The sequence below is a fragment of the Pseudomonas sp. NPDC089734 genome, assembly GCF_044748865.1.
GTDB lineage: Bacteria > Pseudomonadota > Gammaproteobacteria > Pseudomonadales > Pseudomonadaceae > Aquipseudomonas.
The window spans coordinates 115343-172221 of the sequence record NZ_JBIVGV010000002.1 but is presented as its reverse complement, the minus strand read 5'-3'; the positions used below and the strand labels follow the sequence as shown (position 1 = coordinate 172221).

The window sequence follows — 56879 nt, the reverse complement described above, 5'->3', positions numbered from 1 at the left end:
AGAATGCTGCGGAAATTGGTAAAGCCGTTATTGCCACCCAGGCCGGTTTCGTTGCGGAAGAACAGCAGCATGCCAGCGAAGGTCAGGGCCTGGGTCATGATCGAGAAATACACACCCTTGATCCGCGAGCGAAAGGCGAAGAAACCGAACACCAGCGCCAGCAAGCCCGGTGCCAGTACCACCAGGCACATGGCCCAGAGGAAATTGTCGGTGCCGACCCAGTACCAGGGCAGTTCGGTCCACGACAGAAAGGTCATGAACGCTGGCAGACCATCGCCTGCGGCTTCACGCATCAGGTACATGCCCATGGCGTAGCCGCCGAGTGCAAAGAACAGGCCGTGGCCCAGGGACAGCAAACCGGCGTAACCCCAGACCAGATCCAGCGCCAGGGCAACGATGGCATAGCACAGGATCTTGCCGACCAGCGTCAGGGTATAGGCCGAAACCTGCAGGCCGTTATCGGCAGGCAGCAACGACAAGAGCGGCATGGCGAGCAGTATCGCCAGTACCAGAATGCCCACGGTCAGCGTGCCTTTGGGCCCGACTTTCTGTGCAGCGGTCACTATCAATGGCTGATTCATCAGTCGATCACCCGTCCTTTCAGTGCGAAGAGGCCTTGCGGACGTTTCTGGATAAACAGAATGATCAGCGCCAGGATCAGGATCTTGCCCAATACGGCACCGATTTGCGGTTCAAGAATCTTGTTGGCGATGCCCAGCCCGAAAGCGGCCATCACGCTGCCTGCCAGTTGGCCGACACCGCCGAGCACCACCACCAGGAACGAGTCGATGATGTAGCTCTGGCCCAGGTCCGGGCCAACGTTGCCGATCTGACTCAAGGCCACGCCGCCCAGCCCGGCGATCCCCGAACCCAGCCCGAAGGCCATCATGTCGATGCGCCCGGTGGGCACGCCGCAGCAGGCGGCCATGTTGCGGTTCTGGGTCACGGCGCGCACGTTCAGGCCCAGGCGGGTCTTGTTCAGCAGCAGCCAGGTCAGCACCACCACAAACAGGGCAAAGGCGATGATCACGATACGGTTATAGGGCAGTACCAGATTGGGCAGGACCTGAATGCCGCCCGACAGCCATTCGGGGTTGGCGACCTCAACGTTCTGTGCACCGAAGGCCAGGCGCACGGCCTGAATCAGCATCAGGCTGATACCCCAGGTGGCGAGCAGGGTTTCCAGCGGTCGGCCATACAAATGGCGAATCACGGTGCGCTCCAGCGCCATGCCGATCAGGGCCGTGACGAAGAACGCCACCGGCAAGGCGATCAGCGGGTAGTACTCGATGGCGCCCGGCGCATAGCGCTGGAACATCAGTTGCACCACATAGGTGGAATAGGCGCCCAGCATCAGCATCTCGCCGTGGGCCATGTTGATCACGCCCAGCAGGCCGAAGGTGATCGCCAGTCCCAGGGCCGCCAGCAGCAGGATCGAACCCAGTGACAGGCCGCTGAAGGCCTGCCCCAGCACTTCGCCGACCATCAGCTTGCGTTTGACCTGCGCCAGGCTGGTTTCAGCTGCAATTCTTACGGTGGTATCGGTTTCTACGCCGGGCGAAAGCAAGGTTTCAAGCCGGGTACGTGCCAGAGGGTCACCGGTCTCGCCCAGCAGGCGGACTGCTGCCAGCCGCACAGTGGGGCTGCTGTCGACCAGTTGCAGATTGGCCAGTGCCAGGTTCAGGGCGTCATGGACGCTGGTGTCGGTTTCGGCGGCCACGCGCTGGGTCAGCAATTCCAGTTGCGCAGGGCGGGCACTTTTTTGCAATTGCCGGGCCGCAGCCAGACGCACTTTGGCATCGGCGGCCAGCAATTGGTGGCTGGCCAGCGCGGTCTCGACCAGACCCCGCAGGCGATTGTTCAGGCGCAGTTTGCGCGGTTCATCCGGGGTTGGGGCGTCGGCGGCGGCAGGTGCCTGAGCATCCATCGCCACGTATTGCTCATTGTTTTCAAGGTAGGCGCGTTTGCTGCTGTCCACAGCGACACGCCCATCGCGCAAGGCTTCGAGCAGTTCGACGCGCTCAGCCTCAGGGCGGGCTGCCCAGGTTTCAAGCAGGTCAGCCTGTTGCGACGAGCTGGCAGAGACGAAATCGCCCGCATCGCTGGCGTGTACGGCCCATGGCAGCAGCAACGCGAACGTGAGGATGAGACGGTACAGGGTCTTGGGCATATCGATAGCCTGAGGTCGGCGGTGAGGCATTTCGCGAATGAATTGCCCCCGCAGGAGCGAATTCATTCGCGAAAGGTATTGGCTCTGTCTTAGTTGCTCTTCACGGCATGGTCCGGCTTCTTGTCGTTGCCAGGGATGTACGGGCTCCATGGCTGGGCGCGGATAGGGTCTTTGGTCTGCCAGACCACGTTGAACTGACCGTTATCCTCGACTTCGCCGATCATCACCGGCTTGTGCAGGTGGTGGTTGGTCTTGTCCATGGTCAGTGTGAAGCCCGACGGCGCGGCGAAGGTCTGGCCGGCCATGGCTTCACGCACTTTGTCGACATCGGTGGACTTGGCTTTCTCGACAGCCTGAGCCCACATGTGGATACCCACGTAGGTGGCTTCCATCGGGTCGTTGGTCACGGCCTTGTCGGCACCCGGCAGGTTTTTCTTCTGGGCGTAGGCTTTCCAGTCAGCCACGAACTTCTTGTTGACCGGGTTTTCCACGGACTGGAAGTAGTTCCAGGCGGCCAGGTGCCCGACCAGAGGCTTGGTGTCGATGCCACGCAATTCCTCTTCGCCGACCGAGAAAGCGACGACCGGAACGTCGGTGGCCTTCAGGCCCTGGTTGGCCAGTTCCTTGTAGAACGGCACGTTGGAGTCGCCGTTCACGGTGGAGATCACCGCCGTCTTGCCACCGGCCGAGAACTTTTTGATGTTCGCCACGATGGTCTGGTAATCGGCGTGGCCGAACGGGGTGTAGACCTCTTCGATGTCGCTGTCCTTCACGCCTTTGGAATGCAGGAATGCGCGCAGAATCTTGTTGGTGGTACGCGGGTAAACGTAGTCGGTGCCCAACAGGAAGAAGCGCTTGGCCGCGCCACCGTCTTCGCTCATCAGGTACTCGACCGCAGGAATTGCCTGCTGGTTAGGCGCTGCGCCGGTGTAGAACACGTTGGGCGACATTTCTTCGCCTTCGTACTGAACGGGGTAGAACAGCAGGCCGTTGAGTTCTTCAAACACCGGCAGCACCGATTTACGCGATACGGAGGTCCAGCAGCCAAATACCACGGCCACCTTGTCCTGGGTCAGAAGCTGACGACCTTTTTCCGCGAACAGTGGCCAGTTGGACGCCGGGTCCACGACCACAGGCTCCAGCATCTTGCCGTTCACGCCGCCCTTGGCGTTGATTTCGTCGATGGTCATCAACGCCATGTCTTTGAGCGAGGTCTCGGAGATGGCCATGGTGCCGGAAAGCGAATGCAGAATACCGACCTTGATCGTTTCGGCTGCCTGAACGGTCCAGGTCATACCCATTGCGGCGATTGATGCGGTCAGGGTGAAGGCTTTGATCAGGCTGCGACGCTTCATTGGACGGCTCCGTTCTGTTGGCTTTTTGAGTTGGGCGAAAAGAATTGCCTGGGTGCTGCCAAGCAAGGGCTGTGCCCAGCCGGGAAAATGAGCCGCTGCTGCGTTCTGGAGAGGGTGTCTGGAAGGGGCGCGCACTGAAGTGGCGCTGATCGTGGTGCGTTGTGGTTTTTTTGTTCGTTGTTGGTGCGCCAGGCATGGAAAAGCCGCTTTTCAGCGGCTTTTCCAGAGGATTTGACGAGGCCCGAACCGGTCGGGTGAGGAATTCATCACAAAACCGCCCGCCGGTTTCAGGCTTCGCAGCTGCAATTTAAGCTGCCGCGGACGATTTGGCAAAGCGTGAAAAAACTATCCGATCGAATGCCCATACTGCCACCAGCGAAGCCCCTACCAGTGGAAACGCTACAGCCAGTCCAAACATGATCACGATCGCCGTTTTCCAGCGGGGCAAGTCATGCCGCAGAGGCGGTGTACCCAGCCCTCCTTTGGGGCGGCGCTTCCACCAGATCACCAGTCCGCTCACCGAACCCAGCAGGATCATCAGGCAGGCGACAAAGATCAGCATCTGGTTGATCCAGCCGAAAAACTTGCCCTCATGGAGCATCACGCTCAGTTCGGTGGCCCGGGAAACCAGGCTGTAATCCTGCCAGCCCACATGGGCCAGTACCTGGCCGCTGTACTGGTCGATATGCAGGGTGGCGTCATTACGCGGGTCGTCTGCGAACACTGCCACCGTGAAAACGCCTTCGGCTGTCTTGGGGGCGGTGATGCTGTAACCGGGTTCGACGCCGTGTTCGGTGGCGATGTCGACGACCTGCTGCAAGGTGATTTTCGGGGCCGCAGGCCCGGCAGACGGGCCGTGATGATGCATGTGTTCGGCATGCTCACCCGTGGACTGCGGCATCGGCGTGTTTTCCATCGCCCAGGGCACGGTCTGTACGCTTGCCGTGTTGAGTTCGCCCGCCAGTTGAGTGGATTTGGGAACGTCGTTCCACATGGCGGCGGGGAAGGTATTCCACAGATCGGCGTATTGCTTGCCCCACATGCCGGTCCAGGTCATGCCGCTGAGGAGCATGAACAGCAGAATCAGCGACCCCCAGAATCCGGTGACCGCATGCAGGTCGCGCCATAGCATTCGCCCACGGCTGGACAGACGCGGCCAGAGCACGCCGCTGGCCGTTATGCCGCGTGGCCACCATAGATACAGGCCCGACACCACCAGCATGATGCCCCAGCCTGCCGCCAGCTCGATCAACCGGTCACCGACGGTGCCGATCATCAGCTCGCCATGCAGGGCGCGGGCGATGGCTTGCAGGTTGTTCTTCGCGTCCTGGGTGCCTAGGATCTCGCCACGATAAGGGTCAATGAAGACGTTCAACTCGCGGCCCTGTTCACGGACCACGAACTGGGCGCTGCCCTGTTCGTTGACCGGCGGGAAGTATTTGCTGATCGCGGCCTGTGGATAACGGCTCAGTACCCGCTGCTGCAACGCGTCGGCGCTGATCCGGTGGTGTGTCGGTGTCACGTTCAACAGGTCGCTGTACATCAGGTTGTCCAGCTGGGGCTTGAACAGATAGATGATCCCGGTCAGCGACAGCAGGATCATGAACGGCGCCACGAACAGCCCCGCATAGAAGTGCCAGCGCCAGGCCAGGTTATAGAAAGAGACTTTACGCTGTGACATGGAAAGCGCTCACGGTAAAAGAATTCAAGGCTGAATCACGGTTCATCATCAGAAGCTCACATCGACCCTGGTCCACAGCGTGCGGCCCGGTTCATTGATTGCACTGGGGTCATCGGCCGAGAAGCCGAAACCGGCATTGCCTGCCAGGTTCAGGTGTTCGGCGTAGTTCTTGTCCAGCAGGTTATCGACCCCGGCACTGAGCTTGAGGTGCTTGTTGACGCGGTACGCGCCGTTGAGTGAGAACACGCCAAAGCCCGGGCTTTCATCCAGATCCTTGCCGACCACGTTGCCTTTGTTCAGGTCGATGCGAGTCTGTTTGCTGACCACTCGCCACAAGGCCCCCGCGCTCCAGGCATCACGGGTATAGCTCAAGCCCAGACGGGTTTCCAGTGGCGGCATCTGTGGCAAGGCAGTGCCGTCGCTGCTGTTCTTGCCCCAGGCGTAGGCCAGGGTGGCGTCGGCTTTCCAGTTGGACGTCAGTTGATAGGCCGCCCCCAGTTCGCCGCCCATGATCCGGGCATCGATATTCTGTGCCTGCGAGGTCGAGCCCATCATGCCGCCATCGCTGTAGGCGAACAGAATATAGTCACGTACCTGGCCGACGTAACCTGAGGCCCAGGCTTCCAGATCATCGGTCTTGTACTGAATACCGAAGTCGAACTGTGTGGTTTTCTCCGGCTTGATCGAGTCGTAGGCGTTGACGGACCCCTCTGGCCCGGAGGTGGGGGAAAACAGTTCCCAGTAATCCGGGAAGCGCTGCACATGGCCCAGCCCTGCATAGACCGTGGCGGGGGCCGAGGTCAGGTCATGTTCATAGCGAAGGAAACCGCTGGGCAGGGTGTCGGCGCGGGTCTTGTCGGCGGTAGGGTTGGCTGTGGCCATCATGCCCGAGCCGGTGCTTTGCCGATAATCCTTGACCGAGGCCCTGTCCAGACGTGCTCCACCGATGATTCGGTCCTGTTGCGCGGCATACCAGGTCAGTTCGCTGAAAATGCCGTAGTTATGGAAGTCGGCATCCTTGGTCCATGGCAGCGCTTTATAGGTGTCGACGCCGGAAGCCGAACGGGCGCGGTGTTCGTTGGTCTGGGCGTCGATGCCGCTGATCAACTGCACATCGTCCCAGCGCCAGGTGGCCTTGAGGCGTGCGCCCATGGTGCGGCGATCCACGTTGCTGGCCATGGCTGAAGCCATCATGCCGGTGCCCGAGGGGTTGCGCAGGTTGTAGTTGTCCATCACATGATCGGCGTAGTTGTAATAGACCTGTGCTTCAACCTTGTCGAGAACATCGCCGATATTGGATTTCTCGAAGCGCAATCCAAGGCTTTCACGCTTGAATTGAGAGCCGTCCATGCCGCGTCCGGCATAACGGGCTTCGCCATCGCCCTTGCCGGCGGTCAGCTCCAGCAGCGTATCGGCATCCGGGGTCCAGCCCAGGGTGACATCGCCGTTCCATTTCTCCCAGCGTGACGGCACGGTATCGCCGTTGCCGTCCTGGTAATCGTCCGAACGGGACTGGTTGCCAATCACCCGCACATACCCCAGTTGCCCACCTGCTGCGGCATCCACCAGCTTGTCGAACCGCCCATTGGAACCTGCCAGCAGGCTGGCATTGACGCGCGTGCCCAACTCACCGAAGTGTTCCGGTTCGCGCTCGAAAAGCACCGTGCCAGCCGAAGAGCCCGGCCCCCACTGTACGGATTGCGGGCCTTTGATCACCGTCAGGCGGTCGTAGGTTTCCGGCGAAATGTAGGAGGTCGGTGCATCCATCCGGTTCGGGCAGGCACCGAGCATCAGGCTGCCGTTGGTGAGGATATTCAGACGTGAACCGAACATGCCGCGCAGGACCGGGTCGCCATTGGTCCCGCCTGCACGGATCGCGGAAAAGCCCGGAATGGTTTTCAGGTAATCCGCACCGTCGCTGGCCGGCACGGGCTGGCGAGGGTCCTTGGGATCGGTGACGACCGTCAGGGGCGAGCTGGGGGCCACGGCGGTGATGACGGTCGGGCTGATTTCGTTGGTTTCATGATCGTGCAGGGCGGTATCGGTGGCGGCCAGCGCAAAAGGCGTCAGGGCCGTGCCGCACAGCACGCTGAGGGCGTGCCTGTAACGTATCCGGGAAAGGTTCGGCATGAAGCGTGGCGCACGCGCGCGTATCCGGGAGCTGGACATAAGCGTTCCATTCATTCAGTCAGGGTCGCGCAGCCTTCGGGCTGCGGTTGTCAGGGTTCAGGACAGGACTGAAGAAGGCGGTGCCCGGCTGCGGGCGTGAAGGTAGGCGCTTTGACGGGCATGACTCTGCCGGGTGATGGCGGCAAAGAAGTCCGAGGGCTTGGGCGGTGTTGCAGCCACCAGTGTCAGCACTTGAGGCAGGGCAGGACAACTGAACAACAGGGTGCAGTAGCCACATTTGGCCCATAACGCATGATCGCCCATGCCCGTATCGACCGGCTGGTGATGTTCGCTGCCGCCGTGATGAGCGTGGGACATTTCCATGTCCATCGACGCGGACATGGGCATCGACATGGACATACCGGCGTGATGCTCCATCGGCATCGACTGGGAAACCAGCGGGCCGATAAAGATCATCAACATGGCGAACAGGCTCAGCCACGCGCCTCGGGTTCTACGAGGTGCGGACAAGCTGGCGCGATCAGGGCGCATGGCGCTCAAGTCAGGCAGTCAATCAATGCTTGTGTTCGGGCTCCTGCTTCTGGATCACGACCTGTACATCGATATCGCCTGCCTTCTCGAAATGCAGCGTCATCGGGAAGCGCTGGCCAAGCGTGAGCAGGGAGCGGTCTTTGATGTCCAGCAGCATGACGTGATAGGCCATGGGTGCAAAACTGACCTTTGCGCCTGCCGGGACGGCAACGGACGGGACCTGTTGCATCTTCATCAGCCCGTTGGTCTGCACGTGTTCATGCAGTTGCGCTTCGCCTGCGATGGGGCTTTTGACGCTGAGCAGACGGTCAGGGCTGTTGCCCTTGTTCTCGATGGTGAAGTACGCCGCCACGGTCGGCGCATTCGGTGGCAGTTCCATGGACCATGGATGGCCGATCAACAACTGGCCGCCGGTGTATTCGTGAGCATGGGCAAAGCAGGCAGGCAGCAGCAACGCGGCCAGCATGAGGGCTTTCTTGAGCATTGTGGTTCTCCGGTCAATTCATTCAGGCGTGTTGAAACACTCGCGAAGTGAACATCAGGCGTGCGGAGAGGCTCGGGGATTGGCGCTTGGCCATTGCTGGCGGGGGGAGGCATGGCTCAGGAAAATCTCAGCCGGGAAATAGTCCGGCTCCGGCCTGACCAGCAGATCGTGAAAGCCCGAAGAGAGGGCGACCACGATAGAGCCTGAGCAGCAGGCACAATGCTGCATGCCACTGTGATCGTCCTGGGCCGGTGTGCTTTGAGTGGTATCGCCCAGAGAGATCGCCACCAGACGCGTGCCACTGCCACTGCAGAAACTGCCCCATAACAGCTGCTCGCCCGACGTGCGCGCAGCACCCGGCGACAGAGGCATGGCCAGCAGGCTGAACAGCACTGCAAAGCAGGCAATCCAGACCGATGTTGTCCGGCGTTGGGACATTACGGTTTCCGTTTGAGTGAACAATCCAGTCGACCCCGCCATTTAGCCTGAACGGGGGCGATAAGTAAAAAGCCAGAGGCGTGGTCAGGTGTCGCGGAGGAGGGGCTCGGTTGCGCCGAGGAGCTGTACCGTCAGCTTCGCCGATAGAAACCCTTGGGAAGAATCGTCAGCGCGGCTATACTGCCCCCCGTTTCAAAACGGTCATCTTCACTTGCTACCGTTTTCCCGCCACCTGTCCGAGGGGCGCTGCAGCAGGTTTTCCTGTCAGGCTCGGATGGGGCGTTGTCTGACCGGCCCCCGGTCAGGCCTTAAACGCACAACGGCGCCCATTCGCATTTTTATGGAATGGAGACTCTCAATGAGTGCTGTAATCACGCCTGCAGATTTTAACGATTTCAAGGTTGCCGATATTTCCCTGGCGGCCTGGGGCCGTCGCGAAACCATCATCGCCGAATCCGAAATGCCAGCCCTGATGGGGCTGCGCCGCAAATATGCCGGTGAACAACCGCTCAAGGGCGCGAAGATCCTCGGTTGCATTCACATGACCATCCAGACGGCCGTGCTGATCGAAACCCTGGTCGCACTGGGCGCTGAAGTTCGCTGGTCGTCGTGCAACATTTTCTCCACCCAGGATCAGGCTGCTGCTGCCATTGCCGCTGCCGGCATCCCTGTTTTCGCCTGGAAAGGCGAAACCGAAGAAGAATACGAGTGGTGCATCGAGCAGACCATCCTGAAAGATGGCCAGCCATGGGATGCCAACATGATCCTCGACGACGGCGGCGACCTGACCGAGATCCTGCACAAGAAATACCCACAGATGCTCGAGCGCATCCACGGTGTGACCGAAGAAACCACCACCGGCGTTCACCGCCTGCTGGACATGCTGGCCAAGGGCGAGCTGAAAATCCCGGCCATCAACGTCAACGACTCGGTCACCAAGAGCAAGAACGACAACAAATACGGTTGCCGTCACAGCCTGAACGACGCCATCAAGCGTGGTACTGACCACCTGCTGTCCGGCAAACAGGCGCTGGTCATCGGTTACGGTGACGTGGGCAAGGGCTCGGCTCAGTCCCTGCGTCAGGAAGGCATGATCGTCAAGGTCACCGAAGTCGACCCGATCTGCGCCATGCAAGCCTGCATGGACGGTTTCGAAGTGGTTTCGCCGTTCATCAACGGTGAAAACGACGGCACCGCTGCCAGCATCGACAAGGCTCTGCTGGGCAAGATCGACCTGATCGTGACCACCACCGGTAACGTCAACGTCTGTGACGCGAACATGCTCACTGCGCTGAAAAAACGTGCCGTGGTCTGCAACATCGGTCACTTCGACAACGAAATCGACACCGCTTTCATGCGCAAGAACTGGGCATGGGAAGAAGTGAAGCCACAGGTCCACAAGATCCACCGCACTGGCGCCGGTTCTTTCGACCCACAGAACGACGACTACCTGATCCTGCTGGCCGAAGGCCGTCTGGTTAACCTGGGCAACGCCACAGGCCACCCAAGCCGCATCATGGACGGCTCGTTCGCCAACCAGGTTCTGGCTCAGATCTTCCTGTTCGGCCAGAAGTACGCCGACCTGACTCCTGCTCAAAAGGCAGAGCGTCTGACCGTTGAAGTACTGCCGAAGAAACTCGACGAAGAAGTGGCCCTGGAAATGGTCCGCGGTTTCGGCGGCGTCGTGACCAAACTGACCAAGACCCAGGCCGACTACATCGGCGTGACCGTCGAAGGTCCGTTCAAGCCACACGCTTACCGTTACTGATTGATACGGGCAGTCCGCTCCCCCAGTAGGAGCGGACTTGTCCGCGATCGAGCGCGAAGCGGTCGTTACGACCATTTCGCGAACAAGTTCGCTCCTACAGTGAGATCGGCCTCCATGAGCCAAGACCGTCGCTTCAGCTTCGAGTTCTTCCCGACCAAGACCGATGCTGGGCATGAAAAGCTGCTGACCGTTGCGCGTCAGCTTGCCAGCTACAACCCGGATTTCTTCTCCTGCACCTATGGTGCCGGTGGTTCTACCCGTGACCGCACGATGAATACCGTGCTGCAACTGGAAAACGAAGTCAAAGTCCCTGCTGCACCGCACCTGTCGTGCGTGGGCGACAGCAAGGCCGAATTGCGTGACCTGCTGGCCCAGTACAAGAATGCCGGTATCAAACGCATCGTCGCTCTGCGCGGTGACCTGCCTTCGGGCATGGGCATGGCCAGCGGCGAGCTTCGTTATGCCAGCGATCTGGTGTCCTTCATTCGTGAGGAAACCGGCAGTCACTTCCATATCGAGGTCGCGGCCTACCCGGAGATGCACCCTCAGGCGCACAACTTCGACGACGATGTGAAAAACTTCGTGCACAAGGCCAAGGCCGGTGCAGACAGTGCGATCACCCAATACTTCTTCAACGCCGACAGCTATTTCTACTTCCTGGAGCGCGTACAGAAGAAAGGCGTTAGCCTGCCGGTCGTGCCGGGCATCATGCCTATCACCAACTACACCAAGCTGGCCCGTTTCTCGGATGCATGCGGTGCGGAAATCCCGCGCTGGATCCGCAAGCAGCTGGAAGCCTACGGCGATGACACTCAAAGCATCCAGGCATTCGGCGAGCAGGTCATCACGCAGATGTGCGAACGCCTGCTGGAAGGTGGTGCACCGGGTCTGCATTTCTACACGCTCAACCAGGCTGAACCGAGCCTGGCCATCTGGAACAACCTGAAGCTGCCACGCTGAAGCGTTTTTTCCAGGCAGGCATTCCCGGCTCATGTCCGTGAATGCCTGTAGCTGAAACCGTTGGGCAGCATGAAAGCAGCACAGCGCGTTGGCTCTGTTATACTCCAGCCTTCCCGCCAGGCTTACGCCCGGACGCTCGGTCTTGCAGAGCCCATTTCGACCACGCAACAGCGCCTTTCCAAGCCGCGCCAATGCCCCGGAATGAACCAGAGACCCTGCAGGACCGGACGGGATCGCGTCTTCTCAGTCTCAGTACAAAAAGCAGGCAATCAAGCACCTGCCGTTTTTACGAGGCCTGAACGCCATTCGCGCCAGGCAAGATTATCCCTTGAGCTCAAGCTCCAACAGAACAGGATTACTCATGTCCTTTGCTTCCCTCGGTCTCTCCGAGGCTTTAGTCCGCGCCATCGAGGCAGCGGGCTATACCCAGCCTACTCCGGTGCAACAGCGGGCCATTCCCGCCGTGTTGCAAGGTCGCGACCTGATGGTTGCGGCACAGACAGGTACTGGTAAAACCGGTGGCTTCGCCCTCCCGATTCTGGAGCGGTTGTTCCCCAACGGTCACCCGGACAAATCCCAGCGTCATGGCCCGCGCCAACCTCGCGTGCTGGTCCTGACCCCCACCCGCGAACTCGCCGCTCAGGTGCATGACAGCTTCAAGCTCTATGCCCGTGACCTGAAGTTCGTCAGCGCCTGCATTTTTGGCGGCGTCGGCATGAACCCGCAGGTTCAGGCCATGGCCCGTGGTGTCGACGTGCTGGTGGCCTGCCCGGGTCGTCTGCTCGATCTGGCCGGCCAGGGTAGCGTCGACCTTTCCCACGTTGAAATCCTGGTGCTCGACGAAGCCGACCGGATGCTCGACATGGGCTTCGTCCATGATGTGAAGAAAGTGCTCGCCCGCTTGCCTGCCAAGCGTCAGAACCTGCTGTTTTCGGCGACCTTCTCGGCTGACATCACCGCACTGGCCAGCAAGTTGCTGCACGACCCCGAGCGCATCGAAGTCACGCCACCGAACACCACGGTCGAGCGTATCGAGCAACGGGTCTTCCGCCTGCCGGCCAACCACAAGCGTTCGCTGCTGGCGCACCTGATCACTCAGGGGGCATGGGAGCAGGTTCTGGTCTTCACCCGTACCAAGCACGGTGCCAACCGTCTGGCCGAGTACCTGGACAAGCATGGTCTGAGCGCCGTTGCCATTCACGGCAACAAGAGCCAGAACGCCCGTACCAAAGCCCTGGCCGATTTCAAGGCGGGCGATGTGCGCATCATGGTCGCGACCGATATTGCCGCCCGTGGCCTGGACATCGACCAGTTGCCCCATGTGGTCAACTTCGAGCTGCCCAACGTCGATGAAGACTACGTCCACCGCATTGGCCGTACCGGCCGCGCAGGTCGTACCGGTGAAGCGATTTCGCTGGTGGCACCGGACGAAGAGAAGCTGCTCAAAAGCATCGAGCGCATGACCCGTCAGAAAATCCCGGACGGCGACCTGATGGGCTTCGACATCAATGCGGTCGAGGCCGAGAAGCCTGAAGTCCGCGAGCGCCCGGACGTCCGTAACCCGCGCGGATCACGTGCTCCACGTGGCGAAGGCGAAAAGAGTAACAACGGCGGTCGCCGTGACAAGGGCAAGGACAAAGGCAAGGAAAAACCTGCCGCCGCCGCTGCCGGCGAACGTCCTGCCCGTCAGCCTCGCGAAAGAAAACCTCGCGAAGGCTCGCCCCGTGAACAGCGTCAGTCACAACCGCCGCGCCCGGCACCGGACCGCGCGCCTGACGAGTTCCTGGATGACGATGTGGATAACTTCGGCAACCGCGCCGACTACGTCAGCCCTTACCAGAACAAGGCATCTGGACGCGGCCGTCGCCCCGGTGCGCCTGCGGCACAAGGTGCAGCGGGTGGTGCGGGACGTCCACAGGGCCAGGGTCGCCAGGGCAACCCGCGCAGCAGCAATGGCTCGGGTGCTGGCAACGGCACTTCGGGCAAGCGCAATGGTTCCGGATCCGGTTCGCGCAATGGCGGCTCCCGTGACGGTCAGCCACGCAACCGCCGTCCGGCACGTGACGATCAGGCCCGTCAGGAACCGCTCGTGCGCAATCCGCGTGAAGGCCAGCCGCAACCGAGAATCGTGCACAAGGAATCGAAAATCGATCGGTTCCCGTCTGCCGAGCAGCTCGATCAGTTGCCAAGCCGCCCACGCGGTGAAAAACCGGCCTTGCTGACGCGCAATCGCGAAAGCTGAAAGCCCTGCTGAAATGAAAACGCCCCGACATGTTCGGGGCGTTTTCATTGGGGGTGGTATTGCTCCTGCGCCCCCGAAAACAAAAACGCCGACCCTGAGGTCGGCGTTTTATCGTGCAGCCAGGCTTACTTCTTCTGAATACCTTCAAAGGTGATGTTCAGGTCCAGAGTCTGGGAAGACGGGCCTGGGCCTTTGATGCCGAAGTCATTCAGGTTAAGTGTCGAAGTACCGTTGAAGCCGGCACGGTAGCCGCCCCATGGGTCTTTACCTTCGCCGTTGAAAGTGGCCTTGATCACGATTGGCTTGGTGACACCGTGCAGGGTCAGGTCGCCAGTGACGTCAGCGGTTTTCTCGCCAGTGGATTTGACACTGGTGGAGACGAACTTGGCTTCTGGGTATTTGCCAGCGTCCAGGAAGTCCTTGCTGAGGATGTGCTTGTCGCGCTCGGCGTGGTTGGTGAAGAGGCTGGCGGTTTTCAGATCGACAGCGATCTTGCTGGCTTCAGGCTTGGCAGCGTCGAAGCTGAAAGTACCGCTCCAGTCCTTGAATGTGCCATGAATGAAGCTGTAGCCCAGGTGGCTGATCTTGAAGTCAACGAAAGCGTGCTGGCCTTCCTTGTCGATCACGTAATCAGCAGCCATCGCCTGACCAGCAGACAGCAGAGCAGTACCTAGAGCCAGAGCGGCGAGAGACTTCTTCAACATGCTTTTATTCCCGTTTTGGTTGAACAATCAGTTACGACCCAGCATACGCTTGAGGGTCACATCGCGATCGATGAAGTGGTGTTTCAGTGCAGCCAGGCCATGGAGCACCGCAAACACAACGATGAACCATGCCAGATAAAAGTGTATCCAGCCCGCCGTCTCGGACTGCCCGGGCAGGCCACTGATCAGTGCCGGAACCTCGAACAGGCCGAAAACCGGAATCCCGACGCCGTCGGCTGTGGAAATCAGGTAACCGGCGAGCATCACGGCAAACAGCGCGACATACAGAAACAGATGGCCAAACGCAGCACCGAGGCGCGTCAACTTACTGTAGCTGTCCAGGGGGGGAGGCGGCGGGCTGAGAAAGCGCCAGACCACACGGAACAGCATCACGGCAAACAACGTGATACCGATGCTCTTGTGCAGATCGGGTCCGGCCTTGCGCCAGCTATCGTAATAATCCAGCCCCATCATCCATAGCCCAAGCGCAAACAAACCAAAGACCACAACAGCCACGCCCCAATGCAGCACCATGCCGACCAGACCGTAGCGAGAGGATGAATTACGTAACTGCATCGCCAATTACCCTGTGAGAAGTGTTACCAGACTAGCTTTTTATCTATCGAATGAAAGCGCAAAAATTTGCTCTGAAATATCGAAAAATACGATCAAAGGCATGTTGTCGCGCCTTCCTGAATCGCTTCCTCGATGTTTGATCCCCGTCTTCTCGAAGGCTCTTTCGAGGCTTTTCAATGACAATCGGCTGTTTTGCTGGCGCAGCATCTCGATAAATTCTGGTCAGTAACACTCTGCCATGACCATCGGCCGTTCAATGGCGATGAACGGCACTCTGCCAAAAGTTCCACTCCACAGGTTTATAAAGAACGAATGGGCGGCGCATAAAAAAAGGGCACGGTAGGAATACCGTGCCCTTTCAGGTCAGCGCTTGGCGATCAGTTCTTGGTCTCTGTCGCTGTCGGCTCGACCTTTGTCTTGGCTGGCGCTTTGGCAGCCTCGGTTTTTGCCGGTGTTTTCGCCGGAGCGGTGGATTTGGCGGGAGCCTTTTCCTTGTGCGCGGCTTCTTTTTTCACTGGCTCTTTTTTAACGGCTTCCTTGGCCGGGGTTTTCCTGGCTTGCTCTGCCTTGGTCGAAGTCGCCTTGGCTGGCTCGGCTTTCGCCGGTGTCTTGGCCGGTTCGGCCACTGGCGTAACAACGGGAGCGACAACAGGTGCAACGGGAGCGGGAGTCGGCTCAGGGGCTTTCTCGACAGGCTTCTCGACCGGTTTTTCAGCCGGTTTCTCCGAGGAACCACCGAACAGGTTGCTGAAGAAACCACCTTCGGATTTCTTCTCTACAGGCGCCGGGGTCGGGGCTGGAGCGACCTTGACCGGCTCGAAGGATTTACCGGCTGCCAGATCCTGCACCTGGCTGGCCGCCCGCTGACCACTGCGCAAGGCGCCTTCCAGTGTGCCGGGGTACAGGGCGTCGGTGTGCTCACCCGCAAAGGCTACGCGTTGAACGGGTTTTTCCCACAAGCGCCAGTATTTGCTGATCTGGCCCGGACCGAATGCCAGATAAGAACCGCCGGTTGAGGGATCGACGCTGTAACGGCGAATCTCGTAGCCGGTGTAGGCGCCTCGGGCCTGTGGATAAAACGTGTGCAGGCGAATCAGCACCTGATCGACCAGTTGCTTGTCACCGAATGCCTGCATGATCCGGGCATTGTCGCCGGACAGGTTGATCACCACGTTGGCACCGCCCTTGAGTGCAGGCTCGATCCACAGCATGCCCAGGCCGGTGTTGCTGAAGATTTCACCCGACATGCGCGCCTTGCTGTCCCAGACCGGCGTCTTGAACTTGAGCATGATCTGGTCGCGCCAGCCATAGTTGGTGCCTTTCAGGGCGCCCATGTGCTGGGCATCCAGTGCCGGTGTCATCTGAATGTTGCTCAACGAGCGCAGAGGGACGGCCAGCACCACATAATCGGCGCTGTAACCCACGGCCCCGACCTTGACCGTGACGCTGTCCTTGTCCTGCACGATGGCCGACACCGGGGAACTGGTCTTGATGGTCTTGAGTTGTTTGACGAAGGCCTGGGCCAGTACCACGCTGCCGCCCGGCAGACGGGCTGCGCGCTGGTCGCGCTCATCCACCGAACGATACACCCGCGATTGCTGGGCAAAGTACAGCAGCGACAGGCGCGAAGGCTCGTCATAGCGGGTACGGATTTCCTGGTTGATCAGCTGCCGTGCCGTTGCGGGCAGGTTCAGGCGGTCCAGCCAGTTGGAGACGTTGATCTGATCCAGGGCGAACAGGGTGCTGTTGGCCGCCGGGTTTTCCGGGTTTTCGATGGAGCGTGCCAGATTGTCCAGCGTCTCTTCATAGCGCTTGATGGCCTCGGCGGTCGCCGGTTGCTTGAGCGCCAGATCGGCCTGGGTGAAATGCACGCCGTCGATCAGGTAGCTGGGGGTACGCACAAACTCGGGAGCCGGCACGCTCTGGATCTTGAAGTTGTCCAGATAGCGGTTCAGGACCGGCTGGGTCTTGGTGTTGCCGATCCACTCGCTGGTGGCCAGTCCCGAGCGTCCGCCGATGTTGGGTCTGGCTTCCAGCAAGGTCACCTGCCAGCCTTTGTTCTGTAATTCATAGGCCGCCGTCAGACCGGCCAGACCGCCGCCGACGACAATGGCCGTGCGTTGTTTTTCATTGGCGAGCGCTGAAACGCTGACCAGCCCTATCACGACAAACGCACACCCGCGCAGCCAACCAGAAAGCATTCCGAGAACTCCGAAAAACAGGGGAAATGGCCAATGCCAAAGAAGAGGCGCGCAGCATACGCCAGCCATAAAATGCCCGCCAGCCATGTTCAAAACGATACAAATGGTTGTCCCACAGCCGGGCATTGCATAGGCTTGCGCGATTGTTCGCCCTCGCGTCATGCGAGCTGCTACCCGGAGATTGCCAATGGGCCTTAATGACCAGTGGATGCAACGCGACCTCAAGGTCCTGTGGCACCCCTGCACACAGATGAAAGATCACGAAAGCCTGCCCCTGATTCCGATCAAGCGCGGTGAAGGCGTCTGGCTGGAGGACTTTGAAGGCAAGCGTTATCTGGATGCTGTCAGCTCCTGGTGGGTCAACGTCTTCGGCCACGCCAACCCGCGCATCAACCAGCGCATCAAGGATCAGGTCGATCAACTGGAGCACGTCATTCTGGCCGGCTTCAGCCATCAGCCGGTGATCGAACTCTCCGAACGTCTGGTCAAGCTCACGCCTGAAGGGCTTACACGCTGCTTCTACGCCGATAATGGGTCTTCCTGCATCGAAGTTGCGCTGAAAATGAGCTTTCACTACTGGCTCAATCGCGGTCAGCCGAACAAGAAGCGCTTTGTCACCCTGACCAACAGCTACCACGGCGAAACCATGGCCGCGATGTCGGTAGGCGATGTGCCGCTGTTCACTGAAACCTATAAGGCGCTGCTCATGGACACCCTCAAGGTGCCCAGCCCGGATTGCTACCACCGCCCGCAAGGCATGAGCTGGGAAGAGCATTCGCGCAACATGTTCGCCGCCATGGAGCAGACCCTGGCCGAGCATCACGACAGCGTGGCTGCCGTGATCGTCGAGCCTCTGATTCAGGGCGCGGGCGGTATGCGCATGTATCACCCGGTCTATCTCAAGCTGCTGCGCGAGGCCTGTGACCGTTACGGTGTGCATCTGATCCACGATGAAATCGCCGTGGGCTTCGGTCGTACCGGCAGCATGTTTGCCTGTGAGCAGGCCGGTATCCGCCCGGATTTTCTGTGCCTGTCCAAGGCCCTGACCGGCGGCTACCTGCCGCTGGCTGCCTGTCTGACCACCGATGAGGTGTACGACGCCTTCTACGATGACTACCCGACGCTGCGCGCCTTCCTGCATTCTCACAGCTACACCGGTAACCCGCTGGCCTGTGCGGCGGCACTGGCGACGCTGGATATCTTCGAGCAGGACAATGTCATCGAAAACAACAAGGCGCTGGCACAGCGGATGGCCACTGCAACGGCGCATCTGGTGGACCATCCCCATGTAGCGGAAGTGCGCCAGACCGGCATGGCCCTCGCCATTGAAATGGTGCAGGACAAGGCGAGCAAGACCGCTTACCCATGGCAGGAGCGTCGCGGCATGCAAGTCTTCCAGCATGCGCTGGAGCGTGGCGCATTGTTGAGGCCGCTGGGCAGTGTGGTGTACTTCCTGCCGCCGTACGTGATCACCCCTGAGCAGATCGATTTCCTGGCCGAAGTGGCCAGTGAAGGCATCGATATCGCCACCCGCAGCAGCATCAGCGTGGCCGTGAGAGAAAACTTCCACCCCGATTTCCGGGACCCGGGTTAACACCCAGCAGGAGGGGATTCATCCCCGAAAACTCCGCACACCACGTTTGCAAGAATAACCACCCAGAGACCCACCATGAGATTGTCCCGCTTCTTTATCGACGCCACCCTGAGCCTTGGCGAACACGAATTGCCAGAGGCCCAGGCGCACTACATCAGTCGCGTACTGCGGATGGTCGAAGGCGATGCGTTGCAACTGTTCGACGGTTCGGGGATGGAGTTTCGCGGCACGCTGCTGGAAGTCGGCAAGAAACGTGTGCGCGTTCAGCTGGATGAAAGTCTGGCCGGGCAGGTCGAATCGCCACTGCGCATTCATCTGGGGCAGGGGCTGTCGCGTGGCGAGCGCATGGACTGGGCGATCCAGAAAGCCACAGAACTGGGTGTCAGCGAAATTACCCCTATCGTCAGCGAGCGTTGCGAAGTGCGCCTCAAGGACGAACGCGCCGAAAAGCGTCAGGCGCACTGGCAACAGATTGCAATCAGCGCCTGCGAGCAATGCGGTCGTTCGGTGGTTCCAGTGATCCATCCGCCTGTTCCGCTGGCCGACTGGCTCAAACGTACTGAGGCCGACCTCAAGCTGGTGCTGCACCCGGTCGCAGAACCGCTGACCAGCCATGAAAAGCCGGCAACGCTGGCCTTTCTGATCGGTCCTGAAGGCGGCTTGAACGACGCGGAAGTCGAGCAGGCCAAGGGCGCTGGCTTCCACGCTGCACGCCTCGGCCCGCGCGTGTTGCGCACCGAAACCGCGCCGGTAGTGGCGTTAAGCGTTGCGCAACAGTTGTGGGGCGATTTCTAGCCTATTTGCAGGAGCGAATTCATTCGCGAAAATACGATTATTCGCGAATGAATTCGCTCCTACAGGACGTAGAAACAGATCGCCACGAAGTGCATCAGGCTGCCGGCAATCACGAACAGATGCCAGATACCGTGCCAATGGCGAATGTGGTCGTAGGCAAAAAAGATAATGCCCACGGTGTACAGCACGCCACCGCCTGCCAGCCAGATGAAGCCTGCCATTCCCAGGGCTGCCAATAGCGGTTTGACGGCCACCAGTACAATCCAGCCCATCACCGCGTAGATCACGATGGACATGATCCGGGCTTCGGAGCGTGGCTTGATCTCCTGCAGGATGCCGATCAGCGCCAGCCCCCAGACAATCCCGAACAGGCTCCAGCCCCAGGGACCGCGTAATGTCACCAGACAGAATGGCGTGTAGCTGCCTGCGATCATCAGATAGATCGAAAAGTGATCGACCTTCTGCATGATGACCTTCGCCCGCCCGCGGACACTGTGGTAGACCGTCGAGACGCTGTACAGGCTGACCAGACAAACGCCATAGATCGCCACTCCCACGATCTTCCAGACATCGCCCTGCAGGCTCGCCATCACCAATAGCCAGACGGCACCGACAGCGGCGAGTATCGCGCCCACCAGATGCGACCAGGCGTTGAATTTTTCTCCGTAATACATCTGAACGTCACCGCTGATTACACCTGAACACCTGTTGCAGAGGCTTTCAGCTATTGCGGCAAAGTGCAATCCATACATTTGCAGCAGCCATTGTCGGATGTGTCAGGCACAATCGTTGTCACTCCAACAACAAGCGCCACGACATGCAGATCGATGACGAGCTGACCTTAAAGAAACTGGAAATATTCCTGGCCTTCATGCGCACCGGCAATCTGGCCCGCGCCGCCGCTGAGTTGCAGACCAGCAATGTCAGTGTGCACCGTGCGATCCACTCGCTGGAAAGTGCCTTGCGTTGCCCCCTGTTCAAGCACGAAGGCCGTAACCTGACGCCGATGGAAAGCGCCTATGTGCTGGAGGAACGCGCACAAAAGCTGATCCAGGAGGTGCTGACCACGGTTGAAATGACACGTCAGGCTGCGGGCTTCTCGGCGGCGCGTTTCAAGCTCGGTGCCCTCTACTCACTGACGGTCAAGACCGTGCCGCAGCTCATCATGGGGCTGAAGATCCGCCGGAGCGAGTTGAATATCGACCTGATCCTGGGCTCGAACATCGACCTGCTCTACAAGCTCAAGAACATGGAAGCCGATGCGATGCTGGTGTCGCTGGATGAAAGCGTCAATGACCCTGACTGCGAGCATCTGCCGCTGTTTTCCGACGATATCTTTCTGGCCGTGCCTGCCGATTCTCCGTTCTCCCGGCACAGCGAGGTTGACCTGAGTGACCTGCGTGAAGAGACCTTCATCACCCTGACCCAAGGGTTCGCCACCCACCGTGATGGTGTGCGAGTGTTCCAGCAGGCGGGTTTCGAGCCCAAGGTGGCGATGCAGGTCAACGATATCTTCACCCTCCTGAGCATGGTCAGTTCAGGGGTGGGCTATGCCTTGTTGCCGGGGCGTATCGCGGCGGTGTATGAAAACCGCGTGCGACTGATTCCGCTGCAAAAGCGCTATCACCTGCAACAACACATCGGTCTGGTGTTTCTCAAGTCCAGAGAGCGGGACCCGAACCTGTTGGCGCTGATTGCCGAATGCCGGATGTACACCAACCGCCTGGCCCCTGTTCACAGTGAATGAGGGCCGGGGTCACCCCAGATTCTTGCCGAGAAGCGCGTGATACAGCTCACTGTCGCCCAGGATGCCGACAACCTTGTTGCCATCCTGTAACACCAGCTTGTTGCCTGTCTGGTAGCGGATCTGCAAGGCATCGCGCATGCCGATCGTGGAGTTCACCAGCGTCGGGCGACGGTCCAGGCTGTTGACGTCCTGCCCCGGTGTCCAGTTTTGCAGGTTGAGCTGCGCGGCTCCCTGGCGTGCGCCCTTGATGACATTGCCGTCGGCCAGATCCAGCCAGGAGTCCACGCCGGGGTCCAGGCACACCGAGCCGTTGATACGGGTGCAGTTATCGACGGTCCGCATCAGGCTGCGTCCGCACAGTACGTTGAGTGGATTGGTGTGCGCGACGAAAGTGCGCACATAGTCGTCGGCCGGATTGAGCACGATCTCTTCGGGCACGCTGTACTGAATGATCCGGCCGTCTTTCATGATCGCGATACGGCTGCCCAGCTTGAGGGCTTCGTCCAGGTCATGGCTGACGAACACGATGGTCTTGTTCAACTTGCTTTGCAGGGTGAGCAATTCATCCTGGAGACCTTGGCGAATCAGCGGATCGAGCGCGGAGAAGGGCTCGTCCATCAACAGAATGTCGGCGTCCATGGCCAGCGCACGCGCCAGCCCGACACGTTGCTGCATGCCGCCGGACAGCGCATCGGGTTTCTTGTTGCGCCATTGGGTCAGGCCAACCAGCTCCAGTTTTTCATCCACCAGCTTGCGCCGTTCCTTCTCCGGACGGCCCTGCATTTCCAGGCCGAAGCTGATGTTTTCGCGCACTGTCAGCCAGGGCATCAGGGCGAACTTCTGGAACACCATCGCGATGCGTTGGGTGCGCATCATTTTCAGCTCGGCCGCCGTGCAGTTGGCGATATTGATCTGTGAGCCTTGATGTTCCACATACAGCGAGCCACGGCTGACGGTATTGAGACCGTTGATGCACCGCAACAGGCTGGATTTGCCCGAGCCGGACAGCCCCATCAGCACGCAGATCTCGCCTTTCTCGATTTCCAGGCTGGCTTTTTCCACCCCGACGATCTGGCCGATCTGCTTGAGGATCTGATCACGCGTCAGGCCTTGATCCAGCAGCTTGAGGGCCTCACGCGGATCCTTGGCGAAGATGACGTCTACCTGGTCGAATTTGATGATACTCATGCGTCGGACCCTACCTTGGCTTCGGGTTGTTTGCAGATACGGTCGAGCATGATTGCCAGCAGTACGATCGCCAGACCGGCTTCGAAGCCCAGGGCGATATCAGCGGTGTTCAGTGCATTGACCACAGGTTTACCCAGACCGTCGGCACCCACCAATGCCGCGATCACCACCATCGACAGTGACAGCATGATGCATTGGGTGATACCGGCCGCGATGCTGGGCATGGCATAAGGCAGTTCGATCCGGGTCAGCAGCTGGCGACGGGACGAGCCAAAGGCCTTGCCGGCATCGAGCAGTTCATGAGGGACATCGCGAATGCCCAGGTACGTCAGGCGAATCGGTGCCGCGATGGCGAATACCACGGTCGAAATCAGGCCGGGCACGACACCCAGGCCGAACAGGGTCAGGGTTGGAATCAGGTATACGAACGTCGGAACGGTCTGCATCAGGTCCAGCAGCGGCCTGATGAAGGTGTAGAACATGGGCTTGTGCGCGGCAATGATGCCCAACGGTACGCCGATGACGACGCACACCAGGGTGGCGAACAGCACCTGGGCCAGGGTTTCCATGGTCTCCTGCCAATAATGCAGGTTCAGGATCAACAGGAATGCCAGAATGACGAATACCGTCAACCCCCACTTGCGCTGGATGTAATGCGCCAGAGCGGCAATCAGACCAATCAATACCAGCGGGTTGAACCAGGTCAGGGCGAAGGTCAGACCGTGAATCATCATTTCCAGTGTCGAGGCTATGGCGTCGAAGTAGTTGGCGCCGTGTTGTGTCAGCCAGTCGACGAAGGCCGCGATGTATTCGCCCAGAGGGATTTTATGATCAGTCAGCATGGTATCGATTGTCCGCTTGCGGGAAGAATAGGGACTGCAGGCGGCCGGGCCGCCTGCAATCGTCTTACTGGGTCAGTCTGGCCTTTGCGGCCTCCAGGCCTGGTTTGCCATCCACGGTGGTGACGCCAGCGAGCCAGGTATCCAACACTTGAGGATTTTTCTTGAGCCACGCTTTGGCGGCGGCATCGGGCTTCATCTTGTCGTCCAGGACATTACCCATCAGGGTGCTTTCCATGGTCAGGGTGAACGACAGGTTCTTGAGCAACTGGCCTACGTTGCTGCACTCCTGAACATAACCTTTGCGGGTATTGGTGAAGATAGTGGCCTGGCCGAAGTTAGGCCCGAAATATTCGTCGCCACCGGTCAGGTACTGCATCTTGAAGCGGGTGTTCATCGGGTGCGGCTCCCAGCCCAGGAACACCATGTCCGTACCGCGACGTGTGGCCCGATCCACCTGGGACAACATCCCGGCTTCGCTGGATTCGACGACCTTGAAACCGGCGGCCTTCAGGCCGAAAGCATCCTTGTCGATCATGCTCTGGATCAGGCGGTTGCCGTCGTTGCCCGGTTCGATCCCGTAGATCTTGCCGTCCAGCTCCTTCTTGAATCTGGCAATGTCGGAGAAGTCCTTCAGCCCCTTGTCGTATAACGCCTGTGGCACGGCCAGCGTGTATTTGGCGTTCTCAAGGTTGGCGCGAACGGTTTCGACGGTGCCGGCGTCACGGTAGGCCTTGATGTCGTTTTCCATCGTCGGCATCCAGTTGCCCAGGAAAACGTCCATATTCTTGCCATCGGCCAGGGACTTGTAGGTCACCGGCACGGAAATCATGGTGGTCTTGGTCTTGTAGCCCAGAGATTCGAGCACTGCACTGGTCACGGCAGTCGTGACTGTGATGTCCGTCCAGCCGACGTCCGAGAAGTTGACCGTATGGCACGCCTCTGGCTCGGCAGCCTGCACCAGCACGGGCAGGCCGAGCAGGGCGACCAACAGCAACGATTTAGAACCTTTCATGGATGGACTCCTGTGAATGTTGTCGCTTCATCCGCCGATGAGCGCTGATGTGTTGGCGAGGCATTTTGCGAAGCTCTATCACTGCGCCCGGCGATCGAGTCGAGGCCGATCATGTAACAGGGAAAATCAAACGCCTACAGGGGGCGTCGTATCCAGTACAGGCGGGGTCGCATCCAGTGTGCGCAAGGTCGCATACAGATTCTTTCTATCGTTCAAGCGCACTTTTACCGGGTTTGAGCTGTGAAAAGCGGCCGGGTCATGGCGACATGAGAGAGTAGGCGAGGGACATCCGGGTGGGCATGTGTCTGCTCGCTTTTTGAACATGGCGTGTCACCGTCGCCACCTTTTAGCGCGAAAACAAGCGGTTGTGGCGCAATGCTACTGCCCTGTGCGATGAGTGACACCCGCACGTCGTCCAACGTTTTTCTGTTTCCTCCAAGTGCTACCGAATTGCTCACTTTGTCCTTGTCGGACATGGGGTGTGGCGTCGCAATTGGGTAATGGGGTCGCTGCTGGCTAGACGCTTCGCGACGTCGTTTTCAGGTGTTGTTGAATGCCTATTCAATTTTAGGCATGGGTTTTGCGATGGGGTAACAAGGCCATGCATGAAGCAAGGCTACTAAGAAGAGCCTCGTCTGAGGCCAACCACCGCCTAGTGTGAGGAGATAACGTGATGACTTCGTTCAATGCAGGGGCTCAACCCCAGAACCGCGCACCACAATCCATCGGCTTTCTGTTGCTGGATAACTTCACTCTGATTTCTCTTGCATCGGCGGTCGAACCTCTGCGCATGGCCAACCAGCTTTCCGGTCGTGAACTCTACCGCTGGACCACCCTCAGTGTGGACGGTGGGCAAGTCTGGGCCAGCGATGGCCTGCAGATCACCCCGGATGCGGCCATGCACAAGGCACCGGCGCTGGACACCGTCATTGTCTGTGGCGGTGTCGGCATTCAACGTACCGTGACCCGTGAACATGTGAGCTGGCTGCAAGGCCAGGCTCGCCAGTCCCGTCGTCTGGGGGCGGTCTGTACTGGCAGTTGGGCACTCGCATGTGCAGGTCTTCTCGACGGTTTCGATTGCAGCGTTCACTGGGAATGTCTGGCCTCGATGCAGGAAGCCTTTCCGCGGGTGTCCATGAGCACGCGTTTGTTCACCCTGGACCGTAACCGCTTCACCAGCTCCGGCGGTACCGCGCCGCTGGACATGATGCTGCACCTGATCAGCCGCGATCATGGCCGTGAACTGTCGGCTGCGATTTCCGAAATGTTCGTCTACGAGCGTATTCGCAACGAACAGGATCATCAGCGCGTGCCGCTCAAGCACATGCTGGGCACCAATCAGCCCAAATTGCAGGAAATCGTGGCGTTGATGGAAGCCAACCTGGAAGAACCCATCGACCTCGACGAACTGGCGGTCTACGTGGCGGTTTCGCGCAGGCAACTGGAGCGCTTGTTCCAGAAATACCTGCACTGCTCGCCGTCGCGCTACTACCTCAAGCTGCGCCTGATCCGCGCCCGGCAACTGCTCAAGCAAACGCCGATGTCGATCATCGAAGTGGCGTCCGTGTGCGGCTTCGTCTCGACGCCGCACTTCTCCAAGTGCTACCGCGAGTACTTCGGTATCCCGCCTCGCGACGAGCGCGTAGGTTCAAACACCACCCAGCAAGTCGCCATGATGCCGATTCCCCAGGCGCTGGTACTGGCCCCGCTCTCCGGCCCGATGTCAGCCTTGAGCCAGGCGCGTAACGAATCGACCTTTGCGAGTGTGCGGTTGTAGCAGCCTTTCGCGAATGAATTCGCTCCTACCGTAGGAGCGAATTCATTCGCGAAGCCACACGGCATCCCACAACGGATAGTCGCCCAAGCGAGTGACCAATCCGGCACGAAGCGGATTCGCCACTATGTAGCGGGCAACATTCTGTAAATTCTCTTCGCGTCGGATCGCCCGATCATGGAAGCTTTTTTGCCATAACGTCCCCTCTCGCGAAGCCGCTTTGTTGATCGACAAAGCACTGCACGCCTTGATCTGTTTCATCAGGTCTTCAAGGGAACAGTCGCCTAACTCCAACAACCAATGGAAGTGATCGGGCATGACAACCCAGGCCAGCGACCTGGCCTTTCCCTGGATTTGAGCGCGCTTGAATTGCTCAACCACCAACCGTCCCAGCAACCAATCATGGAATATCGGGCAGCGCCCTTCGACCACCGTTGTCAGAAGATAAATTTGCCGGGGTTGAGAATATCGGCCGATTCGCAAGCGACAGGCTTGTGCACGATCAGGCATCTTTCGCCATCCTTGGCTAATGGATTCAATGATTGAATCTAGTCGGATGGCAGGGCAGTGCAGGCTTAAAGTCTGGCGAGATATTTCCGGGTTTTGTGGCGTGGGCCTCGCGAATAAATTCGCTCCTACAGGGTGGGAGCGAATTCATTCGCGAAAGGGATTACAGGCTGAACCGCGAAACCATGCTGTTCAGGTCCACGGCCAGGCGCGACAGCTCATTGCTGGCGGCGGTGGTCTGGTTGGCACCTGTGGTCGATTGGGCTGACAGGTCGCGGATGTTGACCAGGTTGCGGTCGACTTCACGGGCGACCTGGGCCTGTTCTTCGGCGGCGCTGGCGATGACCAGGTTGCGTTCGTTGATTTCTTCCACCGCTGTGTGGATGGTTTCCAGCGCCAGGCCGGCGCCTTTGGCGATGCTCAGGGTCGACTCTGCACGTTCGGTGCTGTTGCGCATGGAGCTCACGGCCTGTTCGGTACCGCCCTGGATGCTGCCGATCATACGCTCGATTTCGCTGGTCGACTGCTGGGTGCGGTGTGCCAGGGCGCGGACTTCGTCGGCTACCACGGCAAAGCCACGTCCGGCCTCACCGGCGCGGGCGGCTTCGATGGCGGCGTTGAGGGCCAGCAGGTTGGTCTGGTCGGCCAGGCCGCGAATCACGTCCAGTACCTTGCCAATGTCACGGGATTCTTCAGCCAGATTGCTGATGAGTTCGGCCGTGCTTTGCACGTCACCGCTCATGCGTTCGATGGCATTGACGGTCTCGATGACCAGATCACGGCCGTCGCCTGCCGACGCTGTCGCGTTTTTCGAGGCTTCTGATGTGCTGGTCGCGTTGCGGGCCACTTCCTCGACGGCGCTGGTCATTTCGTTGACCGCTGTGGCTGCCTGTTCGATTTCGTTGTTCTGCTGCACCAGACCGCGAGCACTTTCGTCGGTCACGGCATTCAGTTCTTCGGCCGCTGAAGCCAGTTGAGTCGCCGAGCCGGAAATACGCTGCAACGTGTCGCGCAGCTTGCTCTGCATGGTTTCCATGGCCTGCAGCAAACGGCCCGCTTCGTCGGTGCCATCGACCTTGATCGGGCGCGTCAGGTTGCCTTCGGCGATGGTTTCTGCCGCGCTCAGGGCCGCTGAAATGGGGCGCGTAATACTATTGGTCAACAGCCAGGCGAACAGAACGGTCAACAGCGTGGCGATGATCAGCATGCCGACGACCAGATTGAAGGCCGACGAATATTCCTGCGCCGCCTGCCGTTTGGTTTCGTTCAACTGCTCAGTGTTGAGTTCTACCAGCTTGCTGAGGACCACGTTCATCTGGTCGGAGTTATTGAGCATGTCTTTGTTGAGCAGGTCTTGCAGCTCATCGACCTTGTTGGCCAGGGTCAGGGTTTTCATGCGTTCTTCGAGCTGACGGTATTGCCCGAGCAACTGGACATACTGGTTGTAGAGCGCCTGTTCTTTAGGGTCGCCAATCAGCTTTTCATAGATGGCCTGTGCTTCGGTGATCTGCTTGTTGCGCATGGACAGCAAGTCGATGGTCTTCTGCTGGATCTCGGGTTCCCGGTTGACCAGCAGGCGATAGGACAGCACTCGCAGGCGGATACTCACCTCGGCGAACCGATCCAGGCTCTTGATGCTGGGAACGCTGTTTTCAGCCAGGACGTCGGTCGCTGTACGGATCTTGCTCATTTGCGACAGGGCAAAAATACCCAGGATCAGCATGAGGGCGCCGATGACAGCAAACCCGAGGAACGCACGTGGCGCGATGTTCATATTGCGTAATGACATGGACACTTCCAGAAGTAAGGCGCGTTCCATGCGTCGTATATGAAGAAAGGGCAATCTCTCGATGCTTGCCTATCGGTTCTACGACGAAAGTCTTGAGGCGAAGACACTTGATTTGATGCAAATCAATTTATGGCGCTTTTTCATGAAGGCCAAAAAAGCCGTGCAAGTCTTTGAAACCAATGGCTGGAGCGGTTTTTGGGGGTAATTGCGGGTTGTCGGGCTGTGCGCTTTTGTCGCAGATTTGCCGTTCTGACGAACAGCAGGAACCTGATCCCGAAAATGCAGTCCCATTTCGCCTGAACACTTGCTTTACTGACATGTTCAGACGCTAGCATGCGCAATGACTTTTCTTTATCGTGTGCGCCCGTTGAAATTTGCTTGAGAAATCAGAATGTTGGAAGCCTCCCTTAGCCAATTGGAACAACTTGTCGGTGATCTGGTGCAACAGAACCAGCAACTGCAAGACACTAACGCGCAACTCAGCGCCGAGCTTGCCAAAGCCAAGGATGAGAACGACAGCTTGCAGCTGAGTCTGATGGAGCAGGAAGAGAAACAAGGCAGCACTGCCGCGCGTATCCAGGCGCTTGTCGAGCGTGCAACCAGCGCCAGTGCTGTCGGCGCATGAGTCACGACAGAAACGGGGTAACCGTTCTTTCCATTCTGGGTAATGAATATTCGGTCAAGGCTCCGGCTGGCGAGGATCAGACGCTTCTGCAGGCGGCGGCGATGCTCAAGACATCCCTGGCAGAGACCAAGCGCAAATACCCGACCCTGATCGGCGACCGTCTGTTAGTGTTGGCGGCGTTGAACCTGTGTTCGCAGCAGATCGAGCTTGAGCAGTTGCACCAGATCGAACTGGAGCGCTATCGGGAGCAGGTCAGCGCTACGGTTGATGTGATCTCCAAGACCATTTCCCAAAGCTGAATCCTCCTTCTGTAGGAGCGAATTCATTCGCGAGGGGCCGGTACATCCAATGGAAAACCACGGCCTGACATACCGTCTTCCCGGATAAATCCGGTCCTACACAGATTGGGGATGAATTCATTCGCGAGGGGCCGGTACATCCAATGGAAATCCACGACCTGACACACCGCCTTCCCGGATAAATCCGGTCCTACACAGATTGGGGATGAATTCATTCGCGAGGGGCCGGTACATCCAATGGAAAACCACGGCCTGACACACCACCTTCCCGGATAAATCCGGTCCTACACAGATCACGTAGGAGCGAATTCATTCGCGAAAGAGGTTCGCGAATGAATTCGCTCCTACCGGGATCAGCCCTGCATCACCAGCCGGATATCCGCTGCCAGTTCGCGCACGCGGGCTTCTTCGGTGTCCCATGAGCACATGAAGCGTGCGCCGCCCTTGCCGATGAAGGTGTAGAAGCGCCAGCCTCTGGCCGTCAATGCGGCAATGGCCGGTTCCGAGAGTTGCAGGAACACGCCGTTGGCCTGCACCGGGAACATCAGTTGTACGCCCGGAATATCCTTGACCAGTTCGGCCAGCAATTGTGCGCAATGGTTGGCGTGACGGGCATGCTTGAGCCAGGCGTCGTTTTCCAGCAGACCAACCCATGGGGCGGACAGGAAGCGCATTTTCGAGGCCAGTTGCCCGGCCTGTTTGCAGCGGTAGTCAAAGTCTTCGGCCAGATCGCGGTTGAAGAACAGGATGGCTTCGCCCACCGCCATGCCGTTCTTGGTGCCGCCAAAGCACAACACGTCCACGCCCGACTTCCAGGTCAGTTCGGCCGGTGAGCAGTCCAGAAAGGCGCAGGCATTGGAGAAGCGGGCACCGTCCATGTGCAGGTGCAGACCCAGCTCCTTGCAGGTGGCGCTGATGGCCTTGAGTTCTTCCGGCTGATAGACGCCGCCGACTTCCGTGGCCTGGGTCAGGGTCACGACCCGTGGTTTCGGATAATGGATATCCTGACGCTTGAGCGCCACTTCACGAATGGATTCAGGTGTCAGCTTGCCGCCCGCGCTGGGGGCTGTCAGCAGCTTCGAGCCGTTGGAGAAAAACTCCGGTGCGCCGCATTCGTCTGTTTCAACGTGGGCGGTTTCCGAACAGATGACACTGTGATAACTCTGGCACAGCGATGACAGGGCCAGTGAGTTGGCGGCTGTTCCGTTGAAGGCAAAGAAGACTTCACAATCGGTTTCAAAAAGCCGACGGAAATCGTCCGAGGCCCGGGCCGTCCATTGATCGTCGCCATAGGCACGTTGATGCCCTTTGTTCGCCTGTTCCATGGCTGCCCAGGCTTCGGGGCAGATGCCGGAATAGTTGTCGCTGGCGAACTGTTGGCTTTGGTCTGTCATGGCCGATTCCTTGTGGTCGTTTATCGTGCGCACTGTAGCGAACAATAGGGCTCCGGGTCATGTGTTGTCATGTCCGGGCTGTTTCCAGTTGGAGTGATATGGATCTTTCAAACCCGCCCTTTCTGCCGGGACGCGACAAGGCGCTGGATCTGCTCAAGTGGCTGGCGATGCTGAGCATGCTGCTTGACCACCTGCGTTACGTGGGCTGGACGGCGAATTTTCTCTATGTACCGGGGCGTCTGGCGTTCCCCTGGTTCTGTCTGGCCATTGCCGTCAATCTGGCCCGTCGTAGCGCCGCCCTGGTGACGCCGCGTGTGCAGTGGCGCTACCTGGGCTGGCTGCTGGTGTTTGCAGGGCTTTCGGAAATCCCCTATCGCTTGTTCATGACCGATATCACGACACTGAATGTGATGCCGACGCTGTTCCTCGGGCTACTGGTGGCGCAAGGCTGGCGGCATCGCAATGCCACGACCCGGGTCATGGCCATGGTGGCGGTGCTGCTGGCCCTCCTGTTTCAGCAGCAATTGATGTTCGGCTTCTGGGGCGTGCTGTTGCCGCTGGCCTGTCTGTTGGTGCTGTCCAGACCCCTCTGGTACGCGGTTTTTCCGGCGGCTCTCTGCCTTGCAGGCAATGCCTGGCCGCAGATGTTCGCCGCCATGGCCTGGGGAGATCCGGTTTCCATTGCCGCGGTGATCGTTTGCCTGATTGCTCCGGCGCTGGGCATGGCGCTGCTTCGTTTCAAGCCGGGCTTCAAGGTCTGGCCCATGCGCCGCTGGGCCTATGGGATCTATCCCGGACACTTTCTGCTCTTGCTGGGGCTGCGTGAATTGCTAGCCCTGTGAAATACCCTGTGGGACCGGATTTATCCGGGAAGGTGTCAGTGAGTCTGAATGGGGCTTCGCGAATGAATTCGCTCCTACGGGGGAGGGGGGATATAGACAAATGGCCATGACTGCGCTTATCTTCGCGGCAGGCCGCCTCATGCGGTCAACGTCGCTCGGACGGTTCCGGGCGCTTACGTCTGCGAGATACTCATGGCTGACCAAGGTTCGCCGCGCCGCTTTGCGCGCATAGATCGACTCCCCCCTTACGTGTTCAACATCACTGCCGAGCTGAAAATGGCGGCTCGTCGTCGTGGTGAAGACATTATCGACTTGAGCATGGGCAACCCCGACGGGGCGACACCTCCGCACATCGTCGAAAAACTGGTCACCGTTGCCCAGCGCGAAGACACCCACGGCTACTCGACTTCGCGTGGCATTCCCCGTCTGCGTCGTGCCATTTCCAACTGGTACAAGAAACGCTACGAGGTCGATATCGACCCCGAAAGCGAAGCCATCGTCACCATCGGTTCCAAGGAAGGCCTGGCGCATCTGATGCTCGCCACCCTCGACCAGGGCGATACCGTGCTGGTGCCGAACCCCAGTTATCCGATCCACATCTACGGTGCCGTGATTGCCGGTGCCCAGGTGCGTTCGGTGCCGCTGGTGCCGGGTGTGGATTTCTTTGCCGAGCTGGAGAAGGCCATTCGTGGTTCGATTCCCAAGCCGAAGATGATGATTCTGGGCTTCCCGTCCAACCCGACCGCGCAGTGTGTGGAGCTGGATTTCTTCGAGCGAGTGGTGGCTCTGGCCAAACAGTACGACGTGCTGGTGGTCCACGACCTGGCTTATGCCGACATCGTCTATGACGGCTGGAAAGCACCGTCGATCATGCAGGTTCCCGGTGCCAAGGACATTGCGGTGGAGTTCTTCACCTTGTCCAAGAGCTATAACATGGCGGGCTGGCGCATCGGTTTCATGGTCGGTAACCCGGAACTGGTCAGCGCTCTGGCGCGGATCAAGAGCTACCACGACTATGGCACCTTCACGCCTTTGCAGGTGGCGGCGATTGCGGCGCTCGAAGGCGATCAGCAATGCGTTCTGGATATTGCCGAGCAGTATCGCCAGCGTCGCAATGTCTTGGTCAAAGGCCTGCATGAACTGGGCTGGATGGTGGAAAACCCGAAAGCGTCCATGTACGTCTGGGCCAAGATTCCGCCAGCTTATGCACACCTCGGTTCGCTGGAGTTCGCCAAGAAACTGCTGGCTGAAGCCAAGGTCTGTGTTTCTCCGGGTATCGGTTTTGGCGAGTATGGCGACGATCACGTCCGTTTCGCCCTGATCGAAAACCAGGACCGCATCCGTCAGGCCGTGCGCGGCATCCGCGCCATGTTCCGGGCAGACAAGCCTGCCTGATTGAGTGCGTAGGAGCGGATTCATCCGCGAAAGGGCCGGTACATCCGCAAGAGATGTACTGGCCGGAACGCCGTTTTCGCGAATGAATTCGCTCCTACACTCGCCCATGGGCAAATCGATTCTCTTCCTTCCCCGCCAAGCCATGTCGTAAACGCACCTTTGTGTGGCGTCCGCAGGCATTTGGTCGCTGTGCGTCAGCCCTAACATCGCATTCAAAGGGCCTCTCGTGGCCCCGCCGATAAGACAGGCGCAACGCCGCCGCTGGGAGAATCGCGATGTTCAGCAAGCAAGACCAGATTCAGGGATATGACGATGCACTGTTGGCAGCCATGAATGCCGAAGAGCAGCGCCAGGAAGATCATATCGAGCTGATCGCCTCCGAAAACTACACCAGCAAGCGTGTGATGCAGGCGCAGGGCAGCGGCCTGACCAACAAGTATGCCGAGGGCTATCCGGGCAAGCGTTACTACGGTGGCTGCGAGCATGTCGACAAGGTCGAGCAACTGGCCATCGATCGTGCCCGGCAATTGTTCGGTGCCGATTACGCCAACGTTCAACCGCACTCCGGCAGCCAGGCCAACGCTGCGGTCTATCTGGCACTGCTGCAAGCGGGCGATACCGTGTTGGGCATGAGCCTGGCCCATGGCGGCCATCTGACCCACGGTGCCAAGGTCAGTTTTTCCGGCCGTCTGTATAACGCCGTGCAGTACGGCATCGACAACACCACCGGCTTGATCGATTACGACGAAGTCGAGCGCCTGGCGCTGGAACACAAGCCGAAGATGATCATCGCCGGGTTCTCGGCCTACTCGAAAACCCTGGATTTCCCGCGTTTCCGCGAAATCGCCGACAAGGTCGGTGCCTACCTGTTCGTCGACATGGCCCACGTTGCCGGTCTGGTCGCGGCTGGCCTGTATCCGAACCCGCTGCCATACGCCGACGTGGTGACCACCACCACCCACAAGACCCTGCGCGGTCCGCGTGGCGGTCTGATCCTGGCCAAGGCCAACGAAGAGATCGAGAAAAAACTCAACTCTGCCGTTTTTCCGGGCGGGCAGGGCGGTCCGCTGATGCACGTCATCGCCGCCAAGGCCGTGTGCTTCAAGGAAGCCATGGAGCCGGGTTTCAAGGTGTATCAGCAGCAGGTCATCGATAACGCACAGGCGATGGCGCAAGTCTTCATCAAGCGCGGTTACGACGTGGTGTCCGGCGGCACCGACAACCATCTGTTCCTCGTCAGCCTGATCCGTCAGGGCCTGACCGGCAAGGATGCAGACGCCGCCCTGGGCCGTTCGCATATCACCGTCAACAAGAACTCGGTCCCGAACGACCCGCAATCGCCGTTCGTGACCTCGGGCCTGCGGATCGGTACGCCAGCCGTTACCAGTCGCGGTTTCAAGGTGACCCAGTGCATCGAACTGGCTGGCTGGATCTGCGACATCCTCGACAACCTCGGCGATGCCGATGTCGAGGCCAACGTCGCCAGCCACGTGGCCGCACTGTGCGCCGATTTCCCGGTTTATCGCTGAGTCAGGAGTAGCCCTCAATGCAACATTACTCAGGCTTCGGCCTTTTCAAGCACTCCCTCAGCCATCATGAAAACTGGCAGCGCATGTGGCGCACGCCGACGCCCAAGAAGGTCTACGACGTGGTGATTGTCGGTGGCGGTGGTCATGGTCTGGCGACGGCCTACTATCTGGCCAAGGAGCACGGCGTCAAGAACGTGGCCGTGGTCGAAAAAGGCTGGCTGGGCGGCGGTAACACGGCGCGCAACACGACCATCGTGCGCTCCAACTACCTGTGGGACGAATCGGCCCATCTGTACGAGCATGCGATGAAACTGTGGGAAGGCCTGTCTCAGGACCTGAACTACAACGTCATGTTTTCCCAGCGCGGGGTCTACAACCTGTGCCACACGCTGCAGGACATGCGCGACTCCGAGCGTCGGGTCAGCGCCAACCGCCTGAACGGTGTGGACGGTGAACTGCTCAACGGCAAACAGGTAGCTGAAGAGATTCCGTACCTGGACTGCTCGAAAAACACCCGTTATCCGATCATCGGTGCCACGGTTCAGCGCCGTGGCGGCGTGGCCCGTCACGATGCCGTGGCCTGGGGCTTTGCCCGTGCCGCCGATGCCTTGGGCGTTGACTTGATCCAGCAGACCGAAGTGATCGGCTTCCGCAAGGAAAACGGCGTCTGCATCGGTGTCGAAACCAATAAGGGCTTCATCGGCGCCAAGCGCGTCGGTGTGGTGACTGCCGGTAACTCAGGGCACATGGCGAAACTGGCCGGCTTCCGTCTGCCGGTCGAATCGCATCCGTTGCAAGCGCTGGTGTCCGAGCCGATCAAGCCGATCATCGACAGCGTCATCATGTCCAACGCGGTTCACGGCTACATCAGCCAGTCCGACAAGGGCGACCTGGTGATCGGTGCCGGTATCGACGGCTGGGTCGGCTACGGCCAGCGCGGTTCGTACCCCATCATCGAGCACACCATCCAGGCCATCGTCGAGATGTTCCCGGTGTTGTCTCGAGTACGCATGAACCGCCAATGGGGCGGCATCGTCGACACCACGCCGGACGCCTGCCCGATCATCTCCAAGACCCCCGTTCCGAACATGTTCTTCAACTGTGGTTGGGGCACCGGTGGCTTCAAGGCGACGCCCGGCTCCGGCAACGTGTTTGCCGCCAGCCTGGCCAAGGGCGAAATGCACCCGTTGGCCAAGCCTTTTTCCATCGAGCGCTTCCACAACGGCGCGCTGATCGACGAACACGGCGCGGCCGCCGTAGCTCACTGACCGGGGAGAATCCGAACATGCTGCATATTTTCTGTCCTCACTGTGGCGAACTGCGCTCCGAAGAGGAATTCCACGGTTCCGGTCAGGCGCATATCCCGCGTCCGCTGGACCCGAATGCCTGCACCGACGAAGAGTGGGGCGACTACATGTTCTTCCGTGACAACCCCCGTGGCCTGCATCACGAACTGTGGATTCATGCTGCCGGGTGCCGCCAGTATTTCAATGCCACCCGTGACACCGTGACCTACGAGATTCTCGAAACCTATCCGATTGGCACCCAGCCACAGTTCACGGCCAAGGGAGACAAGGCATGAGCCAGACCAACCGACTGCCCAACGGTGGCCGTATCGACCGCAGCAAGGTGCTGAACTTCTCCTTCAACGGCCAGACCTATCAGGGTTATGAAGGCGACACACTGGCCGCCGCGCTGCTGGCCAATGGTGTGGACATCATCGGCCGCAGCTTCAAGTATTCCCGCCCTCGCGGCATCTTCGCGGCAGGTTCCGAAGAGCCGAATGCCGTGTTGCAGATCGGTGCGACTGAAGCGACCCAGATCCCCAACGTGCGTGCGACCCAGCAGGCGCTGTATTCAGGACTGGTAGCGACCAGCACCAACGGCTGGCCGAGTGTGAACAATGACGTGATGGGCATTCTCGGCAAGGTCGGCGGCAAGCTGATGCCGCCGGGCTTCTACTACAAGACCTTCATGTATCCACAGTCGTTCTGGATGACGTACGAGAAGTACATCCGCAAGGCAGCCGGCCTGGGCCGTTCGCCGACCGAGAACGATCCGGACACTTACGATGCCATGAACCAGCACTGCGACGTGCTGATAGTCGGTGCCGGGCCTGCCGGTCTGGCCGCGGCCCTGGCGGCTGCGCGCAGCGGTGCCCGGGTGATTCTGGCCGATGAGCAGGAAGAGTTCGGCGGCAGCCTGCTCGACAGCCGTGAAAGCCTCGATGGCAAACCGGCTGCCGAGTGGGTGACCACGGTCATTGCCGAGCTCAAGGGCCTGAAAAACGTCACCCTGCTGCCTCGCGCCACGGTCAACGGCTATCACGACCACAACTTCCTGACCATCCATGAGCGCCTGACCGATCACCTAGGGGATCGTGCCCCGATTGGCATGGTGCGTCAGCGCATGCATCGCGTCCGTGCCAAGCGTGTCGTACTGGCGACCGGTACACACGAGCGTCCGCTGGTCTACAGCAACAACGATGTGCCGGGCAACATGCTGGCTGGAGCCGTGTCCACGTATGTCCGTCGCTATGGCGTGGCGCCGGGCAGAAAGCTGGTGCTGTCCACTAACAACGACCACGCGTACCGCGTTGCGCTGGATTGGCTCGATGCCAGCCTGCACGTGGTGGCGATTGCCGATGCGCGTCACAACCCGCGTGGCCCGCTGGTTGAAGAAGCGCGGGCCAAGGGCATTCGTATCCTGACCTCGAGCGCCGTGATCGAAGCCCGTGGCAGCAAGCGCGTAACGGCGGCCCGCATCGCGGCCATCGACGTCAATACCTTGAGCGTCACCAGCCCCGGCGAGTGGCTGGAGTGCGATCTGATCGCCAGCTCCGGCGGTTACAGTCCGATCGTACACCTGGCTTCGCACCTGGGTGGCAAGCCGGTCTGGCGTGAAGACATTCTCGGTTTCGTACCGGGCGAGGCCCCGCAGAAGCGTGTGTGTGTCGGCGGTGTGAATGGCGTCTACAGCCTGGCCGATACCCTGGCCGACGGTTTCGAAGGCGGTGCCCGTGCGGCCAGTGAAGCCGGTTTCAAGGCCGTGGAAGGCGTGATGCCCAAGGCCTTGAGCCGTGCAGAAGAGCCCGCGCTGGCGCTGTTTCAGGTGCCTCATGAAAAAGGCACGGCCCGTGCGCCGAAACAATTCGTCGATTTGCAGAACGATGTCACGGCTGCGGCCATCGAACTGGCCACGCGCGAAGGTTTCGAGTCGGTCGAGCACGTCAAACGCTATACCGCGCTGGGCTTCGGCACCGATCAGGGCAAGCTGGGCAACGTCAACGGCCTGGCCATCGCGGCCCGCTCGCTGAACGTTTCCATCCCCGAGATGGGCACCACCATGTTCCGCCCCAACTACACGCCGGTGACTTTCGGTGCGGTTGCAGGTCGTCATTGCGGGCATATCTTCGAGCCGGTGCGTTTTACCGCACTGCATGCCTGGCACGTGAGAAACGGTGCCGAGTTTGAAGACGTCGGCCAGTGGAAGCGCCCCTGGTACTTCCCGAAAAACGGCGAAGACATGCACGCTGCCGTCGCCCGTGAATGCAGGGCCGTGCGTGAAAGCGTCGGCCTGCTGGATGCCTCGACCCTGGGCAAGATCGACATTCAAGGCCCGGATGCCCGTGAATTCCTCAATCGCGTCTACACCAACGCCTGGACCAAGCTGGATGTGGGCAAGGCCCGTTACGGCCTGATGTGCAAGGAAGACGGTATGGTGTTCGACGACGGCGTAACCGCGTGCGTAGGCGACAACCATTTCATCATGACCACCACCACGGGCGGCGCTGCCCGGGTTCTGCAATGGCTGGAAATCTACCAGCAGACCGAGTGGCCGGACCTGAAGGTGTATTTCACCTCCGTGACCGACCATTACGCGACCCTGACGCTGTCCGGCCCCAACAGCCGCAAGCTGCTCAGTGAAGTCACGGATATTGACCTGGGCCGTGAATCCTTCCCGTTCATGGCCTGGAAGGAAGGTCTGGTGGCGGGTGTCCCGGCTCGCGTGTTCCGTATCTCCTTTACCGGTGAGCTGTCCTACGAGGTCAACATTCAGGCCGACTACGCCATGGGTGTTCTGGAAAAGATCGTCGAGGCGGGCAAGAAGTACAACCTGACACCGTATGGCACTGAAACCATGCACGTGTTGCGGGCCGAGAAGGGGTTCATCATCGTCGGCCAGGACACCGATGGTTCGGTGACGCCGGACGACCTGAACATGGGCTGGTGCGTGGGGCGGACCAAACCGTTCTCCTGGATCGGCTGGCGGGGCATGAACCGCGAAGATTGCGTGCGTGAACAACGCAAGCAACTGGTGGGCCTCAAACCGGTCGACCCGACCCAATGGCTGCCGGAAGGCGCACAACTGGTCTTCGATACGAAACAGACGATTCCGATGACCATGGTCGGCCACGTCACGTCCAGTTATGCCCATAACTCTCTGGGTTATTCGTTCGCACTGGGCGTGGTCAAGGGCGGTCTGCAACGCATGGGTGAACGTGTGTTCGCACCCCAGGCCGATGGCAGCGTGATCGAGGCCGAAATCGTGTCTTCGGTGTTCTTTGATCCGAAGGGTGAACGGCAGAACGTGGAGTGATGTACATGGGCGGCCTTGAACACATCAGGCCGCCTGTGTAGGAGCGAATTCATTCGCGAAACCCCACAAACCGAATTCATGACAGGTGTCCCATGACCACAGTCAACGTATATCAACAACGCCCGGAAGCGGGCGTAAAGGCTGAATCGCCACTGTTCCATGCCGACCTCGGCAGCCTTGTCGGCAAAGGCCGCTCCAACCCTGGCGTGTTCCTGCGCGAGAAAAAACTGCTCGGCCATCTGACCCTTCGTGGCGATGCCCGTGATCCGGCATTTGCTGCCGGGGTTCACAAGGCTCTGGGCATGGAGCTGCCCGCAACCCTGATGCTGGTCACTCAGGGCGAAAGCTCGCTGCAATGGCTTGGCCCGGACGAGTGGCTGCTGATCGTGCCGACCGGCGAAGAGTTCGCCACCGAGCAACGCTTGCGCGAAGCGTTGGCGGGGCTGCATATCTCCGTGGTCAATGTCAGCGGTGGTCAGTCCATTCTGGAGCTGTCCGGCCCCAAGGTGCGCGAAGTGCTGATGAAGTCCACCAGCTATGACGTACACCCTGACAACTTCCCGGTGGGCAAGGCTGTCGGCACGGTGTTCGCCAAATCCCAACTGGTGATTCGCCGCACGGGCGAGGAAACCTGGGAATTGCTGATTCGTCGCAGCTTCGCCGATTACTGGTGGCTGTGGTTGCAGGATGCCAGTGCCGAATACGGATTGAGCATTCAGGCGTAGTGAGCCCCCGTTCGCGAATGAATTCGCTCCCACACTGTAGGAGCGGATTCATCCGCGAACCATTGTCAGGAGTCACCTTTATATGAGTCGCGCCCCCGATACATGGATTCTGACTGCCGACTGCCCCAGCGTGCTGGGGACGGTGGACGCGGTGACCCGCTATCTGTTCGAGCAGGGCTGCTACGTCACCGAACACCATTCGTTCGATGACCGGTTGTCCGGGCGTTTTTTCATTCGTGTCGAATTCCGTCAGCCAGAGGGTTTCGACGAGGCCGGATTTCGCGCCGGACTGACCGAGCGCGGCGAAGCGTTTGGCATGATCTTCGAGCTGACGGCACCGAACTACCGGCCAAAAGTCGTCATCATGGTCTCCAAGGCCGATCACTGCCTGAACGACCTGCTCTATCGCCAGCGCATCAACCAACTGTCCATGGATGTGGTCGCTGTGGTTTCCAATCACCCCGATCTTGAACCATTGGCTGGCTGGCACGGAATTCCGTACTACCATTTCCCACTCGACCCGAATGATAAGCCTTCTCAAGAGGCCAGGGTCTGGCAGGTCATAGAAGATTCAGGTGCCGAACTGGTGATCCTTGCCCGCTACATGCAAGTGCTGTCACCGGACCTGTGCCGCAAGCTCGACGGCAAGGCGATCAACATTCATCACTCGCTGCTGCCGGGCTTCAAGGGTGCCAAGCCTTACCATCAGGCCTACAACAAGGGCGTGAAACTGGTCGGTGCGACGGCGCATTACATCAATAACGACCTGGACGAAGGACCGATCATTGCCCAGGGCGTCGAAGTGGTCGATCACAGCCATTACCCCGAAGACCTGATTGCCAAGGGCCGGGACATTGAAGGACTGACATTGGCGCGAGCCGTCGGGTATCACATCGAGCGGCGCGTGTTTCTGAACGCCAACAGGACGGTAGTGCTCTGAAGCTGCAAGCGACAAGTTTCAAGCTGCAAGTGAGAAGCGAAAAGCAGCAAGCTGAAGGTTGGCCAGATCCTCTTGCCGCTTGAAGCTTGCCACTTGCAGCTAACTCCTCCTCTTTCCAACAACAAAACATAGAGGTGACATGCATGTCTGATAATCGCGGTGTGGTGTATCTAGGCGCTGGCAAGGTCGAGGTGCAGACAATTCCTTTCCCTAAAATGCAGGATCCCAGAGGCAAGCGCATCGAACATGGCGTCATTCTGCGTGTGGTCTCTACCAACATCTGTGGTTCGGACCAGCACATGGTTCGTGGTCGTACAACAGCGCAGGTGGGGCTGGTGCTCGGTCATGAGATCACGGGCGAAGTGATCGAAGCCGGGCGCGATGTGGAGAATCTCAAGGTAGGCGATCTGGTGTCCGTGCCCTTCAACGTAGCGTGCGGTCGCTGCCGCAGTTGCAAGGAACAGCACACCGGCGTCTGCCTGACCGTCAACCCGGCGCGGGCCGGTGGGGCTTACGGTTATGTCGACATGGGCGACTGGGTCGGAGGTCAGGCTGAGTACGTGCTGGTGCCTTACGCCGATTTCAACCTGCTGAAACTGCCGGACCGCGATGCGGCCATGGAAAAAATCCGTGATCTGACCTGCCTCTCCGACATCCTGCCCACCGGCTATCACGGCGCAGTGACGGCGGGTGTCGGTCCGGGCAGCACCGTGTATGTCGCCGGTGCCGGCCCGGTCGGTCTGGCGGCAGCGGCGTCGGCGCGTTTGCTGGGGGCGGCGGTGGTGATCGTCGGCGATGTGAACCCCAAACGTCTGGTGCACGCCAAGGCTCAGGGTTTCGAGATTGCCGACCTGTCGCTGGACACGCCTCTTCATGAACAGATCGCTGCGCTGCTGGGCGAGCCGGAAGTCGATTGCGCGGTGGACGCCGTGGGCTTTGAAGCTCGTGGCCACGGCCATGCCGGTGCACAGGCCGAAGCGCCGGCCACCGTTCTCAACTCGTTGATGGGCGTGGTACGGGTGGCGGGCAAGATCGGCATTCCCGGCCTGTATGTCACCGAAGATCCGGGGGCTGTCGATGCCGCTGCCAAAATGGGCAGCCTGAGCATTCGCTTCGGTCTGGGCTGGGCCAAGTCCCACAGCTTCCACACGGGCCAGACACCGGTCATGAAGTACAACCGGCAATTGATGCAGGCCATCATGTGGGACCGGATCAAGATCGCGGACGTGGTGGGTGTCGAAGTCATCAGCCTCAATGACGCGCCACGCGGCTATGGCGAGTTCGATGCGGGCGTACCGAAGAAATTCGTGATCGACCCGCACAAGCTGTTCAGCGCGGCGTAATAGCATTCGCCGTCTGTAGGAGCGAATTCATTCGCGAGCAGATTTCGCGGATGAATCCGCTCCTACACGGTCGGAAAGAATCGCCATACAACGGGAACAAGGCCTTCTTCACCCAGTCAAACCGACTGTTTTTATCATCCATCGTTGGATGATTTCGGTGAGAGGTTGACGTAATGAACACTGCACGCGGTATCGCACTTGCAACATTGATGGGCCTGGCGGCCGCTCCGGCTCTGGCATTTAACCTGAACGACGCAGCCAATGCCGTTTCCAACGCCACTGGCGGCAACCAGAAAGCCACGGCGGCACCTGAAGCCGCGGGTTTGCTCAATACCCTCGGCACGCAATTGAAGGTCACACCGGAGCAGGCCGTTGGCGGCACCGGCGCCTTGCTGGGGCTGGCGAAGAATAAACTGACCGGCTCCGACTATTCGCAACTGACCCAATCCGTACCGGGGCTGGATCAGTTGTCGGGGCTGACCGCATTGAACAGCCTGGGTGACGGCGGGCTGGGAGCCCTGTTGGGCGGAAACAAATCCGGGAGCGGTTCGGCACTGGGCAGTGCGCTCGGTAATGTGCAGAGCATGGGCGACGTGAACAACGCCTTCAAGGCGCTGGGCATGGACAGCAGCATGGTCAGCCAGTTCGTGCCGGTGATCCTGCAATACCTCGGTCAGCAAGGTGCCAGCGGCTCCGCATTGCAGAGCCTGAGCGGGTTATGGGGTGCCGGCAGCTGATTCGAGACGCAAGGCTGCAATACGCTCGTTCTTCTCCAGCCAGAGCTGGTTGACCCAGCTCTGGACCTTCTCGCGAAACGCCGGATCGCTCTCGTAGTCGCCTTGCCAGAGCGCCGGGTCCAGTTCGCGTGTCTTGATGTCCACGATCACCTTGGGCACCCGTCCGCATAGCATGTCCCAGAAACCCGGAATCCGTGAGCCGGGGTACACCACCGTGACATCCAGGATTGCATCCAGTTGTTCACCCATTGCGGCGAGCACAAACGCGACGCCGCCAGCCTTGGGCTTGAGCAGATGAGGATAGGGCGAACCCTGAGCGGTATGTTTGGCTGGAGTAAAACGGGTGCCTTCCAGGTAATTGACGATGGTCACCGGCTGGCGCTTGAACAGCTCGCAGGCGGCCTTGGTGATTTCCAGGTCCTTGCCCTTGAGTTCGGGGTTCTTCGCCAGAAAAGCCTTGGTGTAACGCTTCATGAACGGGTAATCCAGCGCCCACCAGGCCAGCCCCAGCAACGGTACCCAGATCAGTTCCTTTTTCAGGAAAAACTTGAAGAACGGCGTGCGGCGGTTGAAGGCCTGGATCAACGCCGGAATATCGACCCAGGACTGGTGATTGCAGACCACCAGATAAGACGTGTCGCTGCGCAGGCCTTCGTTGCCGCGAATATCCCATTGTGTCGGGGTGAATGAGGCAAAGATGAATTTGTCGATTTCGGCCCAGGTTTCGGCAATCCACATCACGGCCCATGAGCAACGATCACGAAGGCGGCCCTTGAACAACAGTTTGAGCAGTGCGAAAACCAACAGAGGGCCGATCAGCACGAGGGTATTGATCAGCAGAAGCAGGGTGACGAAACAGCCGGTCAGTACGCGGCGCATAAGGAACTCGCGAGTCTTTTGTGGCTGGCAATGATAGAGACACTGGCTGGCTGCGCCAATTACACAGGTGCTTACAAATGTTTCACGCGCTAACGATTATGCTGGTCGAACCCGAACAAACCTGAAGTTCGCTGTCTAAAACCGGGCGTCAACAAGACGCTGCCCATTGCGAGGAGCCTGCCACGTGAAACCGATCCTGGCACTGTTGTCCCTGCTGGCGTTGCCTGTCATGGCCGCCGAACCGACGCTGTATGGTCGCTATGAATACATCAAGGTCCCCGAGATCGGTGAGACGTTCAAGGCCAAGATGGACACCGGTGCGCTGACCGCATCGCTGTCGGCCAAGGACATCGAGTTGTTCCAGCGCGATGGCGAAGACTGGGTTCGTTTCCGGCTGGCGACCAGGGATGCGGACAAGAAAGTCCATGAACACAAGCTGTCGCGTATCAGCAAGATCAAGGGCCGTTCGGAAGGCGATGACGAGGATGAAGTCATTGACCCGACCACGCGCCCGGTCGTCGACCTTGAACTGTGCCTGGGCAACAAGAAGCGCACCGTCGAAGTGAACCTGGTGGACCGCAGCCACTTCAACTATCCCTTGCTGATCGGGGCCAAGGCGCTGCGCGAGTTCGATGCGGCAGTGAACCCGGCTCGTCGCTATACCGCCGACAAGCCGGAGTGCTAGACCGAGGGTTGGGTCGCCAGCATCGAAGGCCGCTGGCTGACGTCAGCGTACCAGGTGGCCAGGCGCGGATAGCTGCTGCGCCAGCGCAGGTCGGGTTGGCGGAAGTCCAGATAACCGAGCGCCGCGGCCACACTGATGGAGGCCACATCGAATGATGAGCTGAGTTCGGTGATGGCGTCCTGCTCGAAATAGCTCAAGGCCCGCTCGATCTTTTCCTGCTGATTGTCGAGCCACACATCCCAGTGCTTTTCCTGAGGACGCAGGGCGGTTTCATAACGGATCAGCAGGGCGGCGTCCATGACGGCGTCGGCCAGCGAAGCAAGGGTCATGCGCCGCCAGCGTGCCGAGCCTTCGCGGGGGATCAACGGGGTTCCCACATGCTGGTGGTCCAGGTAGTCGAGGATGACCCGGCTGTCATGGAGCACATTGCCGTCCGCCAGGCGCAGTGCCGGAATCTTGCCCACGGGATTGTCATCATTGAGCTCGACAGAGGGATTGACCGGCGTGAGTATCGTTGTATGCAACTCCACCCGGTTGATCTGCCCTGTTTCATGAAGCAGGACAACCACTTTGCGTGCAAAGGGAGAGGCCGGGTTGAAATACAGCGTCATGGTTGGGGCTGACATGGATGATCCTCGGCGGGTACAGCTTCATAGACTAGTCAGCGCGCCGTTGGTCTGCAATATCGAACGATTTTTCGCGAATGAATTCGCTCCTACGGGTGGCGCATCTTTTGTAGGACCGGATTTATCCGGGAAGGCGGTGTATCAGGTCGTGGATTTTCATTGGATGTACCGGCCTTTCGCGAATGAATTCGCTCCTACGGGGTGGCGCATCTTTTGTAGGACCGGATTTATCCGGGAAGGCGGTGTGTCAGGTCGTGGATTTTCATTGGATGTACCGGCCTCTCGCGAATGAATTCGCTCCTACGGGTAGCGCATCTTTTGTAGGACCGGATTTATCCGGGAAAGCGGTGTGATCAAGTCAACAATCCCTTGATACTCAACCCGGCAGCAATCCCCATTCCCACCCAGGCCAGGCTGTCCCACCAGCCATCGCCCAGCAGGGCCATGAACAGACCGGCACCGGTGAGTAAGGCGATCCAGCCGGGCTTTGCGAATGTCTTCCAGAAGGTCGAACCCTTGCCACTCATGGCGTCACCTTCGCGCGGCGACGCACCCACCACAGGTAAAGGCCGCTGCCCAGCACGATGATGGTCAGCACATCCAGCGTGGCCCATAGGATTTTCATCGGCATGCCGCCATAGTCACCGAAGTGCAGCGGTTGGGACATGCCCAGAGCATCCATGTACCAGGGGCGTTCGACGATGGCGGTGACTTGCAGGGTTTGCGCATCGATCAGCACAGGCGTGGCCAGATGGGCAGTCAGGTGTGTGTTGCCCTTGAGGAACACCGTGTAATGGTGCTCGCTGGAAAAACGGGTGCCCGGAAAGGCGATGAAATCCGGTTTCATGCCCGGTGCGGCGGACTCTGCAATCTCCAGCAGGCCAGTGGCCGGTGCCCGGTGACTCAGCGGTGGTGCGTCGCGGTAGGGCGCGATCATGGTGGCCAGGGCATCGTTGCGCCAGGAGGCAATCAACAGGTCGGCGCAGGCACTGATAACCCCTGTCACACCGACCACCAAAGCCCAGGTCAGGGTCACGATACCGATCAGGTTATGCAGGTCCAGCCAGCGCGTGCGGGTGGATTTGCCTGCGCGTACGGTGCCGAATTCAAGCTTGCGCATGAACGGTGCGTACAGCACGGTCCCTGAAACGATGGCAACCACGAACAGCAGGCCCATGAACGCCAGCAGCAACTTGCCCGGCAGCTCGGCATACATGTCCACATGCAGGCGCAGCATGACCATCATGAAGCCGCCATTGGCCGAAGGCATCTCCTGTGCTTCGCCGGTTCGGGCATCCAGGGCGAAGGTGTGGGACGAGTTGGGCTCGGTGCCCGGTGTCGCTGCGGTAATGGCCATCACGCCATTGGGATCGTCTTCGTCCCAGCCGAAATATTGCATCACTTCACCGGGGCGATGCGCCTCGGCGGCCTGGACCAGTTGCTCAAGGTTCAGGCGTGGTGTGTCTTCAGGCATTTCCCGGTAATGCGGTGCATCACCCAGCAAGTGCTCGATTTCATGGTGAAAGACCAGCGGCAGGCCGGTCACCGCCAGCATCAGCAGAAACAGCGTGCAGATCAGGCTGCTCCAGGTATGGGCGATGGACCAGCGGCGCACGGTTTGGCTTTTCATGGCGTCTTCCAAAAGCAAAAGGCCCGCTGACGGTCAGGGGCCTTTGGCATGTCACGTTATAGGTACATCACCACTTGTAGTTGACGCTGGCGACGACGTTGCGTTGGTCGCCGTAGTAGCACCAGAACCCATCACAGGTGGCCAGATAATCCTTGTTGAAAATGTTCTTGGCATCCACCGCCACCGAAGCGCCCTTGAGGCTGTTGCTCAGTCGGCCCAGGTCGTAATGAATGGAAGCATCATACACGGTGTAGGAACCGACATGCCCAAGGGCCGTATTGCTCTGGTTGCCGTAGGTGTCGCCGACATAACGCGCGCCTGCACCGATGCCGAAACCATCGAGTGCGCCGCTGTGCCAGGTATAGTCGGCCCAGGCTGTCGCCTGGTTGCGTGGAACCTGAGGAACGCGGCTGCCCTTGTCGTCACCTTTCAGGATTTCGCTGTCGGTGTAGGTGTAGGAACTGATCAGCTTCAGGTTTTCCGTGACGTCTGACGTGGCTTCCAGCTCCAGGCCCCGGACCTTGATTTCACCAATCTGGCTGGAGACGTTGTTCTCGGTGATCGACACGTTCTTCTGGCGCAGATCGAATACTGCCGCTGTCAGTAGTGTTTTAGAGCCGGGTGGCTGATATTTCAGACCCGCTTCGTACTGGCGGCCTTCGGTCGGTTTGAAAGACTGTGTTGCGCTGACACCGGCACCGGTCGCTGGTTGGAACGACTCGGTGTAGGAGATGTACGGTGTGAAGCCGTTCTCGAAGACATAGCTCAGGCCGGCGTTGGCACTGAAGTGCTGGTCGCGCTGGGTGCTGCTGACGCCACTGTTGTTGAACGTGGTGCCGGTATGCACCCAGTCCTCACGCCCGCCGAGGGTCAGACGCCATTGGTCCATCGCGATCTGGTCCTGTGCGTACAGACCGGTCTGTTGGGTCTTCTGGTTGTAGTCGTACAGGGTCGAGTACAGAACGTTCGAGAAGTCTGCACCGTAGACCGGACGGTTGACGTTGGTGGTGGGGACGTTGGCATAGCCATACAGCCACTGGTAGTTGGTATTGGAACGCTGGTGATCAAGGCCCAGCAGAACGGTGTGGCTCAACGCGCCGGTCTGGAAGTCCGCCTGGAAGTTGTTGTCCACGGCAAACTGGCTGATGTCTTCGTTGACGATACCGGTGCTGCGACCGATGTTGCCGTCTGCGTCGACCGCCGTTGTACCGCTGGCGACACTCAGCGCCTGGAACGACAGGTCGCTCTTGGTGTAACGCAGGTTCTGACGGAATTGCCAGACATCGTTCAGGCGATGATCGAAGGCATAACCCAGCGCGTAGTAGGTGCGGTCATAGAATTCCCAGTCCGGATCGCCCAGGTTCTTGTGGTGCGAAATGCTGCCCGCTGCCGAGCTCAGCTTGGTGCCCTGCAAAGGCAGGAACTGGCCGGTAATCCCGGTATCGTCCCGTGTGTATTGGGAGATGAAGGTCAGGTGGGTGTCTTCGTCGATGTTCCAGGTCAGGCTCGGCGCAATGTTGTAGCGCTTGTCCGGGATGTGATCGATGGCCGAGCCACTGTCACGCACGACGCCGCTGACGCGATACAGGAACTGGCCTTCATCGTCGATCTTGCCGGTGCTGTCGAAGTTGATCTGTTTGTGTTCGTTGGTGCCGGCCTGCAGGCCGATTTCATGGCTGCTCTCGGCTTGCGGGCGACGGCTGACCATGTCGAGCATGCCGCCCGGCGGTGTCTGGCCGTAGACCGAAGACGACGGGCCGCGCAGGACAGCGATGCGCTCCAGGTTCCATGGCTCGGGTTTCGGGTTGGCGTAGGAGCCGACCGGCAGGGGCAGGCCATCGAGGAATTGAGTCGGTACGAAGCCGCGAATCCGCAACCAGTCGTTGCGTGAATCGGAGCCATAACCGCTGCTGACGACGCCTGCTATATAGCGCAGGGCGTCATTGAGGTTGAGCACGGAACGGTCGTCCATCTGCTCGCGTGTCACGACCGAAATCGAGCGCGGGGCTTCCACGATGGGAGTATCGGTCTTGCTGCCTGCCGCCGTGCGGGTCGCGGTGTAACCCTCGACCGGTCCCCATGCGGTTTCGGCATCTGCCAGCGAGCCCTGAATGTTGGTTTCCGGCAAGGCCACGGTGCCTTCCGGAGCTGCTTCCAGGCTGTAAGTGCCCGCGCTGCTTTGCACCAGTTGCAGGCTTGTACCACGCAAGGCCTGACGCATTGCGCCGGTAGCATCGAACTGGCCTTGTACCGGGGCCGACAGGCGACCGCTGACCAGCGCCGGATCGATTGCCAGTGTCAATCCTGCCTGACTGGCAATCTGATTCAGCGTGGTGGACAGTGCGGCGGCGGGCAGGTTGTAGGCTCGAACGCTTGAAGCCTGTTCGGCGGCGATCGGCGAGGTGCTCACCAGAGGCGCGCCCAAGGCGATTGCCAGTGCCAACAGGCTGGGACGCATAAGGGTTTCAAGCGGACGAGACATACAGGGCTCCAGGGCAAACGGTGTCTATTGCCTCTCTGCCGCACGAATCTGAATAAGTGACAGGGCCACTCGAAAAAAAATCTGACTCAGGGTTTTTCGGGTGCTTCAGTCTCGTCCTTGTCGTTCCTGGGCTGCACTTTTACCCACCATGGCGTGTGCTGTTCGATCTGCACCGGCAAGGTGGGCAGCAAGGCCTTGAGGGCCAGGTCCGTATTGCGCAACGGGAAGCTGCCGGTAATCCGCAGGTCAGCGACCTGAGGCGATACGCCCAGATAGCCGACACGATAGCGGCTCAGTTCTTCCAGCATGTCCGCCAGGCGTGCGTTGTCCATCACCAGCATGCCGCGGGTCCAGGCATCGGCACCGGAAGGCAGGCTGAGCAGCGGGCCGAGGCCGTCGGGTTTCAGCAGGATCTGCTGCCCTTCGCGCAAGACCTGCTCGTTGCCATGGTCACGAGGATTGGCTGCGACGGCCGATTGCAGCACGCTCAACAGCGTGCCATCTGCCTCGCGTCTGACCAGGAAGCGTGTGCCCAGTGCCCGCATCTTGCCGTCGGTGGTTTCAACGATGAAAGGGCGCGGGTCATCATGGCTGCCGGTTTCGACCAGTATTTCGCCGTCCTGCAGGACGACGCGACGCTGTTTCGTGTCGAAGTGCACGTCGATCGCGCTGTGGGTGTTCAGGCGGATCAGCGTGTTGTCCGCCAGACGGATGTCGCGTTGTTCGCCGGTCGCCGTGCGTTGGTCCGCGAGCCAGTAATCCAGTTGCAGGTAGCGATCACTCAAGAACAGTGCCAGTCCGCAGCTCAGCAACAGGCCAGCGACGCCACCACTCAACTTGCGTACGCGACGCCGAAGGTTGCCGGGTGCCTGTTGCAAGGCTTTGCGGGCCGGGCCTGAGGGTATGGCAAAACGCTGGTTGAGCATGCCCAGCTGATTCCAGGCGCGGGCATGCTCTTCGCTGGCGGCCAGCCATTTGGTGAACTCATCCTGTTCAAGCCCGTCGCCTGAGTCCAGGCACAGTTGCCAGGCAATGGCGGCATCGAGTACGTGTGTCGAAACGGGGCGGGAACCGGCGAGTTTCATGTCGGTTCGCCATACAGGGCGATGTAGCACTGGCGCATGGCCTGGGCCAGATATTGCCGGACGCGGGAGACGGAAACACCCAGGCGTTCGGCGATCTCGGCGTGTTGCATGCCGTCGAAACGGTTATAGAGGAACGCTGCCCGGGCCTTGCTGGATAGCTTGCCCAGCATGCGGTCAATGTTCCGGAGGTCTTCAAGAATCAGTAGTTGATCTTCCGCAGAGGGGTGTTCTGCCTCCGGGATCGACATCAGCTCGTTGAGGTAAGCCTGTTCCAGAGCGGCGCGACGGAAGTAATCGAACAACAGGCCCTTGGCGACCGCAGCCAGAAAGGCGCGCGGTTCATTGGGAGCCTTGAGTTCGTCTCGTCCGAGCAGCCGCACAAACGTGTCCTGGCTCAGGTCTTCGGCCCGCTGTGGGCAGGCCACATTGCGTCGAAGCCAGGCCAGCAGCCAGCTGCGATGGTCGCGATATAACGCACCAACGATCTCGTTATGAGTACTGGGGGCTGACGACACGAGTGGCCTCGAATGTAAATGTATTAAATAACGAGAACGATTCGCGATTCTGTCAGAGCCAGAAGATGCTGGCAATTGGTGCTTATCGGAATGCCAGGCACCCAAATAAGTATGAGGATTGGGCAGGAGCCCGTTCATTCGCGAATTGCTCGCGAATGAATTCGCTCCTACGGCGTCGTTTTGTCAGCGCGGTTTACTGATGGGCGCCAGCAGCAGCTCGATACGGTGCTTGCGAATACCGTCCGCCGCGGCTTCTGCCAGTGCAGTATCGGTAATGATGGTGTCGAACTGTTCAAGGGCCGAGACCTTGTACATGCCGAATGTCCCGTATTTGGAGCTGGTAGCGATCAATACGGTTTGCGAGGCCGACTGCATGGCTGCCTGTTTGACTTCGACCTTCAACGCGGACGGGGTAGTGGTACCGCGTTGCAGGTCCCATGAGCTGGTCGACAGGAAGGCGACATCGGTCGCGAGCTGGCGCAGGGTCGCGGCTGCGAGCCCGCCGACGCTGGAACGGTTGGGATGGTCAAGCAGGCCGCCAGTGTGAATGACATCCACATGGGTGGCATCGGCCAGGGCGTTGACGATGCCGAAGTCATTGGTCACTACGGTCATGCCCGAAAGCGCCACGATATGCGGGACGATTTCCAGGGTGCTGGTGCCGGCATCCAGGTAAATGGTCATGTCAGGATGCAGCAGCCCGGCCGCCAGTCTTGCCATGCCTTGCTTGTGCGGCAACTCCACCACGGCCTTGGATTGATGGCTGGGTTCGCTGTGTACCTGGCTGGCGATACGAGCGCCGCCGGTCACGGAATAGGCGCGCCCTTCCTGCTCCAGCACGGCGATATCGCGGCGGATGGTCATGTGCGAACAATCGAACATCTCCATCAATTGATGCACGCTGAGAACCTGGTGCTTGCGCAATTGGCGAAGCATCAGCTCACGGCGCTGATCGGGGATCATCGGTGTACCGCCAACGATGGCGATCTCCTCTTCGGTGGACATTCCTACTCCTGTGCATCCATGGCCCGCCTGCGGCAAGCGGCGGTCGTGGCATCTTAGCCAATCGCTTCGACAATGGCAGCAGCTGTTCGGCTCGGAACGTCCCGGAAATAGCCTGAATTCGCTATGCTCGGTGACATATTTGCAAGATGCGGCACGGCAGTGATTCGTGCCAGGGAGAGAAGTGTGCTGGCAACGACTCTGGTATTGATGGCGGCCGTGCTGCATGCCACGTGGAATACCCTCGTCAAGTTCAGTACCGAACGACTATTGGTGATCGCCAGCATGGATGCCGTGGCGCTGCTCTGTGCTGTGCCGGCTCTATTTCTCGTCGCTCCGCTTCCCGTGCATATCTGGCCATGGCTGGTGGCTTCGGCGCTGCTCGAGTTGCTCTATCGCGCCTTGCTGATCAAGGCCTATCGGGTCGGGGATCTGGGGCTGGTTTATCCGCTGATGCGCGGGCTGTCACCCTTGGTCGTGCTGGGGTTGACGCTGGTGTTTGCGGTCGAGCCATTGAGTGCCTGGCAGATTTTCGGGATTTTACTGATTCCTTGTGGTCTGATCTGTCTGCTCTGGCAGGGTGGCGGCGGTGCACGTCTGCCCTGGTCGATGCTGCCTGTTGTGGTCATGATTGGCGTCTGCATCGGCAGTTACACCTGGATTGACGGCCAGGCCCTCAGGCTTGGGGCTCACCCACTGGATTATCTGATCTGGCTGACGTTGATAAGCGCTTGGCCTTTTCCGTTGCTGGCTGTCTGCCACAAACGCTCGGCGTTCATGCTGTTCTGGCGTGAACAGTGGCAATTGGGGGTGAGTGTCGGGCTATGTGTGTTGTTCAGTTATGCACTGGTGCTGTGGGCCATGCAGCTGGGGTCCGTGGCCGAAGCGGCTGCCTTGCGGGAAATCAGCGTGGTGCTGGTGGTGTTGTTCGGTATGCGGTATCTGAAAGAGCCTTTCGGCCGGACCCGGTTACTGGCGTGCGGGTTGGTGTTGCTGGGCATGTTTCTAATGAAGTTCATATGACAGGACACGGGATATGACAGTTGCTTTCTGGTGTGTATTGGTCGCAATCATGCTGCCACTCATTTGCTCGGTCATTGCCAAGGCCGGAGGTGGCATGTACACGCCCCGGCATAATCATGATCCGCGCAGTTATCTCGACACGCTGGAGGGATTTCCCAGGCGTGCCCATGCGGCGCAATTGAACAGTTATGAAATCACCCCCGCGTTTGCGGCTGCCGTGATCATTGCCCACATCGCGGGGAATGCCCAGCTGGTTACCATCGATGTACTGGCTGTCCTGTTCATTACCAGTCGTTTGCTCTACATCATCTTCTACATTATCGATCTGGCTATGATGCGCTCGATCGTCTGGCTGGTCGGCCTGGGATTGATCATCGGGCTGTTTGCCGCCTCGGCCTTCCCGGCGGCTTGAACGCGACAGGTTTTCCTGCGGTGATCGGCAAGGCGGGTCATCGTTTTTCATGAGTGGGTCGAGCATTGATTTGAAAAGACTGTGTGCTGTTCTGTTGTCCTGTCTGGTGTTGAGCGCCTGTGGTGGCGTTGACCCTGACTCTCCCTTGGGTCAGCGCAAGGCGATCTTCAAGGATATGCTCAAGACCAGTGAAGAGTTGGGTGGCATGTTGCGCGGCCGCATCGCGTTCGACGGGCAGCGTTTCAGTGATGGCGCTATCAGGCTCGACAGCCTGGCGCATGAGCCCTGGAAGCATTTCCCGCAGGTCAAGGAGTCCGATCACACCAGTGCGACGGATGCCGTCTGGCAGAAGCAGGCCCGCTTTCAGGAAATGGCCCGCTCACTTGAGGTTGCGACGGGGGAGTTGGTCACGGCTTCCGGTGTCAGGCCGTTTTCGGCCAGTCAGCTGACACCGGCTGTGGATAAGGTAGAGGCTGCCTGCCAGGCCTGTCACAGAGCGTTCAGAAACCACTGAAACGGTCGAGCGGCGGTCGGGTTTCAATCTTCCGGCTGTACCTTTTCAAGTTCGGTCTGGGCATCCTGCAATTCCTTGCGTGACTCCGCGAGCTTGTCCTTTCGCTTGTTGATTCGCTCCGGGTCGCCCTTGGCCATGGCCTTGTTCAGGTCTGTCTGACGGCGGCTCACCTCGCGTTTGGCATCCAGGACCTTTTGCTCACGCTGCTTGAGCAGAGAGGTTTCGGTGCAGTTGGCGTTGACTTCGCTCAGTGCCTTTTCCAGGCCGGCCTGTTCACGCTTGTTGCCGTCGGCCCTGGCTTCCTGAATCTTTCCGTTGATTTCCTGGCTTTTAAGGACGCACTCGGAAAGGGGGGGAGCCTGTTCGGCTGCCAGTAACGGGCCTGCCAGCAGCGTACAGCCGACCAGCAGGATCAAGGGGGAAAGAAACCTCATGTGAACTCCTTTGAAAACCATAGCGTCCGGGTATGTGCACGGATGAAAAGGTGCTAGTGAAAACCTGCGATACCCTGTTCCCGCAGTTGCTTGCTCAAGGCCTGCACGTGCGGGTCCTGAAAAAATTCCCAAAGTCTTGTGGCCCTGCCAGGGCCTATACCCGGTTCGTTCTGCCATTGCTCGATACTTCGTGTGGCCAGTTCGTGCCACTCATCGCCCAGTTTTGCCTCTCCGGTGGGCGGCAGGCCGATAGCCTTGAGCCATGCCTGGAATGGCCGTTCTCGAGCTTTTTGCAGATTGTCGAACAGTTTACTGCTACTGCGTTCGGCAAAGCCCGGAATGTTAGCAATCTGCGCACGATCCAGGGTCATCCAGTCGAGCAGACCCTTGATGCGTCGGGCCTCGATCAGCTTGTCCCACGTGCCGGGGCCGACGCCCGATAGCGCCAGACCTTTCTTGCCACCGAGCCAGATCAGCCGGGCCCGGAACTGACTTTCGCACCCAGGTGTCGGTTGCCAGCAACTCAGACCATGAAAATCGTCTTTTTGTGGAACGGCCAGCTCAATTCTTTCGGTATTGCGTGACACGACCTTTTCCAGCCGCGGGATCGTGAGCCCGGCCAGGCTCAGGGCCACCTGATCGCCGGGCCGTATATCCAGCGCTTGCCAGCGTTGCAGAGAGCCCAGGCTGAGCCGGCTGATGGTGCGGTCATCCAGACGCACTGGCTTGAGGTCCAGAACCGGTGTGATTCTGCCACTGCGCCCTATGTTGAAATTGACCTTGCGCACTTCGGCCAGCACCTGGGCATAGGGGTATTTCCAGGCTGCTATCCAATAGGGGGCCTTGGCCTGCCAGCGTTCGGCAGAAGGTCGTGTTCCGTGGCGCATGATGATGCCGTCGGTGGCGAATGGCAGTGCTGTGCGATACCAGCGATCTCGCCAGTCTTTTGCCTGCGCAAAACTCTCCAGTGGCAAGGTATAAGACGCGCTGTCCTCGAACCCCATGGTTTTCAGGCCTTCGATCCGTTCGACCATACTGCTCGGGCCGGCAGGCCAGTCCCAGACAAACAGTCCGATATTCACCGCTTCTTCGGGGCTGATGGTGTTTCTGTTCATCAAGCCCGCGACCTTGCTGCGAGCCTTCACACTGCCGGATGTGGCTTGCACATGCCCGGGCAGGCGCCAATACAACTCGCCTTGTAGCACCTGTGTTTCGGCGTGAGGCAGACGGGCCGGGATCGCCGGGATGAGGCGAGCCAGAGATGTCCAGTCCTGACCGCTCAGGCCATCGCCACGGCTGATGACCCGGTTCAGTCTGCCGTCCACATACACCAGCGACACGGCCACGCCATCGACCTTGGGCTGTATCCACAGGTCTTTTCGAGTGTTCAGCCAGGATTGCACCGCTCGTTCGTCTGCCAGCTTGATGACGCCGGTATGCGGGACGGGATGAGCAAGAGGGCCGCTGGCGGTTTTCAGCGGATTGTCTTCGGGGGCCTTGTGGGGGAAGCAGCCTTGCAGAAGGTTCAGGCGTTGGCGTGACTGATCATAAAGTTCGTCGTCGATCAGCGCGACACCCTGCCGGTGATAGCTGTCATCCCAAAGGGCGAGTTGTTGCTGCAACGCCATGACCTCATCGCGGGCCTTGGCGGGTGGCCAGTCAGGGCATGACGTCGCCCAGGAAACCGTTGAAATGAAAAACAGGGCGGCACAGCTCAGGAAACGTACAGCGTTCAGCATCGAAGCGTCCTTGCTTTGAGAGGGGCGTTTTTGAGGCTAGATCGTGTACAAGGGTGCGGTGGACAAGGTGGTTACCGGGTTTTTCGGCCGGTACAGACGGGCATGATTTACGTCGGTAGCTGTGTCTTTAGTGTTTATTGCAGACGGGCAGAATAAGCACTCAATCCTGCTCTTGATCGGGTGCCCAATGGACATATCGACGCTCGCCGTTTTCATTCCTGCCTGTTTCGCGCTCAACATGGCTCCCGGCCCGAACAATCTGTTGTCGATCAGTAACGCGACACGTTATGGCTTTGTCCGTGCCTGCATGGGCGGAGCGGGGCGACTGCTGGCTTTTGCGATCATGATTGCGTTGGCGGCTGTAGGTCTGACAGCCGTACTGCATACCTCTGAGTGGCTGTTCCATGTGATCAAGATTGTCGGCGCGGCCTATCTGTTTTATCTGGCGGTGCAGTTGTGGCGTACCCATCCTCAGGATCAAGGCGATATGAATGCAGTTTCGGCAAGCATGTGGAGCCTGGCGCGCCAGGAGTTTCTGGTGGCCATCGGCAACCCGAAGGCAATCCTCTTGTTCACAGCTTTTCTGCCGCAATTTATCGATCACGCCAGCGCTGTTACCCACCAGTTTGCGGTGCTGGGGGCCCTGTTTCTGGCGCTGGAATGTATTGCTATCAGTTTGTACGGCTACATGGGCGTACATGCCCGCCGCTTGTTTGCACGACCCAGCGGCAAGCGCTTGTTCAATCGTATCTGTGCCGGGTTGCTGGCGGGAGCGGCTTCGGTGTTGCTGCTATCGCGACGGGCTTGAGTAAACCGCAGACGTAAAAAAGCCCCGGATGACGATGTCGTCCGGGGCTTTTTGTTGAAGCGTTAAAGCGTATTACAGACCGGCAGCAGCACGCAGGGCTTCAGCGCGGTCGGTTTTTTCCCAGGTGAA

General features: G+C 59.5%; 53 protein-coding genes and 1 riboswitch (2 of these 54 running past the window's edge). Of the genes, 24 read left to right on the top strand and 29 right to left on the bottom strand.

The window, feature by feature from the left end; genetic code table 11:
• The 8 genes from urtC to ACIPY9_RS03490 all read right to left on the bottom strand — a co-directional run.
• Window positions 1-581, bottom strand: partial view of an urea ABC transporter permease subunit UrtC gene (gene urtC, locus ACIPY9_RS03525; protein WP_400697052.1) — the 5' portion only. The gene continues 499 nt to the left of window position 1, outside the view; the window shows 581 of its 1080 coding nt (coding positions 1-581); the start codon lies at window positions 579-581; its stop codon lies off the left edge, out of view.
• Window positions 581-2170: an urea ABC transporter permease subunit UrtB gene (gene urtB, locus ACIPY9_RS03520; RefSeq protein WP_400697051.1), complete on the bottom strand. Its 1590-nt coding sequence runs from the start codon at window positions 2168-2170 to the stop codon at window positions 581-583. Before urtB ends, urtC begins: the two co-directional genes overlap by 1 nt.
• An 89-nt stretch (window positions 2171-2259) precedes the next feature.
• The gene (gene urtA / locus ACIPY9_RS03515; protein ID WP_400697050.1) at window positions 2260-3525 is read right to left on the bottom strand and encodes an urea ABC transporter substrate-binding protein; all 1266 of its coding nucleotides are present in this window, start codon (window positions 3523-3525) and stop codon (window positions 2260-2262) included.
• A gap of 307 nt (window positions 3526-3832) precedes the next feature.
• Window positions 3833-5206 carry a PepSY-associated TM helix domain-containing protein gene (locus ACIPY9_RS03510; RefSeq protein ID WP_400697049.1) on the bottom strand — a complete coding sequence of 458 codons (1374 nt, stop codon included), beginning with the start codon at window positions 5204-5206 and terminating at the stop codon, window positions 3833-3835.
• Window positions 5207-5254: 48 nt separating this feature from the next.
• On the bottom strand, window positions 5255-7375 hold the full coding sequence (locus ACIPY9_RS03505) for a TonB-dependent copper receptor (RefSeq protein ID WP_400697048.1): 2121 nt from the start codon (window positions 7373-7375) through the stop codon (window positions 5255-5257).
• Between the two features lie 57 nt (window positions 7376-7432).
• Complete coding sequence (locus ACIPY9_RS03500) at window positions 7433-7876, bottom strand: DUF2946 domain-containing protein (RefSeq protein WP_400697047.1); 444 nt, start codon at window positions 7874-7876, stop codon at window positions 7433-7435.
• Window positions 7877-7889: 13 nt separating this feature from the next.
• Window positions 7890-8351 (bottom strand): copper chaperone PCu(A)C, encoded by a 462-nt coding sequence (locus ACIPY9_RS03495; RefSeq protein WP_400697045.1) that lies wholly within the window; start codon window positions 8349-8351, stop codon window positions 7890-7892.
• Between the two features lie 54 nt (window positions 8352-8405).
• On the bottom strand, window positions 8406-8789 hold the full coding sequence (locus ACIPY9_RS03490; RefSeq protein ID WP_400697044.1) for a DUF2946 domain-containing protein: 384 nt from the start codon (window positions 8787-8789) through the stop codon (window positions 8406-8408).
• 232 nt (window positions 8790-9021) lie between these two features.
• A riboswitch (S-adenosyl-L-homocysteine riboswitch) is annotated at window positions 9022-9124 on the top strand.
• Window positions 9125-9147: 23 nt separating this feature from the next.
• Here ACIPY9_RS03490 and ahcY point away from each other — a divergent pair.
• The 3 genes from ahcY (at window position 9148) to ACIPY9_RS03475 (ending at window position 13759) form a co-directional block, all read left to right on the top strand.
• Window positions 9148-10557: an adenosylhomocysteinase gene (gene ahcY / locus ACIPY9_RS03485; RefSeq protein ID WP_400697042.1), complete on the top strand. Its 1410-nt coding sequence runs from the start codon at window positions 9148-9150 to the stop codon at window positions 10555-10557.
• Between the two features lie 114 nt (window positions 10558-10671).
• Window positions 10672-11517 carry a methylenetetrahydrofolate reductase [NAD(P)H] gene (metF, locus tag ACIPY9_RS03480; protein WP_400697040.1) on the top strand — a complete coding sequence of 282 codons (846 nt, stop codon included), beginning with the start codon at window positions 10672-10674 and terminating at the stop codon, window positions 11515-11517.
• A gap of 361 nt (window positions 11518-11878) precedes the next feature.
• The gene (locus ACIPY9_RS03475) at window positions 11879-13759 is read left to right on the top strand and encodes a DEAD/DEAH box helicase (protein ID WP_400697039.1); all 1881 of its coding nucleotides are present in this window, start codon (window positions 11879-11881) and stop codon (window positions 13757-13759) included.
• A gap of 125 nt (window positions 13760-13884) precedes the next feature.
• Here the strand turns inward: ACIPY9_RS03475 and ACIPY9_RS03470 are convergent, their stop codons facing one another.
• The 3 genes from ACIPY9_RS03470 to ACIPY9_RS03460 all read right to left on the bottom strand — a co-directional run bounded on the left by ACIPY9_RS03470 (window position 13885) and on the right by ACIPY9_RS03460 (window position 17240).
• Window positions 13885-14463, bottom strand: a complete 579-nt coding sequence (locus tag ACIPY9_RS03470) for a YceI family protein (RefSeq protein ID WP_400697037.1) — start codon at window positions 14461-14463, stop codon at window positions 13885-13887.
• 27 nt (window positions 14464-14490) lie between these two features.
• Window positions 14491-15039 (bottom strand): cytochrome b, encoded by a 549-nt coding sequence (locus ACIPY9_RS03465; protein WP_400697035.1) that lies wholly within the window; start codon window positions 15037-15039, stop codon window positions 14491-14493.
• Window positions 15040-15416: 377 nt separating this feature from the next.
• Window positions 15417-17240: an FAD-dependent oxidoreductase gene (locus ACIPY9_RS03460; RefSeq protein ID WP_400697033.1), complete on the bottom strand. Its 1824-nt coding sequence runs from the start codon at window positions 17238-17240 to the stop codon at window positions 15417-15419.
• Window positions 17241-17427: 187 nt separating this feature from the next.
• On the opposite strand from ACIPY9_RS03460, the gene ACIPY9_RS03455 reads away from it, so the two are divergent.
• Together ACIPY9_RS03455 and ACIPY9_RS03450 are read left to right on the top strand one after the other, a co-directional pair.
• The gene (locus ACIPY9_RS03455) at window positions 17428-18834 is read left to right on the top strand and encodes an adenosylmethionine--8-amino-7-oxononanoate transaminase (protein WP_400697032.1); all 1407 of its coding nucleotides are present in this window, start codon (window positions 17428-17430) and stop codon (window positions 18832-18834) included.
• Window positions 18835-18909: 75 nt separating this feature from the next.
• Window positions 18910-19629, top strand: coding sequence for a 16S rRNA (uracil(1498)-N(3))-methyltransferase (locus ACIPY9_RS03450; protein ID WP_400697031.1), 720 nt, complete (start codon window positions 18910-18912; stop codon window positions 19627-19629).
• Window positions 19630-19688: 59 nt separating this feature from the next.
• Here ACIPY9_RS03450 and ACIPY9_RS03445 read toward each other — a convergent pair whose 3' ends face one another.
• Window positions 19689-20303, bottom strand: a complete 615-nt coding sequence (locus tag ACIPY9_RS03445; RefSeq protein ID WP_400697029.1) for a hemolysin III family protein — start codon at window positions 20301-20303, stop codon at window positions 19689-19691.
• A gap of 143 nt (window positions 20304-20446) precedes the next feature.
• Here ACIPY9_RS03445 and ACIPY9_RS03440 point away from each other — a divergent pair, with 143 nt between their 5' ends.
• Window positions 20447-21376 carry a LysR substrate-binding domain-containing protein gene (locus ACIPY9_RS03440; protein WP_400697028.1) on the top strand — a complete coding sequence of 310 codons (930 nt, stop codon included), beginning with the start codon at window positions 20447-20449 and terminating at the stop codon, window positions 21374-21376.
• A 9-nt stretch (window positions 21377-21385) separates the two neighbouring features.
• Here the strand turns inward: ACIPY9_RS03440 and choV are convergent, their stop codons facing one another.
• From choV to ACIPY9_RS03425, 3 genes are all read right to left on the bottom strand, one after another.
• Window positions 21386-22564, bottom strand: coding sequence for a choline ABC transporter ATP-binding protein (gene choV, locus ACIPY9_RS03435; protein ID WP_400697026.1), 1179 nt, complete (start codon window positions 22562-22564; stop codon window positions 21386-21388).
• A complete protein-coding gene (gene choW, locus ACIPY9_RS03430) occupies window positions 22561-23406 on the bottom strand; it encodes a choline ABC transporter permease subunit (RefSeq protein ID WP_400697024.1) in 846 nt (281 codons plus the stop codon). Before choW ends, choV begins: the two co-directional genes overlap by 4 nt.
• 64 nt (window positions 23407-23470) lie before the next feature.
• Window positions 23471-24418, bottom strand: a complete 948-nt coding sequence (locus ACIPY9_RS03425) for a choline ABC transporter substrate-binding protein (protein WP_400697022.1) — start codon at window positions 24416-24418, stop codon at window positions 23471-23473.
• Between the two features lie 673 nt (window positions 24419-25091).
• Here ACIPY9_RS03425 and ACIPY9_RS03420 point away from each other — a divergent pair.
• A complete protein-coding gene (locus tag ACIPY9_RS03420) occupies window positions 25092-26195 on the top strand; it encodes a GlxA family transcriptional regulator (RefSeq protein WP_400697021.1) in 1104 nt (367 codons plus the stop codon).
• Window positions 26196-26237: 42 nt separating this feature from the next.
• Here the strand turns inward: ACIPY9_RS03420 and ACIPY9_RS03415 are convergent, their stop codons facing one another.
• On the bottom strand, window positions 26238-26702 hold the full coding sequence (locus ACIPY9_RS03415; RefSeq protein WP_400697019.1) for an REP-associated tyrosine transposase: 465 nt from the start codon (window positions 26700-26702) through the stop codon (window positions 26238-26240).
• A gap of 160 nt (window positions 26703-26862) precedes the next feature.
• On the bottom strand, window positions 26863-28488 hold the full coding sequence (locus tag ACIPY9_RS03410; protein WP_400697017.1) for a methyl-accepting chemotaxis protein: 1626 nt from the start codon (window positions 28486-28488) through the stop codon (window positions 26863-26865).
• Between the two features lie 391 nt (window positions 28489-28879).
• On the opposite strand from ACIPY9_RS03410, the gene ACIPY9_RS03405 reads away from it, so the two are divergent.
• Both ACIPY9_RS03405 and ACIPY9_RS03400 read left to right on the top strand, forming a co-directional pair.
• Window positions 28880-29113, top strand: coding sequence for a hypothetical protein (locus ACIPY9_RS03405; protein ID WP_400697016.1), 234 nt, complete (start codon window positions 28880-28882; stop codon window positions 29111-29113).
• Entirely contained in the window at window positions 29110-29412 is a 303-nt protein-coding gene (locus tag ACIPY9_RS03400; protein WP_400697015.1) for a cell division protein ZapA, read from the top strand. The genes ACIPY9_RS03405 and ACIPY9_RS03400 overlap by 4 nt, the downstream gene beginning before the upstream one ends.
• A gap of 353 nt (window positions 29413-29765) precedes the next feature.
• On the opposite strand, the gene ACIPY9_RS03395 is transcribed toward ACIPY9_RS03400, so the two are convergent.
• On the bottom strand, window positions 29766-30806 hold the full coding sequence (locus ACIPY9_RS03395) for a low specificity L-threonine aldolase (RefSeq protein ID WP_400697014.1): 1041 nt from the start codon (window positions 30804-30806) through the stop codon (window positions 29766-29768).
• Window positions 30807-30904: 98 nt separating this feature from the next.
• Here ACIPY9_RS03395 and ACIPY9_RS03390 point away from each other — a divergent pair, with 98 nt between their 5' ends.
• The 10 genes from ACIPY9_RS03390 (at window position 30905) to ACIPY9_RS03345 (ending at window position 42916) form a co-directional block, all read left to right on the top strand.
• Window positions 30905-31648, top strand: coding sequence for a TraX family protein (locus ACIPY9_RS03390; RefSeq protein ID WP_400697013.1), 744 nt, complete (start codon window positions 30905-30907; stop codon window positions 31646-31648).
• Window positions 31649-31840: 192 nt separating this feature from the next.
• Window positions 31841-33043: an alanine transaminase gene (gene alaC, locus ACIPY9_RS03385; protein ID WP_400697011.1), complete on the top strand. Its 1203-nt coding sequence runs from the start codon at window positions 31841-31843 to the stop codon at window positions 33041-33043.
• A 275-nt stretch (window positions 33044-33318) separates the two neighbouring features.
• A complete protein-coding gene (gene glyA, locus ACIPY9_RS03380; RefSeq protein ID WP_400697010.1) occupies window positions 33319-34572 on the top strand; it encodes a serine hydroxymethyltransferase in 1254 nt (417 codons plus the stop codon).
• A gap of 17 nt (window positions 34573-34589) precedes the next feature.
• Window positions 34590-35840 carry a sarcosine oxidase subunit beta family protein gene (locus ACIPY9_RS03375; RefSeq protein ID WP_400697008.1) on the top strand — a complete coding sequence of 417 codons (1251 nt, stop codon included), beginning with the start codon at window positions 34590-34592 and terminating at the stop codon, window positions 35838-35840.
• Between the two features lie 17 nt (window positions 35841-35857).
• The gene (locus tag ACIPY9_RS03370) at window positions 35858-36154 is read left to right on the top strand and encodes a sarcosine oxidase subunit delta (RefSeq protein ID WP_400697007.1); all 297 of its coding nucleotides are present in this window, start codon (window positions 35858-35860) and stop codon (window positions 36152-36154) included.
• Complete coding sequence (locus ACIPY9_RS03365; RefSeq protein ID WP_400697005.1) at window positions 36151-39171, top strand: sarcosine oxidase subunit alpha; 3021 nt, start codon at window positions 36151-36153, stop codon at window positions 39169-39171. The genes ACIPY9_RS03370 and ACIPY9_RS03365 overlap by 4 nt, the downstream gene beginning before the upstream one ends.
• 92 nt (window positions 39172-39263) lie before the next feature.
• On the top strand, window positions 39264-39896 hold the full coding sequence (locus ACIPY9_RS03360; RefSeq protein WP_400697004.1) for a sarcosine oxidase subunit gamma: 633 nt from the start codon (window positions 39264-39266) through the stop codon (window positions 39894-39896).
• Between the two features lie 82 nt (window positions 39897-39978).
• The gene (gene purU / locus ACIPY9_RS03355) at window positions 39979-40836 is read left to right on the top strand and encodes a formyltetrahydrofolate deformylase (RefSeq protein ID WP_400697002.1); all 858 of its coding nucleotides are present in this window, start codon (window positions 39979-39981) and stop codon (window positions 40834-40836) included.
• A 143-nt stretch (window positions 40837-40979) separates the two neighbouring features.
• Window positions 40980-42179 carry a formaldehyde dehydrogenase, glutathione-independent gene (fdhA, locus tag ACIPY9_RS03350; RefSeq protein WP_400697001.1) on the top strand — a complete coding sequence of 400 codons (1200 nt, stop codon included), beginning with the start codon at window positions 40980-40982 and terminating at the stop codon, window positions 42177-42179.
• A 173-nt stretch (window positions 42180-42352) separates the two neighbouring features.
• Complete coding sequence (locus ACIPY9_RS03345) at window positions 42353-42916, top strand: DUF2780 domain-containing protein (RefSeq protein WP_400697000.1); 564 nt, start codon at window positions 42353-42355, stop codon at window positions 42914-42916.
• Here ACIPY9_RS03345 and ACIPY9_RS03340 read toward each other — a convergent pair.
• Complete coding sequence (locus tag ACIPY9_RS03340) at window positions 42896-43795, bottom strand: acyltransferase (protein ID WP_400696998.1); 900 nt, start codon at window positions 43793-43795, stop codon at window positions 42896-42898. The genes ACIPY9_RS03345 and ACIPY9_RS03340 overlap by 21 nt on opposite strands.
• A 184-nt stretch (window positions 43796-43979) precedes the next feature.
• Here ACIPY9_RS03340 and ACIPY9_RS03335 point away from each other — a divergent pair, with 184 nt between their 5' ends.
• On the top strand, window positions 43980-44480 hold the full coding sequence (locus tag ACIPY9_RS03335) for an ATP-dependent zinc protease (protein WP_400696997.1): 501 nt from the start codon (window positions 43980-43982) through the stop codon (window positions 44478-44480).
• Here ACIPY9_RS03335 and ACIPY9_RS03330 read toward each other — a convergent pair.
• The 7 genes from ACIPY9_RS03330 to ACIPY9_RS03300 all read right to left on the bottom strand — a co-directional run bounded on the left by ACIPY9_RS03330 (window position 44477) and on the right by ACIPY9_RS03300 (window position 51823).
• Window positions 44477-45106 (bottom strand): glutathione S-transferase, encoded by a 630-nt coding sequence (locus tag ACIPY9_RS03330; RefSeq protein ID WP_400696996.1) that lies wholly within the window; start codon window positions 45104-45106, stop codon window positions 44477-44479. The two genes, ACIPY9_RS03335 and ACIPY9_RS03330, sit on opposite strands and share 4 nt — an antisense overlap.
• A 353-nt stretch (window positions 45107-45459) precedes the next feature.
• Window positions 45460-45633 carry a hypothetical protein gene (locus ACIPY9_RS03325; protein WP_400696995.1) on the bottom strand — a complete coding sequence of 58 codons (174 nt, stop codon included), beginning with the start codon at window positions 45631-45633 and terminating at the stop codon, window positions 45460-45462.
• Window positions 45630-46736, bottom strand: coding sequence for a PepSY-associated TM helix domain-containing protein (locus ACIPY9_RS03320; protein WP_400696993.1), 1107 nt, complete (start codon window positions 46734-46736; stop codon window positions 45630-45632). Before ACIPY9_RS03320 ends, ACIPY9_RS03325 begins: the two co-directional genes overlap by 4 nt.
• Before the next feature lie 67 nt (window positions 46737-46803).
• Entirely contained in the window at window positions 46804-49218 is a 2415-nt protein-coding gene (locus ACIPY9_RS03315; protein WP_400696992.1) for a TonB-dependent siderophore receptor, read from the bottom strand.
• An 86-nt stretch (window positions 49219-49304) separates the two neighbouring features.
• The gene (locus tag ACIPY9_RS03310; RefSeq protein ID WP_400696990.1) at window positions 49305-50303 is read right to left on the bottom strand and encodes a FecR domain-containing protein; all 999 of its coding nucleotides are present in this window, start codon (window positions 50301-50303) and stop codon (window positions 49305-49307) included.
• Window positions 50300-50818 (bottom strand): RNA polymerase sigma factor, encoded by a 519-nt coding sequence (locus ACIPY9_RS03305; RefSeq protein WP_400696988.1) that lies wholly within the window; start codon window positions 50816-50818, stop codon window positions 50300-50302. Before ACIPY9_RS03305 ends, ACIPY9_RS03310 begins: the two co-directional genes overlap by 4 nt.
• A 183-nt stretch (window positions 50819-51001) precedes the next feature.
• Complete coding sequence (locus tag ACIPY9_RS03300; protein WP_400696987.1) at window positions 51002-51823, bottom strand: DeoR/GlpR family DNA-binding transcription regulator; 822 nt, start codon at window positions 51821-51823, stop codon at window positions 51002-51004.
• A 183-nt stretch (window positions 51824-52006) separates the two neighbouring features.
• Here ACIPY9_RS03300 and ACIPY9_RS03295 point away from each other — a divergent pair, with 183 nt between their 5' ends.
• From ACIPY9_RS03295 to ACIPY9_RS03285, 3 genes are all read left to right on the top strand, one after another.
• Window positions 52007-52843 carry an EamA family transporter gene (locus ACIPY9_RS03295; protein WP_400696986.1) on the top strand — a complete coding sequence of 279 codons (837 nt, stop codon included), beginning with the start codon at window positions 52007-52009 and terminating at the stop codon, window positions 52841-52843.
• 13 nt (window positions 52844-52856) lie between these two features.
• The gene (locus tag ACIPY9_RS03290) at window positions 52857-53255 is read left to right on the top strand and encodes an MAPEG family protein (RefSeq protein ID WP_400696984.1); all 399 of its coding nucleotides are present in this window, start codon (window positions 52857-52859) and stop codon (window positions 53253-53255) included.
• 64 nt (window positions 53256-53319) lie between these two features.
• Window positions 53320-53769: a c-type cytochrome gene (locus ACIPY9_RS03285; RefSeq protein ID WP_400697409.1), complete on the top strand. Its 450-nt coding sequence runs from the start codon at window positions 53320-53322 to the stop codon at window positions 53767-53769.
• 23 nt (window positions 53770-53792) lie between these two features.
• Here the strand turns inward: ACIPY9_RS03285 and ACIPY9_RS03280 are convergent, their stop codons facing one another.
• Both ACIPY9_RS03280 and ligB read right to left on the bottom strand, forming a co-directional pair.
• The gene (locus tag ACIPY9_RS03280) at window positions 53793-54203 is read right to left on the bottom strand and encodes a DUF1090 domain-containing protein (protein WP_400696982.1); all 411 of its coding nucleotides are present in this window, start codon (window positions 54201-54203) and stop codon (window positions 53793-53795) included.
• 53 nt (window positions 54204-54256) lie between these two features.
• On the bottom strand, window positions 54257-55942 hold the full coding sequence (gene ligB, locus ACIPY9_RS03275) for an NAD-dependent DNA ligase LigB (RefSeq protein ID WP_400696981.1): 1686 nt from the start codon (window positions 55940-55942) through the stop codon (window positions 54257-54259).
• A gap of 187 nt (window positions 55943-56129) precedes the next feature.
• On the opposite strand from ligB, the gene ACIPY9_RS03270 reads away from it, so the two are divergent.
• Complete coding sequence (locus tag ACIPY9_RS03270) at window positions 56130-56750, top strand: LysE family translocator (protein ID WP_400696980.1); 621 nt, start codon at window positions 56130-56132, stop codon at window positions 56748-56750.
• A 72-nt stretch (window positions 56751-56822) separates the two neighbouring features.
• On the opposite strand, the gene metK is transcribed toward ACIPY9_RS03270, so the two are convergent.
• Window positions 56823-56879, bottom strand: the 3' portion of a protein-coding gene (metK, locus tag ACIPY9_RS03265) for a methionine adenosyltransferase (protein WP_400696979.1). The gene runs 1134 nt beyond the window's last position; the window shows 57 of its 1191 coding nt (coding positions 1135-1191); the start codon falls outside the window, past its right edge; the stop codon is at window positions 56823-56825.

Coding starts and splice junctions, on each gene's coding strand:
- ACIPY9_RS03505 (WP_400697048.1), bottom strand. CDS start 7,375: ATGTCCAGCTCCCGGATACGCGCGCGTGCGCCACGCTTCATGCCGAAC.
- ACIPY9_RS03365 (WP_400697005.1), top strand. CDS start 36,151: ATGAGCCAGACCAACCGACTGCCCAACGGTGGCCGTATCGACCGCAGC.
- purU (WP_400697002.1), top strand. CDS start 39,979: ATGAGTCGCGCCCCCGATACATGGATTCTGACTGCCGACTGCCCCAGC.
- ACIPY9_RS03325 (WP_400696995.1), bottom strand. CDS start 45,633: ATGAGTGGCAAGGGTTCGACCTTCTGGAAGACATTCGCAAAGCCCGGC.
- ACIPY9_RS03495 (WP_400697045.1), bottom strand. CDS start 8,351: ATGCTCAAGAAAGCCCTCATGCTGGCCGCGTTGCTGCTGCCTGCCTGC.
- ACIPY9_RS03450 (WP_400697031.1), top strand. CDS start 18,910: ATGAGATTGTCCCGCTTCTTTATCGACGCCACCCTGAGCCTTGGCGAA.
- ACIPY9_RS03345 (WP_400697000.1), top strand. CDS start 42,353: ATGAACACTGCACGCGGTATCGCACTTGCAACATTGATGGGCCTGGCG.
- ACIPY9_RS03445 (WP_400697029.1), bottom strand. CDS start 20,303: ATGTATTACGGAGAAAAATTCAACGCCTGGTCGCATCTGGTGGGCGCG.
- ACIPY9_RS03440 (WP_400697028.1), top strand. CDS start 20,447: ATGCAGATCGATGACGAGCTGACCTTAAAGAAACTGGAAATATTCCTG.
- ACIPY9_RS03415 (WP_400697019.1), bottom strand. CDS start 26,702: ATGCCTGATCGTGCACAAGCCTGTCGCTTGCGAATCGGCCGATATTCT.
- alaC (WP_400697011.1), top strand. CDS start 31,841: ATGGCTGACCAAGGTTCGCCGCGCCGCTTTGCGCGCATAGATCGACTC.
- ACIPY9_RS03280 (WP_400696982.1), bottom strand. CDS start 54,203: ATGAGGTTTCTTTCCCCCTTGATCCTGCTGGTCGGCTGTACGCTGCTG.
- ACIPY9_RS03315 (WP_400696992.1), bottom strand. CDS start 49,218: ATGTCTCGTCCGCTTGAAACCCTTATGCGTCCCAGCCTGTTGGCACTG.
- ACIPY9_RS03455 (WP_400697032.1), top strand. CDS start 17,428: ATGGGCCTTAATGACCAGTGGATGCAACGCGACCTCAAGGTCCTGTGG.
- ACIPY9_RS03460 (WP_400697033.1), bottom strand. CDS start 17,240: ATGCTTTCTGGTTGGCTGCGCGGGTGTGCGTTTGTCGTGATAGGGCTG.
- ACIPY9_RS03290 (WP_400696984.1), top strand. CDS start 52,857: ATGACAGTTGCTTTCTGGTGTGTATTGGTCGCAATCATGCTGCCACTC.
- ACIPY9_RS03300 (WP_400696987.1), bottom strand. CDS start 51,823: ATGTCCACCGAAGAGGAGATCGCCATCGTTGGCGGTACACCGATGATC.
- ACIPY9_RS03400 (WP_400697015.1), top strand. CDS start 29,110: ATGAGTCACGACAGAAACGGGGTAACCGTTCTTTCCATTCTGGGTAAT.
- choW (WP_400697024.1), bottom strand. CDS start 23,406: ATGCTGACTGATCATAAAATCCCTCTGGGCGAATACATCGCGGCCTTC.
- ACIPY9_RS03330 (WP_400696996.1), bottom strand. CDS start 45,106: ATGTCAGCCCCAACCATGACGCTGTATTTCAACCCGGCCTCTCCCTTT.
- ACIPY9_RS03470 (WP_400697037.1), bottom strand. CDS start 14,463: ATGTTGAAGAAGTCTCTCGCCGCTCTGGCTCTAGGTACTGCTCTGCTG.
- ACIPY9_RS03475 (WP_400697039.1), top strand. CDS start 11,879: ATGTCCTTTGCTTCCCTCGGTCTCTCCGAGGCTTTAGTCCGCGCCATC.
- ACIPY9_RS03340 (WP_400696998.1), bottom strand. CDS start 43,795: ATGCGCCGCGTACTGACCGGCTGTTTCGTCACCCTGCTTCTGCTGATC.
- ACIPY9_RS03375 (WP_400697008.1), top strand. CDS start 34,590: ATGCAACATTACTCAGGCTTCGGCCTTTTCAAGCACTCCCTCAGCCAT.
- ACIPY9_RS03405 (WP_400697016.1), top strand. CDS start 28,880: ATGTTGGAAGCCTCCCTTAGCCAATTGGAACAACTTGTCGGTGATCTG.
- ACIPY9_RS03465 (WP_400697035.1), bottom strand. CDS start 15,039: ATGCAGTTACGTAATTCATCCTCTCGCTACGGTCTGGTCGGCATGGTG.
- ligB (WP_400696981.1), bottom strand. CDS start 55,942: ATGCTGAACGCTGTACGTTTCCTGAGCTGTGCCGCCCTGTTTTTCATT.
- ACIPY9_RS03425 (WP_400697022.1), bottom strand. CDS start 24,418: ATGAAAGGTTCTAAATCGTTGCTGTTGGTCGCCCTGCTCGGCCTGCCC.
- ACIPY9_RS03390 (WP_400697013.1), top strand. CDS start 30,905: ATGGATCTTTCAAACCCGCCCTTTCTGCCGGGACGCGACAAGGCGCTG.
- ACIPY9_RS03395 (WP_400697014.1), bottom strand. CDS start 30,806: ATGACAGACCAAAGCCAACAGTTCGCCAGCGACAACTATTCCGGCATC.
- glyA (WP_400697010.1), top strand. CDS start 33,319: ATGTTCAGCAAGCAAGACCAGATTCAGGGATATGACGATGCACTGTTG.
- ACIPY9_RS03270 (WP_400696980.1), top strand. CDS start 56,130: ATGGACATATCGACGCTCGCCGTTTTCATTCCTGCCTGTTTCGCGCTC.
- ACIPY9_RS03490 (WP_400697044.1), bottom strand. CDS start 8,789: ATGTCCCAACGCCGGACAACATCGGTCTGGATTGCCTGCTTTGCAGTG.
- ACIPY9_RS03360 (WP_400697004.1), top strand. CDS start 39,264: ATGACCACAGTCAACGTATATCAACAACGCCCGGAAGCGGGCGTAAAG.
- ACIPY9_RS03510 (WP_400697049.1), bottom strand. CDS start 5,206: ATGTCACAGCGTAAAGTCTCTTTCTATAACCTGGCCTGGCGCTGGCAC.
- ahcY (WP_400697042.1), top strand. CDS start 9,148: ATGAGTGCTGTAATCACGCCTGCAGATTTTAACGATTTCAAGGTTGCC.
- ACIPY9_RS03370 (WP_400697007.1), top strand. CDS start 35,858: ATGCTGCATATTTTCTGTCCTCACTGTGGCGAACTGCGCTCCGAAGAG.
- urtA (WP_400697050.1), bottom strand. CDS start 3,525: ATGAAGCGTCGCAGCCTGATCAAAGCCTTCACCCTGACCGCATCAATC.
- ACIPY9_RS03410 (WP_400697017.1), bottom strand. CDS start 28,488: ATGTCATTACGCAATATGAACATCGCGCCACGTGCGTTCCTCGGGTTT.
- metF (WP_400697040.1), top strand. CDS start 10,672: ATGAGCCAAGACCGTCGCTTCAGCTTCGAGTTCTTCCCGACCAAGACC.
- ACIPY9_RS03310 (WP_400696990.1), bottom strand. CDS start 50,303: ATGAAACTCGCCGGTTCCCGCCCCGTTTCGACACACGTACTCGATGCC.
- fdhA (WP_400697001.1), top strand. CDS start 40,980: ATGTCTGATAATCGCGGTGTGGTGTATCTAGGCGCTGGCAAGGTCGAG.
- choV (WP_400697026.1), bottom strand. CDS start 22,564: ATGAGTATCATCAAATTCGACCAGGTAGACGTCATCTTCGCCAAGGAT.
- urtB (WP_400697051.1), bottom strand. CDS start 2,170: ATGCCCAAGACCCTGTACCGTCTCATCCTCACGTTCGCGTTGCTGCTG.
- ACIPY9_RS03420 (WP_400697021.1), top strand. CDS start 25,092: ATGACTTCGTTCAATGCAGGGGCTCAACCCCAGAACCGCGCACCACAA.
- ACIPY9_RS03320 (WP_400696993.1), bottom strand. CDS start 46,736: ATGAAAAGCCAAACCGTGCGCCGCTGGTCCATCGCCCATACCTGGAGC.